General features: G+C 62.0%; 55 protein-coding genes, 1 tRNA gene and 1 pseudogene (2 of these 57 only partly in view). 19 read left to right on the forward strand and 38 right to left on the reverse strand.

Going from position 1 to position 55469, the window contains the following annotated elements:
- The 8 genes from AC02Y0_RS16490 to AC02Y0_RS16525 form a co-directional block, all read right to left on the reverse strand.
- On the reverse strand, nucleotides 1-1064 hold the 5' portion of the coding sequence (locus AC02Y0_RS16490) for an HD domain-containing phosphohydrolase (RefSeq protein WP_444559258.1). Its footprint begins 22 nt before the window's first position; only the first 1064 of its 1086 coding nucleotides appear in the window; its start codon is at nucleotides 1062-1064; the stop codon falls past the left edge of the window.
- A 17-nt stretch (nucleotides 1065-1081) separates the two neighbouring features.
- A complete protein-coding gene (locus AC02Y0_RS16495; protein ID WP_476379960.1) occupies nucleotides 1082-3337 on the reverse strand; it encodes an ATP-binding protein in 2256 nt (751 codons plus the stop codon).
- Nucleotides 3338-3339: 2 nt separating this feature from the next.
- Entirely contained in the window at nucleotides 3340-3834 is a 495-nt protein-coding gene (locus AC02Y0_RS16500) for a putative pterin-binding protein (protein ID WP_476379962.1), read from the reverse strand.
- Nucleotides 3835-3850: 16 nt separating this feature from the next.
- Nucleotides 3851-4246: a response regulator gene (locus tag AC02Y0_RS16505; RefSeq protein ID WP_476379963.1), complete on the reverse strand. Its 396-nt coding sequence runs from the start codon at nucleotides 4244-4246 to the stop codon at nucleotides 3851-3853.
- A 203-nt stretch (nucleotides 4247-4449) separates the two neighbouring features.
- Nucleotides 4450-5073, reverse strand: coding sequence for a nucleoside triphosphate hydrolase (locus tag AC02Y0_RS16510; RefSeq protein WP_476379964.1), 624 nt, complete (start codon nucleotides 5071-5073; stop codon nucleotides 4450-4452).
- On the reverse strand, nucleotides 5070-5852 hold the full coding sequence (locus tag AC02Y0_RS16515; protein ID WP_476379965.1) for an ATP-binding cassette domain-containing protein: 783 nt from the start codon (nucleotides 5850-5852) through the stop codon (nucleotides 5070-5072). The genes AC02Y0_RS16510 and AC02Y0_RS16515 overlap by 4 nt, the downstream gene beginning before the upstream one ends.
- Nucleotides 5852-6934, reverse strand: coding sequence for an ABC transporter permease (locus AC02Y0_RS16520; RefSeq protein ID WP_102018960.1), 1083 nt, complete (start codon nucleotides 6932-6934; stop codon nucleotides 5852-5854). The genes AC02Y0_RS16515 and AC02Y0_RS16520 overlap by 1 nt, the downstream gene beginning before the upstream one ends.
- A gap of 140 nt (nucleotides 6935-7074) precedes the next feature.
- Nucleotides 7075-8100, reverse strand: a complete 1026-nt coding sequence (locus AC02Y0_RS16525; protein WP_476379966.1) for a substrate-binding domain-containing protein — start codon at nucleotides 8098-8100, stop codon at nucleotides 7075-7077.
- Between the two features lie 231 nt (nucleotides 8101-8331).
- On the opposite strand from AC02Y0_RS16525, the gene AC02Y0_RS16530 reads away from it, so the two are divergent.
- Together AC02Y0_RS16530 and AC02Y0_RS16535 are read left to right on the forward strand one after the other, a co-directional pair.
- On the forward strand, nucleotides 8332-9576 hold the full coding sequence (locus AC02Y0_RS16530; RefSeq protein WP_476379968.1) for an ROK family transcriptional regulator: 1245 nt from the start codon (nucleotides 8332-8334) through the stop codon (nucleotides 9574-9576).
- On the forward strand, nucleotides 9560-9988 hold the full coding sequence (locus tag AC02Y0_RS16535) for an RbsD/FucU family protein (protein ID WP_476379969.1): 429 nt from the start codon (nucleotides 9560-9562) through the stop codon (nucleotides 9986-9988). Before AC02Y0_RS16530 ends, AC02Y0_RS16535 begins: the two co-directional genes overlap by 17 nt.
- A gap of 3 nt (nucleotides 9989-9991) precedes the next feature.
- On the opposite strand, the gene AC02Y0_RS16540 is transcribed toward AC02Y0_RS16535, so the two are convergent.
- The 5 genes from AC02Y0_RS16540 to AC02Y0_RS16560 form a co-directional block, all read right to left on the reverse strand.
- Complete coding sequence (locus AC02Y0_RS16540; protein WP_476379970.1) at nucleotides 9992-10726, reverse strand: Crp/Fnr family transcriptional regulator; 735 nt, start codon at nucleotides 10724-10726, stop codon at nucleotides 9992-9994.
- A 157-nt stretch (nucleotides 10727-10883) separates the two neighbouring features.
- Nucleotides 10884-11924, reverse strand: coding sequence for a 4-hydroxyproline epimerase (locus tag AC02Y0_RS16545; RefSeq protein WP_102018956.1), 1041 nt, complete (start codon nucleotides 11922-11924; stop codon nucleotides 10884-10886).
- Nucleotides 11925-12258: 334 nt separating this feature from the next.
- Nucleotides 12259-12335: transfer RNA gene (locus AC02Y0_RS16550), tRNA-Arg, on the reverse strand.
- A 115-nt stretch (nucleotides 12336-12450) separates the two neighbouring features.
- The gene (locus AC02Y0_RS16555; RefSeq protein ID WP_476384061.1) at nucleotides 12451-13884 is read right to left on the reverse strand and encodes a HAMP domain-containing sensor histidine kinase; all 1434 of its coding nucleotides are present in this window, start codon (nucleotides 13882-13884) and stop codon (nucleotides 12451-12453) included.
- Nucleotides 13885-14128: 244 nt separating this feature from the next.
- On the reverse strand, nucleotides 14129-16147 hold the full coding sequence (locus tag AC02Y0_RS16560) for a methyl-accepting chemotaxis protein (protein ID WP_476384062.1): 2019 nt from the start codon (nucleotides 16145-16147) through the stop codon (nucleotides 14129-14131).
- Between the two features lie 317 nt (nucleotides 16148-16464).
- Between AC02Y0_RS16560 and rpmH the strand changes: the two genes are divergently transcribed.
- From rpmH to yihA, 5 genes are read left to right on the forward strand one after another with little or no spacing between them, the layout of a single operon-like run.
- Nucleotides 16465-16602, forward strand: coding sequence for a 50S ribosomal protein L34 (gene rpmH / locus AC02Y0_RS16565; protein WP_102020813.1), 138 nt, complete (start codon nucleotides 16465-16467; stop codon nucleotides 16600-16602).
- A 32-nt stretch (nucleotides 16603-16634) separates the two neighbouring features.
- Nucleotides 16635-17024 (forward strand): ribonuclease P protein component, encoded by a 390-nt coding sequence (gene rnpA, locus AC02Y0_RS16570; RefSeq protein ID WP_102020812.1) that lies wholly within the window; start codon nucleotides 16635-16637, stop codon nucleotides 17022-17024.
- A complete protein-coding gene (gene yidC / locus AC02Y0_RS16575; protein ID WP_476379971.1) occupies nucleotides 17024-18814 on the forward strand; it encodes a membrane protein insertase YidC in 1791 nt (596 codons plus the stop codon). Before rnpA ends, yidC begins: the two co-directional genes overlap by 1 nt.
- 53 nt (nucleotides 18815-18867) lie before the next feature.
- Nucleotides 18868-19776 (forward strand): DMT family transporter, encoded by a 909-nt coding sequence (locus AC02Y0_RS16580; protein WP_476379973.1) that lies wholly within the window; start codon nucleotides 18868-18870, stop codon nucleotides 19774-19776.
- Between the two features lie 49 nt (nucleotides 19777-19825).
- On the forward strand, nucleotides 19826-20485 hold the full coding sequence (yihA, locus tag AC02Y0_RS16585) for a ribosome biogenesis GTP-binding protein YihA/YsxC (RefSeq protein ID WP_476379975.1): 660 nt from the start codon (nucleotides 19826-19828) through the stop codon (nucleotides 20483-20485).
- Between the two features lie 59 nt (nucleotides 20486-20544).
- Here yihA and AC02Y0_RS16590 read toward each other — a convergent pair whose 3' ends face one another.
- From AC02Y0_RS16590 to AC02Y0_RS16600, 3 genes are all read right to left on the reverse strand, one after another.
- Nucleotides 20545-21102 (reverse strand): fasciclin domain-containing protein, encoded by a 558-nt coding sequence (locus AC02Y0_RS16590; RefSeq protein WP_102020808.1) that lies wholly within the window; start codon nucleotides 21100-21102, stop codon nucleotides 20545-20547.
- A 182-nt stretch (nucleotides 21103-21284) separates the two neighbouring features.
- Nucleotides 21285-22001 (reverse strand): anti-sigma factor, encoded by a 717-nt coding sequence (locus tag AC02Y0_RS16595; RefSeq protein ID WP_476379977.1) that lies wholly within the window; start codon nucleotides 21999-22001, stop codon nucleotides 21285-21287.
- Nucleotides 21988-22533 (reverse strand): sigma-70 family RNA polymerase sigma factor, encoded by a 546-nt coding sequence (locus tag AC02Y0_RS16600; RefSeq protein ID WP_054149111.1) that lies wholly within the window; start codon nucleotides 22531-22533, stop codon nucleotides 21988-21990. The genes AC02Y0_RS16595 and AC02Y0_RS16600 overlap by 14 nt, the downstream gene beginning before the upstream one ends.
- Before the next feature lie 158 nt (nucleotides 22534-22691).
- Here AC02Y0_RS16600 and argB point away from each other — a divergent pair, with 158 nt between their 5' ends.
- Nucleotides 22692-23579: an acetylglutamate kinase gene (gene argB / locus AC02Y0_RS16605; RefSeq protein ID WP_102020806.1), complete on the forward strand. Its 888-nt coding sequence runs from the start codon at nucleotides 22692-22694 to the stop codon at nucleotides 23577-23579.
- A gap of 24 nt (nucleotides 23580-23603) precedes the next feature.
- Here the strand turns inward: argB and AC02Y0_RS16610 are convergent, their stop codons facing one another.
- The 3 genes from AC02Y0_RS16610 to AC02Y0_RS16620 form a co-directional block, all read right to left on the reverse strand.
- Nucleotides 23604-25100, reverse strand: a complete 1497-nt coding sequence (locus AC02Y0_RS16610) for an MFS transporter (RefSeq protein WP_476379979.1) — start codon at nucleotides 25098-25100, stop codon at nucleotides 23604-23606.
- Between the two features lie 313 nt (nucleotides 25101-25413).
- A complete protein-coding gene (locus AC02Y0_RS16615) occupies nucleotides 25414-26328 on the reverse strand; it encodes an EamA family transporter (protein WP_476379981.1) in 915 nt (304 codons plus the stop codon).
- Between the two features lie 101 nt (nucleotides 26329-26429).
- Nucleotides 26430-26615 carry a hypothetical protein gene (locus AC02Y0_RS16620; protein ID WP_476379982.1) on the reverse strand — a complete coding sequence of 62 codons (186 nt, stop codon included), beginning with the start codon at nucleotides 26613-26615 and terminating at the stop codon, nucleotides 26430-26432.
- Between the two features lie 31 nt (nucleotides 26616-26646).
- Here AC02Y0_RS16620 and AC02Y0_RS16625 point away from each other — a divergent pair, with 31 nt between their 5' ends.
- Entirely contained in the window at nucleotides 26647-27366 is a 720-nt protein-coding gene (locus AC02Y0_RS16625; protein WP_476379983.1) for a pyrimidine 5'-nucleotidase, read from the forward strand.
- 108 nt (nucleotides 27367-27474) lie between these two features.
- Nucleotides 27475-28158: an EF-hand domain-containing protein gene (locus AC02Y0_RS16630; RefSeq protein WP_476379984.1), complete on the forward strand. Its 684-nt coding sequence runs from the start codon at nucleotides 27475-27477 to the stop codon at nucleotides 28156-28158.
- A 40-nt stretch (nucleotides 28159-28198) separates the two neighbouring features.
- Here the strand turns inward: AC02Y0_RS16630 and AC02Y0_RS16635 are convergent, their stop codons facing one another.
- Nucleotides 28199-29077, reverse strand: coding sequence for an LOG family protein (locus tag AC02Y0_RS16635; RefSeq protein ID WP_476379985.1), 879 nt, complete (start codon nucleotides 29075-29077; stop codon nucleotides 28199-28201).
- A 139-nt stretch (nucleotides 29078-29216) separates the two neighbouring features.
- Here AC02Y0_RS16635 and dapD point away from each other — a divergent pair, with 139 nt between their 5' ends.
- The 4 genes from dapD to AC02Y0_RS16655 all read left to right on the forward strand — a co-directional run bounded on the left by dapD (nucleotide 29217) and on the right by AC02Y0_RS16655 (nucleotide 32339).
- Nucleotides 29217-30077 (forward strand): 2,3,4,5-tetrahydropyridine-2,6-dicarboxylate N-succinyltransferase, encoded by an 861-nt coding sequence (dapD, locus tag AC02Y0_RS16640; RefSeq protein WP_476379986.1) that lies wholly within the window; start codon nucleotides 29217-29219, stop codon nucleotides 30075-30077.
- A 6-nt stretch (nucleotides 30078-30083) separates the two neighbouring features.
- Nucleotides 30084-30458, forward strand: a complete 375-nt coding sequence (locus tag AC02Y0_RS16645; protein WP_476379987.1) for a DUF805 domain-containing protein — start codon at nucleotides 30084-30086, stop codon at nucleotides 30456-30458.
- Nucleotides 30459-30562: 104 nt separating this feature from the next.
- Nucleotides 30563-31756 (forward strand): succinyl-diaminopimelate desuccinylase, encoded by a 1194-nt coding sequence (gene dapE / locus AC02Y0_RS16650; protein ID WP_476379988.1) that lies wholly within the window; start codon nucleotides 30563-30565, stop codon nucleotides 31754-31756.
- Nucleotides 31743-32339, forward strand: coding sequence for a hypothetical protein (locus AC02Y0_RS16655; RefSeq protein ID WP_476379989.1), 597 nt, complete (start codon nucleotides 31743-31745; stop codon nucleotides 32337-32339). Before dapE ends, AC02Y0_RS16655 begins: the two co-directional genes overlap by 14 nt.
- Before the next feature lie 9 nt (nucleotides 32340-32348).
- Here AC02Y0_RS16655 and truA read toward each other — a convergent pair whose 3' ends face one another.
- The 5 genes from truA to AC02Y0_RS16680 form a co-directional block, all read right to left on the reverse strand.
- Nucleotides 32349-33116 (reverse strand): tRNA pseudouridine(38-40) synthase TruA, encoded by a 768-nt coding sequence (truA, locus tag AC02Y0_RS16660; protein WP_476379990.1) that lies wholly within the window; start codon nucleotides 33114-33116, stop codon nucleotides 32349-32351.
- Complete coding sequence (gene fmt / locus AC02Y0_RS16665; RefSeq protein WP_476379991.1) at nucleotides 33116-34060, reverse strand: methionyl-tRNA formyltransferase; 945 nt, start codon at nucleotides 34058-34060, stop codon at nucleotides 33116-33118. Before fmt ends, truA begins: the two co-directional genes overlap by 1 nt.
- 142 nt (nucleotides 34061-34202) lie before the next feature.
- Nucleotides 34203-34715 (reverse strand): peptide deformylase, encoded by a 513-nt coding sequence (def, locus tag AC02Y0_RS16670; protein WP_102020794.1) that lies wholly within the window; start codon nucleotides 34713-34715, stop codon nucleotides 34203-34205.
- A gap of 73 nt (nucleotides 34716-34788) precedes the next feature.
- Nucleotides 34789-36291: a methyl-accepting chemotaxis protein gene (locus AC02Y0_RS16675; RefSeq protein WP_476379992.1), complete on the reverse strand. Its 1503-nt coding sequence runs from the start codon at nucleotides 36289-36291 to the stop codon at nucleotides 34789-34791.
- A 116-nt stretch (nucleotides 36292-36407) separates the two neighbouring features.
- The gene (locus AC02Y0_RS16680) at nucleotides 36408-37913 is read right to left on the reverse strand and encodes a globin-coupled sensor protein (RefSeq protein ID WP_476379993.1); all 1506 of its coding nucleotides are present in this window, start codon (nucleotides 37911-37913) and stop codon (nucleotides 36408-36410) included.
- A 290-nt stretch (nucleotides 37914-38203) separates the two neighbouring features.
- Here AC02Y0_RS16680 and AC02Y0_RS16685 point away from each other — a divergent pair, with 290 nt between their 5' ends.
- The 3 genes from AC02Y0_RS16685 (at nucleotide 38204) to AC02Y0_RS16695 (ending at nucleotide 42869) form a co-directional block, all read left to right on the forward strand.
- Nucleotides 38204-39427: a DNA recombination protein RmuC gene (locus AC02Y0_RS16685; RefSeq protein ID WP_476379994.1), complete on the forward strand. Its 1224-nt coding sequence runs from the start codon at nucleotides 38204-38206 to the stop codon at nucleotides 39425-39427.
- Between the two features lie 45 nt (nucleotides 39428-39472).
- Nucleotides 39473-40372 (forward strand): ribokinase, encoded by a 900-nt coding sequence (locus tag AC02Y0_RS16690; RefSeq protein ID WP_476379995.1) that lies wholly within the window; start codon nucleotides 39473-39475, stop codon nucleotides 40370-40372.
- A 151-nt stretch (nucleotides 40373-40523) separates the two neighbouring features.
- Entirely contained in the window at nucleotides 40524-42869 is a 2346-nt protein-coding gene (locus tag AC02Y0_RS16695) for a methyl-accepting chemotaxis protein (protein ID WP_476379996.1), read from the forward strand.
- A 65-nt stretch (nucleotides 42870-42934) separates the two neighbouring features.
- On the opposite strand, the gene AC02Y0_RS16700 is transcribed toward AC02Y0_RS16695, so the two are convergent.
- Nucleotides 42935-43879, reverse strand: coding sequence for a nucleoside hydrolase (locus tag AC02Y0_RS16700; RefSeq protein ID WP_476379997.1), 945 nt, complete (start codon nucleotides 43877-43879; stop codon nucleotides 42935-42937).
- 144 nt (nucleotides 43880-44023) lie between these two features.
- Here AC02Y0_RS16700 and AC02Y0_RS16705 point away from each other — a divergent pair.
- Both AC02Y0_RS16705 and AC02Y0_RS16710 read left to right on the forward strand, forming a co-directional pair.
- Nucleotides 44024-44443: pseudogene (locus AC02Y0_RS16705) on the forward strand (Hsp20 family protein); the annotation flags it as partial.
- Nucleotides 44444-44495: 52 nt separating this feature from the next.
- Nucleotides 44496-44753 (forward strand): BQ00720 family protein, encoded by a 258-nt coding sequence (locus AC02Y0_RS16710; RefSeq protein WP_102020787.1) that lies wholly within the window; start codon nucleotides 44496-44498, stop codon nucleotides 44751-44753.
- A 40-nt stretch (nucleotides 44754-44793) separates the two neighbouring features.
- Here the strand turns inward: AC02Y0_RS16710 and trmB are convergent, their stop codons facing one another.
- The 12 genes from trmB to tsaB form a co-directional block, all read right to left on the reverse strand.
- Nucleotides 44794-45495: a tRNA (guanosine(46)-N7)-methyltransferase TrmB gene (gene trmB, locus AC02Y0_RS16715; protein WP_476379998.1), complete on the reverse strand. Its 702-nt coding sequence runs from the start codon at nucleotides 45493-45495 to the stop codon at nucleotides 44794-44796.
- Between the two features lie 5 nt (nucleotides 45496-45500).
- Complete coding sequence (gene metK / locus AC02Y0_RS16720; protein ID WP_476379999.1) at nucleotides 45501-46739, reverse strand: methionine adenosyltransferase; 1239 nt, start codon at nucleotides 46737-46739, stop codon at nucleotides 45501-45503.
- A gap of 163 nt (nucleotides 46740-46902) precedes the next feature.
- Nucleotides 46903-47322, reverse strand: a complete 420-nt coding sequence (locus tag AC02Y0_RS16725) for a helix-turn-helix domain-containing protein (RefSeq protein ID WP_102020784.1) — start codon at nucleotides 47320-47322, stop codon at nucleotides 46903-46905.
- Nucleotides 47323-47469: 147 nt separating this feature from the next.
- Complete coding sequence (gene lnt, locus AC02Y0_RS16730) at nucleotides 47470-49059, reverse strand: apolipoprotein N-acyltransferase (protein ID WP_476380000.1); 1590 nt, start codon at nucleotides 49057-49059, stop codon at nucleotides 47470-47472.
- Between the two features lie 90 nt (nucleotides 49060-49149).
- Nucleotides 49150-50451, reverse strand: coding sequence for a hemolysin family protein (locus AC02Y0_RS16735; protein WP_476380001.1), 1302 nt, complete (start codon nucleotides 50449-50451; stop codon nucleotides 49150-49152).
- 12 nt (nucleotides 50452-50463) lie between these two features.
- Nucleotides 50464-50970 (reverse strand): rRNA maturation RNase YbeY, encoded by a 507-nt coding sequence (gene ybeY / locus AC02Y0_RS16740; protein WP_476380002.1) that lies wholly within the window; start codon nucleotides 50968-50970, stop codon nucleotides 50464-50466.
- A gap of 20 nt (nucleotides 50971-50990) precedes the next feature.
- Nucleotides 50991-52046, reverse strand: coding sequence for a PhoH family protein (locus tag AC02Y0_RS16745; RefSeq protein ID WP_307370203.1), 1056 nt, complete (start codon nucleotides 52044-52046; stop codon nucleotides 50991-50993).
- Nucleotides 52047-52086: 40 nt separating this feature from the next.
- Nucleotides 52087-53481 carry a tRNA (N6-isopentenyl adenosine(37)-C2)-methylthiotransferase MiaB gene (gene miaB / locus AC02Y0_RS16750; RefSeq protein WP_476380003.1) on the reverse strand — a complete coding sequence of 465 codons (1395 nt, stop codon included), beginning with the start codon at nucleotides 53479-53481 and terminating at the stop codon, nucleotides 52087-52089.
- A 57-nt stretch (nucleotides 53482-53538) separates the two neighbouring features.
- Nucleotides 53539-54333, reverse strand: coding sequence for a lyso-ornithine lipid O-acyltransferase (olsA, locus tag AC02Y0_RS16755; RefSeq protein WP_476384063.1), 795 nt, complete (start codon nucleotides 54331-54333; stop codon nucleotides 53539-53541).
- Nucleotides 54334-54366: 33 nt separating this feature from the next.
- The gene (locus AC02Y0_RS16760) at nucleotides 54367-54795 is read right to left on the reverse strand and encodes a Fur family transcriptional regulator (protein WP_102020778.1); all 429 of its coding nucleotides are present in this window, start codon (nucleotides 54793-54795) and stop codon (nucleotides 54367-54369) included.
- A 44-nt stretch (nucleotides 54796-54839) separates the two neighbouring features.
- Entirely contained in the window at nucleotides 54840-55337 is a 498-nt protein-coding gene (locus AC02Y0_RS16765) for a GNAT family N-acetyltransferase (RefSeq protein WP_307370210.1), read from the reverse strand.
- Between the two features lies 1 nt (nucleotide 55338).
- Nucleotides 55339-55469: the 3' portion of a tRNA (adenosine(37)-N6)-threonylcarbamoyltransferase complex dimerization subunit type 1 TsaB gene (gene tsaB / locus AC02Y0_RS16770; RefSeq protein WP_476380004.1), read on the reverse strand. The gene runs 517 nt beyond the window's last position; 131 of the gene's 648 nt are visible here — the last part of the coding sequence; its start codon lies off the right edge, out of view; it ends in the stop codon at nucleotides 55339-55341.

Genomic DNA, 55469 nt, shown 5'->3' on the forward strand with positions numbered 1-55469 from the left:
GATACCATCGTCTTTTCTGCTTCCTCGGCCTGCTCGCGGCGATCCTGCTCCATGATCGCCTGGATGCGCGGCAGTGCGCGCTCGAAAGCGGCCACGCAATCCGGATCGAACTGGGTGCCGGCGCGGCCGAGGATATGCTCCACGGTGCGCTCGAAGCTCCAGGCCGGCTTATAGGGGCGCTCGGTCGTCAAGGCATCAAAGTTGTCGGCGATGCAGACGATGCGGCCGGAGATCGGGATCGCAGTGCCGACCAGACGATTGGGATAGCCCTGCCCGTCCCAGCGCTCATGGTGGCTGGCGGCAATCTCGGATGCGAGCTGCAGCAGCGAGGAATGGGAGCGGCCGAGGATATCGCTGCCGATCTCCGCATGCGATTGCATCTGGCGATACTCCGCTTCGGTCAGGCGGCCCTGCTTGAGAAGTACGGTGTCAGGCATGGCGACCTTGCCGATGTCATGCATGGGGGCGGCCAGACGAATGTCGTGGCAAAGCTGCGCGGAGAGGCCGAGCTCGATGGCAATCGCTTCGGAATAGGAGGCGACGCGTAGCGTGTGGCGGGCGGTTTCCGGGTCCTTGTAGCCGGCGGCCAATGTCAGGCGATGAATGATCTCCTGCTCGCGTTCGCGCAGTTCGCCAACGGCCCGCTCCACCTCGCGGCGCAGCCATTCCGCCTGGTCGGCGAGCTGGCGACGGGCGCGGGCAAGGCTCACGATATTCTGCACGCGCGCCTGGAACTCCACGGGGTTCACCGGCTTGGTCAGGAAGTCGATCGCACCGGCATTGAGGGCTGCCATGCGGGTCGTCATGTCCTTGTCGGCCGTGACGAAGATGACGGGCACTTCGGCATATTTCTCGAAGCGGACAATCTCGGTGTAGAGCTCGACGCCGTTATAGACCGGCATCTGGTAATCGATGATCGCAATGTCGAAGTCGAGCTCCGGCAGGGCCGACAGCACGGCGTCGGGGCTGGCGAAGGGCAATGCCTCGCAATTGTCCAGCTTGCCGACGAGCTTCGTCAGGAGCTTCAGATTGGTGCTGTTGTCGTCCACCAACAAAATACGCATGAACGCCTCCTTGCTTCTCAGGCAACCAGTTTGAATTTGAGTGCGAGGATTTCCTCGCCGAACATTTCGATATCTGCAGGCGCCGGTGTCTGGCTTCTGAGCGCATTGGCCTTCACGGCGAGATCGTTCAGACCGACATTGGAGGCCGCACCCTTGATCGTGTGCAGAACACGATCGATCTTTTCAGGATCGTTCTTGCGCAGAGCCTCGTTCAATTCGTCCATGAGGCCGGTCGCATCGTCGAAGAAGGATTCGACCAGCTCCTGGAAGACGTCTTCGCCGAGCGCATCCACCAGCTCCGCATGGCGGGCTTCATCCAGCCCTTCGATGCCCAGGCCCGGCATGGACTGAAGCTTCATCTCGCCGAGATCCAGCTCTGGCAGCTCAAGCTTCTGGGGTGCCGTGGTCGTGGCCGGCATCGAGACTGGTTCGCGTGGCGAAGAGGTTGAATGGGCAATCACGTTCTTCAATCTTTCAAGAGTGACGGGCTTGGATTCGAAACCCTTCATGCCGGCTTCGAGGCAACGACGGCGGTCGTCGTCGGAGGCATTGGCGGTCATGGCGATGATCGGCGTGTCCGAAGAAGGACCGCCTTCGGCAATGATCCGCTTCGTCGCCTCGATCCCATCCATGACCGGCATCTGCATGTCCATCAGGATCAGGTCGAAGGCCTGTTCGCGAGAGATCGAGACCGCTTCGGCGCCGTCATTGGCGATCTCGACATCCTGGCCGAGACGGGCGAGGAAGCGGGTCGCGACGATCTGGTTGACCTTGTTGTCCTCGACGAGAAGGATGCGGCAGCGCGGCAGGGTCTCTTCGGCCACCACCTTGGCGGCAAGTCCGTTCGCCTCTTCCCGGGTCACCGGCACAACGGACAGCTCGAACCAGAAGATGGAACCGACGCCAACGGTGCTGCTCATGCCGAGCTCGCCGCCGAGCTTCTCGACGATCTGCTTGCAGATGGTGAGACCGAGGCCGGTCCCGCCATAGCGGCGGCTGATCGAGGCGTCGACCTGCGAGAAGGGCTTGAACAGCTTGTCGAGGCCGGCCTCATCGATGCCGATACCGGTGTCTTCCACCTCGAAGCGGATCATCAACTTGCCTTCGCGGTAGAAGTCGCGCAGGCGCAGCGTGACGGTGCCCTGATGGGTGAACTTCACGGCATTGGACAGCAGGTTCAGCAGGACCTGACGGAGACGCGTCGGATCAGTCTTGACGTAGAGCGCGTGGAGGGAATCCGGCAGATCGAGAATCACGGTATTGCCGTGGTCGTCGGCGCGGCCCCTGATGATGCTGACGGTGCTCTCGGCGAGTGCGCAGACGTCGAAGGCGCGCTCTTCAAGTTCCAGCTTGCCGTGCTCGATCTTGGAGAAGTCGAGGATCTCATTGATGATCTCAAGCAGCGCTTCGCCCGAGGAGCGGATCGTCTTGACGCTCGACAGCGCATCGTCGGGAAGCTCGGAAAGCTCCAGCAGTTCGGACATGCCCAGGATCGCATTGAGCGGCGTGCGGATCTCGTGGCCCATAGTCGCCATGAACTGCGACTTGGCGCGGTTGCCACCATCGGCGGCCTCATAAGCCTCGCTCAGCTGCGTTGCCATGACCTGGAGTTCGTGGCTCGATCGGCGGACCGAGCGGAGCTGGCGGTTGAGGGTCACGACCAGGAAGACCACCGACACCATGAGCAGGCTCAGCATCACCGTGGAGGTGCGCTCGAGGTCCAGGATCGTCGAGCGGCTCTCCGCACGCTCGTGGCTGACGCGGGTGTTGGTGTAAAGCAGGAAGTCCTCGGCCGTCCGGCTCATCGGGACCAGCGACGCCTCGAACTGCTCCAGTTGTTCGGCGGCCGGCGGCGTGCCCGCCGCATAGGCGTCGAACATCGGCTGCGCGGCCTGGACGGACTTTGTGATGCCGTCGATATAGCCGCGGATCTTCTCGTCGCCGGAAAAATAGGTGCCGAATTTCGCCTGATCGAGGATCGCTGTGCGCGAATAGAGAATGTCGTAGCGCAGGGCGAGCTCATCGAGCATCTGCGGGTTCTGTTCGCCACGGCTCACGTTTGCCATGCTGTGGCTGAGCTGGCGCACTTCCCGATCCAACTGGTAGACCGACCAGAGCGAGTTTTCCCGCACGCCATCTTCCATGATGCGGTACTGGCGGGCGATATCGACGAAGAGAACCAGAAGAACGAGCAGGAGCACGGCAGACACGGTCTGCAGGACGAAGGCAACTGTGCCTCCGCCTGCAAATTTCCGCGCTGTTGCTCCCGTCATTGTCACTGGCCGACCTCGATTTCCTTGATCTGCCAGACGGAGCGCGAGAAATACTTCTCGTTGTAAAGGTCGGCGTCGAGATCGAAGGGATAGACCAGCATCAGCGGGCCCTTGTCGCGGATCGACATCGGTTTACCGTCGAGCTTGGTGGCGAGAATGGTATCGAGCTTGGCGTCTTCAGCCGGCACATCGGCGGCGTAATCGTTGAGCGCGCGGACCTTCAGGCTGGTGCCGGTTGCGCCGACTGCAGCGAGGATTTCGCGCAGCAGCGGACCTTCAAAGGTTACCGTACCCTCGGTCCAGGGCGTTTCCATTTCGCCCTTGCGACCTTTGAGCGCTTCCAGCATCGCAAGATCGAACTGGGCGGTGTCGCCGGCATTGGTGTTGGAAATGGTGCCCTTCACCGTGAGGACGACAGGTCCGGTCGGGGCATCCAGCGCAAGGGCGGCAGTTGCAGTCAAAGCGCTCGCAAGAAGCGCGACGAGAATGCTCTTCATGGTTCTGCTCCTCTTGTTATGCCGAGCGCCGCTCAGGATGGACGGCCGCTGCACCCAGATGGTCTGCCAGCAGCTTGCGGAAGGCGACGGCCTCGACCGGCTTGTGCAGGAAATCGGTGATACCCGCCGCCTTTGCCTCTTCGCGCAGGCGCGGCTCATCATCCGCCGTGACCATGACGACCGGCACGTCGCGGTAGCGATCCATGAGGCGGACGGCCTTGACGAACTGCAGCCCGGACATGCCCGGCAGCAGGTGATCGACGATCAGCATTTCGAAGTTCTCGGCATGACACAGCATCAGAGCCGTGTTTCCATCGCCCGCGACCTTGATCTCTTCGACCGTCACCTTTTTCGCGAGATGCTTGATGATCATCGCGTTGGTCGGATTGTCTTCGACAATCAGAATGGCCATGTTCTATCCCCTTTGAAAGCACCCGATCGAGGCTTCCAGCAACCTCGTCAACACAGCGGGTGCCGCGTTAACCTTTCATGGAGGAGTTGTATCAGGGGGAGGCTGAAATTCGCTGAACCAAACCGATACAATTTTACGGATGGCACATTTAATTAGAACTTAATAACTTTCGAAGGTGCGACTTCGCCTGAGAAGCGGCACTTTCAGAACTGATCGAAGGTGAAATCCGCGGTCCTGCTGCGCTCGATAACAAGCCTGCCGTTGGGCAGATCGTTGCTTTCCACTTTCGCTTCGATCTGTGCCGGAGTGAGACCGTAATGGACCCAGCGCGCAATGAGCCGCCGCTCCAGTTCCTCGATCGGCGGCGCAACCATGACCGTCAGATCGAAGAGGTCGGCAAGCCCTGCCCACCGCCCCTGATCGAGCAGAAGATAGTTGCCTTCGGCGATCACGATGCGATCTTCTGGCGCAATACAACGGGCAGCCGCAATCGCCAGCTCCCTCGACCGGTCGAAGACAGGCACGAAGACCTCGCCACCGGCCTTTACGGCTCGCAGCAGGTCGGCAAGCCCGCGCACGTCGAAGGTGTGCGGGGCACCCTTGCGGGCGAGATCGCCGCGTTGTTCAAGGATCGCGTTGTCGAGGTGGAAGCCGTCCATGGGCAGGACCGCACTGCGCTGCCCCCTGTGAGTGAGGATTTCGTGCAGCCGATCCGCAAGCGTCGACTTACCGGCACCCGGAGGGCCGGCCACGCCGACAAGCAGACGGGCGCACCCATGCGCCCGCCTTTCGATCTCGGATAGGAGCTCGTCGAGCACCTGGCTCATGCCGCCCGCTCGGCCTCAGGCGCCGGCCGCGCACCGGTCATGAAGGCAACCGCATCGGACATGGTGTAGTCCTTGGGGTTGATGACGCAGAGACGCTTGCCAAGCCGGTGGACATGAATGCGGTCCGCCACTTCGAAGACATGCGGCATGTTGTGGCTGATCAGCACGATCGGCAGACCGCGTGAGCGCACGTCGAGGATCAGCTCCAGCACCTTGCGGCTTTCCTTGACCCCGAGTGCTGCCGTCGGCTCGTCAAGAATGATGACCTTGGAGCCGAAGGCCGCTGCACGTGCGACCGCCACACCCTGACGCTGGCCGCCCGAAAGCGTTTCCACCGCCTGGTTGATGTTCTGAATGGTCATCAGGCCAAGCTCTGAAAGCTTGTCGCGGGCGATCTTTTCCATCGCCGGACGATCCAGCTTGCGGAACACGCTGCCCATGATGCCGGGTTTGCGCAGTTCGCGGCCGAGGAACATGTTGTCGGCAATCGAGAGCGCCGGAGACAGAGCGAGGTTCTGGTACACGGTCTCGATGCCGGCATTGCGCGCATCGATCGGCGAGCGGAAGTTGATCGGCTTGCCTTCGAGCTTGATCTCGCCCTCATCAGGCGAAACGGCCCCGGAGATCGCCTTGATAAGCGATGACTTGCCGGCCCCGTTGTCGCCAATGACCGCGAGGATTTCGCCCGGATAGAGATCGAAGTCTGCCTGATCGAGGGCGGTGACGCGGCCGTAACGCTTGACCAGGCCGCGGGCTGTGAGAATGGGTTCCTTGGTCATCAGCCTGCTACCTTTCTGATCCACTGGTCGATTGCCACGGCGGCGATGATGAGAACGCCGATCAACAGATAGGTCCATTGCGGATCCGTGCCGATCAGGCGCAGGCCGAGCTGGAAGACACCGACGATCAACGCGCCGAAGATCATGCCGAGGATCGAGCCACGTCCGCCGAAGAGCGAGATGCCGCCAATCACGACAGCCGTGATGGATTCGATGTTGGCGAACTGTCCGGCGGTCGGAGAAACCGAACCGATACGACCGATCAGGGCCCAGCCGGCCAGTGCACAGATGAGGCCGGATAGCGTGTAGACGGAGATCAGCATGCGCTTGACATTGACGCCTGCCAGCTCCGCCGCATCCGGATCGTCGCCGACAGCATAGACGTGGCGTCCCCAGGCGGTGTGATTGAGCACATACCAAAGCAGAGCAACGAGGAGCACCATGGCGATAACGCCATAGGTCAGCACCGCGCCGCCCATGCGGATATTCTCGCCGAAGAATTTGAGGATCGGCGCATTGGCGTCGATATCCTGGCTGCGGATCGTCTCATTGGCCGAATAGAGGAAGTTGGTGGCCAGAACGATCTGCCACATGCCGAGCGTCACGATGAAGGGCGGCAGCTTCATGCGTGCCACGAGAACGCCATTGATAAAGCCGCAGAAGGCTCCGACGCCGAGACCGCAGATCACGGCAAGCTCAGGCGGGAGGCCGTAGCGGAAGGCAAACTGGCCCATGACGACCGAGGAGAGCACCATGATGGCGCCAACAGAGAGGTCGATGCCCTTTGTTAGGATGACCAGCGTCTGCGCTGCTCCAACGATGCCGACGATGGCGACCTGCTGTAAGATCAGGGTCAGGGTGAAGGCGGAGAAAAACTTCCCGCCGAGAATGAGTCCGAAGACCGCAATCGACAGCACCAGCACGATCAGCGCTACGGCTGCCGGGCTCGAATGCAGGAAATGCTGGAAGCGCTCAAGGGCACTCTTTTCATGACGGTCGAACGAGGCGACTTCGGTCGAACTCGACGACAGGACCTTCTCAAATTCTTGCGTGGTCCGCGTCTCGGGATTGGCCGGCTGCATGTGGGTCATCCTCCCTGCCGTTGTCTCTAATTTTTACATGAAGGATACGCCCGGCCTGCCGCCGCGCAAGGCCGGGCGTTGCGCCTACCGGCGAGAGCTTGCTCTCGCCGGCGTTTCAGTTCAGGCGCAGGAGGCTGAAATCAACCCCAGCACTTGTCCGTGCCAGCCTTGGTGTCGATGGATTCGACGCCAGCCGCCGGCTTGTCGGTGACGAGGGCGACGCCCGTGTCGAAGAAGTTCTTGCCTTCGGTGGCAGCCGGCTTCTCGCCGGTGTCAGCGAACTTCTTGATCGCTTCGATGCCGAGCGATGCCATCAGCAGCGGATACTGCTGCGAAGTTGCACCGATGACGCCTTCAGCGACGTTCTTGACGCCTGGGCAACCACCGTCGACGGAAACGATCAGCACGTCACCTTCCTTGCCAACGGCCTTCAGCGCTTCGTAGGCGCCGGCAGCAGCCGGTTCGTTGATGGTGTGAACGACGTTGATGGACGGATCCTTCTGGAGAAGGTTTTCCATGGCGGTACGGCCACCTTCTTCATTGCCGTTGGTGATGTCGTGGCCGACAATGCGCGCATCGGTTTCATCGCCGATCTTGTTGATGTCGACGGTGTCGATGCCGAAGCCCTTCATGAAGCCCTGGTTACGCAGAACGTCGACCGACGGCTGCGAGGGGGTCAGGTTGAGGAAGGCGATCTTCGCGTCCTTGGCGGCGTCGCCGAGGGTGGCAGCAGCCCACTTGCCGATCAGTTCACCGGCGAGAAGGTTGTCGGTGGCGAAGGTCATGTCGGCGGAATCGATCGGCTCCAGCGGCGTGTCGAGGGCGATGACGAGGAGACCTGCGTCGCGGGCCTTCTGTACGGCCGGAACGATGCCCTTGGTGTCGGATGCGGTGAGCAGGATGCCCTTCGCGCCGTCAGCAATGCAGGTTTCGATAGCGGCAACCTGGCTTTCCGAGTCGCCGTCAACCTTGCCGGCATAGGCCTTCAGGGTCACGCCGAGTTCGGCGGCCTTGGCGGTCGCGCCTTCCTTCATCTTGACGAAGAAGGGGTTGGTGTCGGTCTTGGTGATGAGGCAGGCGGAAACGTCGGCTGCCTGCACAGGCCCGGCGAAGACAACGCCGAGGGCCAGTGTCGACAGGGCAGCAGTGATCAGAGACTTTTTCATTTGGTATTCCTCCCGAATGGTGTCGGCCAGCTCCTCCGGCCGCAACGTGTCGGCACGGACCGCCCCTTGACGATCCGATCGGGTGCCATCAGGCATCCACTCCTCCACGAGACCATTTAGAACATCAGAACATTTGGGCTGTCAATAAATAAATCCAGTTGAATTATTAAATCGGTGTGACATTCTGCGGGGGCTTTCGTAAAAGGAAGCGGTCGGGAGGAGCGACCTCAAGTGTCACAGGATGATCATGCACGACTGGCGGATCCGGCGCCCAGGGTGAGTGCCGGCGGCGGCTCGAACCAGGTGCGCGTGCGCGCATATAACGAGCGGCTTGTGCTTTCGCTTGTCCGCCAGAATCCGGGCTGCTCGAAGGCTGACATCGCCCGACTGACCGGCCTTTCGGCCCAGACCGTGTCCGTCATCATGCGGTCGCTCGAAAGCGACGAGTTACTGGTGCGCGGCGAGCCTATCCGGGGTCGCGTCGGCCAACCTTCAGTGCCGATGTACATCAATCCCGAGGCTGTCTTTTCCTTCGGCGTGAAGATCGGACGGCGCAGTGCCGACCTCGTGCTGATGGATTTCGCCGGCAATATCCACAAGCAGCGCCACCGCACCTATCGCTATCCGCATCCCGACCACCTGCTGCCCTTCATCTGTGACGGTATCGCCGAGATGGAAGCGCAGATGGATGCGACCATGCGGGCAAGGATTGCCGGCATCGGCATCGCCGCCCCCTTTGAACTCTGGAACTGGGCCGAAGAAGTGGGCGCACCCGAAGGGGCCATGGACATCTGGCGCCAAGTCGACCTGCAGGTCGAGGTTCAGGCGCGGATGGCGCATCCCGTCTATCTGCGCAACGACGCGACAAGCGCCTGCGGCGCAGAGCTCGTCTTCGGTGCCGGGCAGCGCTATCCCGATTTCGTCTATTTCTACATCGGCTCCTTCATAGGCGGCGGCATTGTCGTCAACTCCGCCCTTTTCGTCGGTCGCACCGGGACTGCGGGCGCGATTGGCCCGCTGCCCGTGCGCGACAAACATGGCCAGACGCGCCAGCTGCTCGACATCGCCTCGATCTTCGTGCTCGAAAATCTGCTTCGCGAGCGCGGCATTGATCCGCAGCCGCTCTGGTATGCTGCGGAAGAATGGATCGATTTCGGCGAGCCGCTGGAAATCTGGCTGCAGGACACGGCAGCCGCCCTCGCTCAGGCCGTCATCGCCGCCGCCTCGATCATCGACTTTGCCGCTGCCATCATCGACGGCGGCTTCCCGGCCTGGGTCCGCCACCGCCTGGTGAAGGCCACCATCGAGGCCATGAACCGCCTCGACCTCCAGGGCGTGGTCATTCCCGACATTGTCGAAGGCGAAGTCGGTGACCAGGCCCGCGCCATCGGCGGCGCCAGCCTGCCGATCTTCGACCGCTACCTCATCGATCAAACCGTACTGTTCAAGGATACCACCCATGCTGAAGGGAATTGATCCCCTCCTGAGCCCCGAGCTTCTCGCCACCCTGCGCGCCATGGGCCATGGCGACGAGATCGCCATCGTCGACGGCAATTATCCGGCGCTCGAACATGCGCGCCGCCTGGTGCGTCTCGACGGCCATCACCTCGTGCCCGTGCTCAACGCGATCCTGAGCGTGATGCCGATCGATGACTTCGTGCCGGAAGCAATCTTCCGCTCCGTGGTCGGCGGCAAGCCGGACCAGGTCGATCCCGTGCATCAGGAAATTATCGACTGCTGCGCACAGCACGAGCCGAAGGTGCCGGTGACGAAGCTGATCGGTGCGGATTTCTACAACCGGGTGAAGGTCGCCCATACGGTCGTGCAGACCGGTGAGCCGCGGCTTTATGCCAATGTCGTCCTGCGCAAGGGTGTGATCTACCCGTAAGCCTCAGCCTTCGAGGGCGCGCGAGATCCGTCGGGACAGTTCCACGGGGTTCTTCAGAACGATGGCACGGCTGGTGCGCTCCACCAGCTGCTCGCGCGCCAGCCTCGACATTTCGCGTGACACCGTCTCGCGGCTTGCACCGATATGCTCGGCGAGTTCCGCATGCACGAGCGGTGGCGAAATGATGCGTTCGCGGCCGCCGTCGTTGCGCACGCGAGACAGCCTGAGCAGCGTGTTGTAGAGGCGGTGCTTGGTATCGAGGAAGGACAGCTCCGACAGGCGGTCGTTCATGGCGCGGATACGCTTGGACAGGAGCTGCAACAGGGTCAGCGCGACGTCGGATCTCTGTCGGAGGATGTCGTGAAAGACGATGCAGGGAATGACGGTCACTGTCGCGTCGCTGACGGCCATCAGGCTCGCCGAGCGCGCCATGTCGTCGATGGCCGACTGCTCGCCCAGAATGTCGCCGCGCTTGAAGCTGCCGAGGATCGCTTCCTTGCCGACAGAAAATCTGAGGACCGCGCGGATCTCTCCCGTCTGGACCACGAAGACATCCTTGGACATGTCTTCGAAATCGACGAGGCTCTCCCCGGCACTCAAGGTGCGTGAATGGCAGCGAGCAAGCCATTCACGGTCTTCTTCCGGCGAGAGGCCAGCAAAAATCGCACAACCGCGCAGTGTCGGCGGCGTAGTTGCCGGAAGCGGCAGGGCGGAACCTGTCGTAGCGTTTGCTTTCATTTACAGATTACTTGTCGTGTTCATGACGGTGAGGCTTACTTATTCGCTGGCCCTGATCGATAGCAAGATGCCGAAAACCAAGACCCTTACAATTCGGCTACCGGATATCGTAGAATTTCATTCAATTTGGAACAATGCAGAAACGCAGCTGAGAAAGTCAACCGATCGCCCCTGAAGAGGGTCCCCAGACATCCGTCAGCGCGAAGCCGCGCTCGAAGGGATCGAAGGGATCCAGCGCCACCTGATGCAGCCCGAAGGTGAAGCCACGGCCGCTGATGGTCGGGATGACCGCTGGGCGTCCGGCAACCTCGGCGAGGGCGGAGAAGCCGACTTCGAATTCGGAGCCGATGATCGACCGCGACAGCATCGTGTCGCCGACCTTCACCTTGCCACGCGCATGGAGCGTCGCCAGATTGGCCGAGTTGCCGGTACCGCAGGGCGAACGGTCGACACGGCCCGGCCACATGGTCGTGCAGGTGCGGATTGCGCCATCGGGATCGACGTCGCGGAACATTACATAGGCCACGCCCGAAATCGCTGGGATTTCGGGATGGACCACCGGGATCTTCCGGTTGATCTCTTCTTTCAGGATCATGCCCGCTTCGACCAGCGCCCGGGCATTGCCCTTTTCGATGGTGAGACCCACCTGGCCAACGTCAACCAGCGCATAGAAGATGCCGCCGTAACTCAGGTCAAAGGTGATACGGCCCCATTGCTCGGTGTCGAGCGTCACATCCAGTTCGTGGACGAAGGACGGCACCATGGTGAGCTTGACGCGTTCGCAGCGCCCATCGCTGCATGTTGCCGTTGCCTTGACGAGACCGGCTGCCGTTTCCAGCATCACGATCGTCTCGGGCTCCTGCATCTCGACCATGCCGCTTTCCAGAAGCGCTGTCGTCACGCAGATCGAGTTGGAGCCGGAGCTCGCATGGGCCTGGTCTGGCTGCAGGATGACGAAGGCTGCATCGGCTGCCGGGTTCTTCGGCGGCAGCAGCAGGTTGACGGAACCAATCGGCGCACCGCGCGGCTCAAGCACCAGCATGCGCCGGAGCGCTTCGCCCTTGGGATCCGTATTCAGCCAGAGCAATTGCTCCGCTACGGTCTCCCCCGGGATCTTCGGCACGCCGCCAATGGCGACCTTTCCGATTTCACCTTCGGCATGTACGTCGAGCAGCTGAAGCGTGCGCTTCCATCTCATGTCACAATTCCCACAGTCGGTCGAATTCACGGCCCCGAAGCGGGGCATGCCCATTCAAGATCACAGGCATGCCTATGAGCTCAAGAGGCGGCTTTGCGGTTCTCGACCTGCAACGTTGCCGGCCTCTGTTAAATCAGCACAGCGTCATATCCAAGTTCTTTTGTTGAACAGTTGCGAAATGAGAGATGACAATGATCAAGTCGGCGGGGCAGAGCCCCGGCCTGGCGCGACAGCCGGTCGGTCTGATGGCATGGCTAAAACGCAATGAAGCCGCGATGACACGCAGATCATACGTTCAATGCTTCAAGTAGAGATTTTACTGAGTGGGAAGAAATGGCGCACCCGAAGAGATTCGAACTCCTGACCCCCAGATTCGTAGTCTGGTGCTCTATCCAGCTGAGCTACGGGTGCGTGCCAACCGACTGTCCGTCGGCGTTGGCGATCCTCTAAAGCGGGATGATCCGGAATGCAAGCACCCTTTTCGAAAAAAGAGTCATTTTCCTGTCATGTCGCCGCCGGCCGGCGGTCAGGCGCGGGCGCGCCAATCGTCGAGAGCCACTGGCCTGTCGGGGATCTCGACGCGGAACATCGTTCCGGGGCCGGGTTTTTCCACAAGCGCGATCGTGCCGCCATGGGCGATCACGAGTTCGCGGGCAATCGCAAGACCAAGCCCCGTACCGCCTGATCGGGCGGAGCCGCGGAAGGCAGTAAAGAGGTTTTCGCGAGCCTTGCGCGGCATGCCGGGCCCCGTGTCGTCGATGATGATCGCCACGACAGAGCCGGTGCGCTGCGCCGAAACGGTGATCCGCCGCGTGTGATCCGGCTCCTCCGGCGTGAAGCCGGACAGCGCCTGGACGGCATTGCGGCAGATATTGTGCACCACGCGGAAGAGCTGCTCGCTGTCGGCATCCACCTCGATGTCCGTGCCGACACTGTCGACGAATTCGATCCCGGTTTCCGGGCTCAGATGCAGGAGGTCGCGCACTTCCTGGCAGAGTTCCGACAACAGGAACCGGCGACGGCGTGGCTCAGCCTCCGAGGTCTGGCCATAGGAGAGGACTTCGCTCGTATAACCGACTGCGCGGTCGATGGTGCGCAGCAGCTTCGGCGCAAAGCTCTTTACCAGGGGGTCGTCGACATCAACCAGGCGGTCGGACATCAGCTGTGCTGAGGCCAGGATGTTGCGCATGTCGTGATTGATCTTCGACACCGCGAGCCCGAGATCGGCGAGCGTCTTCTGTTGGCGCAGGGTCTTTTGCAATTGCTCCTGCATGCGCGACAGATGGCGGCCCGCCACGGCAATCTCGTCATTGCCATCCGTTGCCGGCAGCACGCGGGTCCGGTCCTCCGGATTTTCGGCGAAAGACTGCATGCTGCGGGCAAGCCGCCGGACCGGCACGATCATCACCCGGTTGATCGCCAGGAACATCAGGAAAGCGGTGATGACGGAAATGATCAGGGAGACTACGAGGATGTTGCGGGCATAACCCAGCATCGCCTTGCGCAGCGGCGCCTCATCGATGACGATCTCGACGGTCACGTCGCTCGCTTCGGCAATCGGGCCATAGACCCGAAGCAGCCGGTCGCCGCCGAAGAAGAGCGTATACAAGGCGTCGCGGATCGAGCCGAATTCGGAATACTCTGTCAGATCGAAGGCGGCGTCGACCTCGTTCGGCATTTCAGTGACCGCGAGCAGCTGCGAGGTGCCGTCCTTGCGCAGGACGATGGCCTTGGTCCCGGTCGTTGCCAGAGCACTGTCCTGCACGCCGCGCGGCAGCTCCAGCGGCTGCAGCCCGTCGATCACCACGCTTGCAGCGGCGGCTGTGTTCAGCCGGTCCTGCAGCCATCGTTGACGCATGGTCGCTACGGAGGGGGCAAAAATGAGGATTTCGGCGAGCATCACGAAAGCGATGGTCAGCCAGAGCAGTTTGCCCGACAGGCCGCGGATGCGGGACGGCATGGCGTAACCTCCGGAGAGGTCGGACTGCAGATCGCTGTCCTGCCGGTCAAGCATCAAGTCGAGTTCCTGTCTTCCCAAGGGTAGATTTCGGGTGTGGCAGCGTCTCTAGTCTAGTGGAGCGCTGACGCCATGACCACCTGCAAGATTGCCGCAAACATTAATCTTTCGTCATGAAATCAAAACGGCCGCGACACTGCATATCGCGACCGTTTGCCGAAATGTCCAGATTGAAACCTGGCGGGGATCAGAACTCTTCCCAGTTGTCGCCCTTGGGCGCTGCAGCAGCTGCCGTCGCACGGCCGGAGCCGCCGAAGGCGCGGGCCACACTGCCGGCCAGCTGTCTTGCCGGGGAAGCCACGGGGGCATGCTGGGCCGCGGCTGCGGGCGCCACACGGCTGCGGCTCTGCTCGCCCAGCTTGAACTGCGCCACGATCTGCGCCAGTCCGCCCGCCTCCGAAGACAGCTTAGCCGTGGATGCCGAGGTTTCCTCGACCATGGCCGCGTTCTGCTGGGTCACCTGATCCATCTGGTTGATGGCGCTGTTGACCTCCGCAAGACCCGTCGACTGCTCCTTAGCAGCAGCTGCGATCGAGTGGATGTGATCGTTGATCTTCAAGACGCGGCTTTCGATCTCCGACAGAGCCTCACCGGTGCGCTGCACCAGCTTCACGCCGCCTGAGACTTCCTCTCCGGACTTGGTGATCAGCGACTTGATGTCCTTGGCGGCATTCGCCGAGCGTTGTGCCAATTCGCGGACTTCCTGGGCGACGACGGCAAAACCCTTGCCGGCTTCGCCCGCACGGGCCGCTTCAACGCCGGCATTCAGCGCCAGCAGATTGGTCTGGAAGGCGATCTCGTCGATCACGTTGATGATCTGCGAAATCTCGCGGGAGGCCTGCTCGATGCGGCCCATGGCGTTGACCGCCTCGCCGACGACGGTCGCCGACTGTGCAGCGCTATGCTTGGCCTCGGTCACCATGTGGCTGGCTTCCTGGGCGCGCTCACTCGACTGGCGAACCACGACGGTGATCTCGTCCAGGGCCGCCGAGGTCTCTTCCAGGGCCGCGGCCTGCTGTTCGGTGCGCTTGGACAGATCGTTGGTGGCCGATGTCAGCTGATAGGTGTTGTCGTTGATCAGATCGGTGCGGCCGCGAATGTCCGACATGGTCTGGCGCAGGCTCTGCAGCGACTTGTTGACGTTGGACTGGAGTTCGGCGAACACACCGCGGAACTGGCCGTTCATTTCCTGCGAGAGATCATTGGCCGCGAGGCTACCGATGACGCGATTGGTCTCCGATACGCCCGTTTCGACCGAGGCGAGGAGCGCGTTGATGTTGGAGGAGAAGCGGTTGAGGTTGGCGTCCTGATAGTCCTTGTCGATGCGACGGGAGAAATCGCCTTCTGCCGCAGAGGCGACGACAGCCGCCATGCTGGACTGCAGGTCGTCGCTCTTAGCGCGCATCGCGCTTTCCTGGGCGTTCAGACGCTGAACGGAAAGACCGTTCTCCTTGAAGACCTCGACAGCGGCGGCCATTTCACCGATCTCATCCGGACGTCCGCTATAGGGGATTTCGGTGGCAAAGTTGCCGCCGGCAATGTCATTCATCGCTTGGGTCACGCGGCGGATCGGCCGGCTCAGATGGTTGACGCCGATATGGATGCCGAGGCCGGCACCAACGGCAACCGCGAGCAGGGTCACGCCGGAGATCAGCATCAGCATGGTGCTCTGGAACGAGGCCAGGCTGTTGGTCATCAACTCGAGTTCGGCACGGTCGGCCTCGACCACAGCGTCGATATCGGCCTGGAAAGCCTTGCGGTTGGCGCGGTTCGCTTCGGTATTGCCCTGGGCATTGGCGTCCTTCGGACCGACTTCGACGCCGATGCGCGCCGTCTCGGCGCGGAACGTGCGGAACTCGGCCGATTTGGCCGTCATCGCATCGAAGGCCGCCTTCTGCGCCTCCGGCACCATGGGCTTCCACTTGGCAAATGCGGCATCCATCTTGTCGAGGTTCTTCAGGATGCCCTCGGCGAAGGGTTGCGCCTTTTCCGTGTTGGCCGCCGCGTAAATGCCGCGGGCTTCCATGACGACTGCCGTCACCATGCGGTTGACCTGCTCACCGAGATAGGCACGCTGGGAAATCTGCAGCAGGGCTGCCGTCTTCGCGCCATACTGGACCGTCACGAAGACGCCCATGGCACCGATGACGATCGCCGCCGCCCCCAAAATGCCGACCAATGAATAAACCTTGCCGCTGACCTTCACGTCACTCACCCTAATCCCATGCGCACCTTGCGCACTTTCCCGAATATTCGGATGTTAGGATCGAGAGTTTAATGGCTCGTTTCACCCTAAATTTAGGGGGTTCAGCATGCTTGCCGATGCATGCAGATCTGAGCGCCGAGCCTGCAAGGGCCCTGCTTTGGTAATCCGCCTGGCTGCGATTGACTCTTCGGACCCGCGACCGTATAAGCCGCGCACGTTCGGAAAGGTGCCCCGACGGGGCTTATCCGTGCGATAAAACCAACGCTTTTGCAGCAATGCAAATCCCAAGAAGGGCCGCACACCGCGGTATTAAATAAATGTCGAAGCGTACTTTCCAACCTTCCAAGCTTGTTCGCAAGCGCCGCCACGGCTTCCGTGCGCGTATGGCCACCAAGGGCGGCCGCCTTGTCTTGAACGCACGCCGCGGTCGCGGTCGCGCCAAGCTCTCGGCCTAAGGGCCGGACGAGCCCGACGAGATGACGGGCCCATGACGTCCACGGACTCCAAGAAATCTGTTGGCCGGCTCAAGAGCCGGCCTCAGTTCCTCGCCGTCAGGCACGGCGAAGCGCGCAAGGGTCGCACCTTCCTTCTGGAGGTGCTTGATCACAAGAATGATGCGCCGCCCCGCGTGGGCTTTACGGTCACCAAGAAACACGGCAATGCAGTGGAGCGAAACCGCATGCGTCGCAGGCTGAAAGAAGCTGTGCGACTGAATGCGGCGTTTGCAATGCAGCCGGGACACGACTATGTCATTGTCGCCCGGCGCGAGGTGCTGGACATCCCGTTTGATCAATTGTCCCGGCAGCTGATCCACCGCATCGAAAACCGCCAGACGAACAACACCCGGTCTCACAAGACCGCTCCCAGGAAAGAGTGATGCAGAACAACCGCAACTATTTCATCGCGATTGCCTTATCGGTGGTGATCGTCCTCGCCTGGCAGTTCTTCTACATGAACCCGCGCATCGAGGCCCAGCGCCAGGCGCAGGAAGCCCAGATCGCGCAGCAGCAGGCCCAGGCCGAGCAGCAGGCAGCGACCCCAGCTGCGACCGTCGATGGCAGCCTGCCGGCCAGTGCAGCCGCCAATCCGGAAGCAACCCGCGAAGCAGCCGTTGCGCGCACGGCGCGCGTTGCGATCGAGACTCAGGATCTGGCCGGTTCGATCAATCTGACCGGCGGTCGCCTCGACGACCTGAAGCTCCGCGCCTATCGCGAAACCGTCGATCCGACGAGCCCGATCGTTACGCTGTTCAACCCTGCTGAAACCCGCGACGCCTATTTTGCCGAACTCGGCTTCATCGCTGGTGAGAATGCCGGCTCCGTGCCGGGCCCGAACACTGTCTGGACAGCAACCGCAGGCGCCAAGCTCACCGAGACGACGCCGGTTACGCTGACCTTCACCAATGAAGCCGGCCTCACTTTTACCCGCACGATTGCCGTTGACGAACATTACATGCTCACCATCGAAGACCAGATCGTGAATAATGGTATGGCTGCCGCGAGCCTTGCGCCGTACGGCCGCATCACCCGCTACAACAAGCCCTCGACACCGTCGATCTTCGTTCTGCACGAAGGCTTCCTCGGCGTTCTCGGCGCCGAAGGCAGCCTTGTCGAACACGACTATACGGATGTCGAGGAAGAGGCGATCGCCAATGCGAAGGCGACCGGCGGCTGGCTCGGCATCACCGACAAGTACTGGGCCGCATCGCTGATCCCGCAGCAGACCCTGCCTTACGAATCTCGCTTCTCGCACTTCACCGATGGCCAGGCGCGCTTCCAGGCCGACTACAAGAACGATGCCTTGAGCATCCCGGCTGGCCAGAGCACCACGGTCAAGACCCTGCTGTTTGCCGGCGCCAAGCAGGTTCCGGTCATCGACAGCTATCAGGAAAGCCTCGGCATTCCGAAGTTCGACCTGATGATCGACTGGGGCTGGTTCTACTTCATCACCAAGCCGATGTTCCACCTGATGGACTACTTCTTCCATCTCGTCGGCAATTTCGGTGTCGCCATCCTGCTCACCACCATCGTCGTCAAGCTGATCTTCTTCCCGCTTGCCAACAAGCAGTATGCCTCCATGGCCAACATGAAGCGCGTGCAGCCGAAGCTCGAAGAGCTGAAGACCAAGTATGCCGACGACCGCATGGGCCTGCAGCAGGCGATGATGGCCCTCTACAAGGAAGAGAAGATCAATCCGGTGGCCGGTTGCTGGCCGGTGCTGCTCCAGATCCCGGTTTTCTTCGCCCTCTACAAGGTCATCTACGTCACCATCGAAATGCGCCATGCGCCGTTCTTCGGCTGGATCCAGGACCTTTCCGCGCCGGATCCGACGACCTTCATCAACCTGTTCGGCCTCCTGCCGTTCGAAGCACCCACCTTCCTGCATCTCGGCGTCTGGCCGATCATCATGGGTGTCACCATGTGGCTGCAGATGCGCATGAACCCGACCCCGCCGGACCCGACACAGGCGATGCTGTTCAACTGGATGCCTGTCATCTTCACCTTCATGCTAGGTACCTTCCCCGCCGGTCTCGTCATCTACTGGGCGTGGAACAACACGCTGTCGATCCTGCAGCAGGCCCTGATCATGAAGCGCCACGGCGTCGAGATCGAACTGTTCAAGAATATCGGCAACATGTTCAGGCGAAAGCCGACCGCCACCAAGTGACGATCAAAAGCCCCGGCCAAGCCGGGGCTTTCTCTTTTTGACGAGATCCGCCGATGACAGACACCTCCGTTACCCCTCCCCGCTCCTGGCTCGGGATCGCGCTTGTCGGCGGCTCGGCGCTCGCCTGGAGCTATGGCGGCGCTATCCAGCGCTTCATCGGTGTGGAGGACGGCTGGACGATCGTGTTCTGGCGCTGTCTGTTCGCCGGTCTTTTCCTCCTCACCTTCATGCTTGTCCGTGACCGCATCGACGGCACGATCCGTCTTTTCCGTGCCATGGGCTGGCCAGGCTTCTTCATCGCCGTCGGCTTTGCGCTCGTCTCCACCTTCTTCGTGCTGGCCGTCACCATGACGCCGGTTGCCAATGTCGTGCTGTTCATGGCGTCGATCCCGCTATTTGCGGCCCTTCTCGCACGGGTCGTGCTGGGCGAGCCGATCACGCCGGTCACCTGGGGCGCGATCGTTGCCGTCATCCTCGGAGTCGGGATCATGGTCTCGGCCTCGATCGGCGAAGGCGGTTCGGTGCTCGGGCTGACGCTGGCGGCCGCCATCCCCGCGATCTTCGCCTGCATGACGGTGCTGACCCGCCGTTATCCCGGCATACGCATGACGCCGGCTGCCTGTGGCGGCTCGTTCATCGCGTCCGCGATTGCCGCCAGCCAGGCCGGAGCCTTTGCCGTCGGCGGACAGGACCTTGTGCTTCTCTTCTGCTTCGGGGCGCTCAATCTGGGCCTCGGCATGGCGCTCTATGTCACGGGGGCCCGCATGATACCCTCGGCGCTCGCCGCCCTGATCGGGACTGCCGAGATGATCCTCGCGCCGGTCTGGATGGTGATCTTCCACAACGAGGTGCCCTCGGGTCGGACGATCCTCGGCGGGGCGCTCGTGATGGCCGCCCTCTTCACCTATCTCATCAGCCACGCGCGGCAGGCGTCGCGGCCCGTTCCGACCTCTGCTGCTTGACTTTCCGGGCCAAAACCCGGATCTGTCCGCCTGACGAAAGGCCTAATCTATGACCGAAACACACGACAAGCCCGATCAGCCGCTCTTCGGCCGCCCCTGGATCTTCATCCGCGGTGTGCCGTCGATGGAATTCCTGCCGCCGGAAGGACCGCTCGAAGTGGCCTTTGCCGGGCGCTCGAATGTCGGCAAATCGTCGCTGATCAATGCGCTGGTCGGCCAGAAGGGTCTCGCCCGCACATCCAACACACCCGGACGCACCCAGGAACTCAACTACTTCGTGCCCGACGGCTTTTCCGGCCAGGCAGGCGACCTGCCGCCGATGGCGCTCGTCGACATGCCGGGCTACGGCTACGCGCAGGCGCCGAAGGAGCATGTGGATGCCTGGACGAAGCTGGTTTTCGATTATCTTCGGGGTCGCGCGACGCTGAAGCGCGTCTATGTGCTGATCGACAGCCGTCACGGCATAAAGAAGAACGACGACGAAGTGCTCTCGCTGCTCGACAAGGCCGCCGTTTCCTACCAGATCGTGCTCACCAAGACCGACAAGATCAAGGCGCCCGCCGTGCCGAAGCTGATTGCGGAAACGCAGGAAAAGATCAAGAAGCGGCCTGCCGCATTCCCTGGCGTTCTCTCGACATCCTCTGAAAAAGGTGATGGCCTCGACCAATTGCGCGGGGCAATCAGCGAGGCCATCGGTCGGAGCCTTTGACGCTCAGGCTCCGATCAGGTCGGCCCTAGCCGGCGGAGACCGGGCCGGACCGTCGTTCCTTACATCTTCGGCAGGATGACCGCGTCGACGACGTGGATCACACCGTTCGACTGCTTGACGTCTGCGATGGTGACGGTCGATACGCCGCCGTTCTCGTCGGTCAGGGTGACCTTGCCGTCGGCAGCCTTCGCCTTCAGCACGCAACCGCCAACCGTGGTGACATCGTGTTCGCCGCCATCATCGGAGATCATCTTGACGAGGGCTTCGGCCATTACGTCGGCTGCTACCACGTGGCAGGTCAGCACCTTGGTGAGCTGCGCCTTATTTTCCGGCTTCAGCAGAGTGTCGACCGTGCCGGCCGGCAGCTTTGCGAAGGCGTCGTTGGTCGGTGCGAAGACGGTGAACGGACCGGCGCCCGATAGGGTTTCAACGAGACCGGCTGCCTGGACGGCGGCAACGAGCGTCGTGTGATCCTTCGAGTTGACGGCGTTTTCGACGATGTTCTTGGTTTCGAGCATTTCACCACCGCCGACCATCGGATTGGCGGCATAGGCTGCGGCAGCGCCTGCCAGGATGGCTGCGGAGAATGCGAGCGGGCGAAGAGCGGTCTTGAACATTACGGTTTCCTCTTATCCTTGGTGTTCTCGATCGTGTCCCTGCGGGTTCGGGCGGGACATCGGGGGCGTTCCTCAGCGGGAACACCATCAAGGACGGCGGGTCGTCCGAACAAGTTTCAGGCGGCTCGAGAAAATCGGCCGCCTGAAAAAAACATCATTGATTTTATGAGAGAATTTCTTCGTCAGGGACGAACTTCGCCGAGCGCGACGACAGGCCCGGTGGCCTTTCCGGTCGGCGATCCACCAAAAGGCTCGAGACTGACGGCCAGCACGACGCCTTCCGTCAGGCGGGCGCGCAGATCCTCGGGAACATCAAGCTCGCCTTGTCCGGTCTGCGGCAACACGCCGAGCGAGATCGGCGCCTGTTCACCCTCAACGAGCCAGAGCTCAAGCGATTTCTCATCTGCACCGCCGCTTGCGACGGGGGTGACGGCGAGACGGCCGGAGTTCCCGTCATAGCGCGCATGCAGCGCAATGGCCTGGTTCTCGCCGGCCAAGTCCGCCGTCAGCGCGGCCTGAGGTTTCGGGCGCATGCGTTCGGCATAGTCGAGCCCGACGATGAGGCCGAGCGCTGCAATCGATGCAAAGCTCAGACCGCGCCAGAGCACCAGCGAATTCCACAGGCTACCCTTCACCGCTGCCACGGTGGCCGGCGATGCAAACAGACGATCCTCGATCTTCGAAAACAGCTGATCCGGCGGTGAGGCCTCGGCGTAATCGTCGTTGAACTGGGTGAGGTTCTCTTCCCAGCGCTTGACCATGGCGGCGAACTGCCGGTCGTGGCGCAGACGCGCGTCCACTTTCTGGCGCTCGGCTCCGCTCAGGACACCGAGGACATATTCGCCCGCGAGAACTTCGTCTCGCGACCGGTCTCCCTTGCTTTGGTCAGGCGTGCTCATCCATGCACTCTCTCAGTTTCAAAAGGCTGCGCCGCAGCCATGTACGCATCGTGTTCAGCGGAACGGCGAAATGATCCGCCAGCTCCTGATAGGACAGTCCTTCCACATAGGCCTGGCGAACGGCGAGCGCCCTGTCAGGATCCAATGCCTCCAGGCATGTGTCAATGCGGCCACCCTCGGATCGAAGCATCGCATGCTGCTCCGGATCCGGCGCGAGATCCGCCAGATCGATCGCCGCCTCGATGTCTTCCCCCTGCGGTCGACGCGCCCGAAGACGATCGATGCAGTGGTAGCGGACGATGGCGCAGAGCCACGGATAGGCATTGTCGCCGTCGCCCGTATAGCTGCCGGCCTTATGCCAGATCTTGACGAACACATCCTGGAGCGCCTCTTCGGCCTCTCCCCTGTCTTTGAGCATACGGATGCATATGGCGAAAAGTTTCGCCGAAATACGACCATAGAGCAAGGAAAAGGCGCTTCGGTCCCGCAGGGCTACCCGGGCCAGCAATCCGCCGATGTCGTCGCGTTCCATAGAGCCCCCTCACCCAGTGGCCTTGATATAGCACGGCATATTCGGTGGACAATGCGACGATAAGAAGAAGCATGTCACCTGCCGCTTATATTGCGGCGCGATTATTCCATCACGGCGACACATGCGCTAAAAGGCCGCGATCCACAGCGAGGTTTTCCATGTCAGCTTCCGAAAGCGAAATCCAGGCCCGCCTTCTCGTCCAGGCGCTGCCCTTCATGCAGCGGTACGAGAACAAGACCATCGTGGTAAAATATGGCGGCCATGCCATGGGCAATCCCGAGCTGGGCAAGGCGTTTGCCGCCGATATCGCGCTTCTGAAGCAGTCCGGCGTCAACCCGATCGTCGTGCATGGCGGCGGCCCGCAGATCGGCGCGATGCTTGCCCGTATGGGCATCGAATCACGCTTCGAGAACGGCCTTCGCGTCACCGACCAGAAGACGGTCGAGATCGTCGAGATGGTGCTCGCCGGCTCGATCAACAAGGAAATCGTCGCGCTCATCAACCAGACCGGCGAATGGGCGATCGGTCTCTGCGGGAAGGACGGCAACATGGTCTTTGCCGAAAAGGCGCAGAAGAAGGTGCGCGACCCCGACAGCAATATCGAGCGTGTGCTCGATCTCGGCTTCGTCGGTGATGTCGTTGAAGTCGACCGGACGCTGCTCGACCTGCTCGCTCGCTCCGAGATGATCCCGGTCATCGCGCCTGTTGCGCCTGGCCGCGACGGCGCGACCTACAACATCAACGCCGATACCTTTGCGGGTGCGATTGCCGGTGCTCTCAACGCCTCGCGCCTGCTCTTCCTCACCGACGTGCCTGGCGTGCTCGACAAGGACGGCAAGCTTATCAAGGAACTCTCGGTCGCCGAAGCCCATGCGCTGATCAAGGATGGCACGATCTCGGGCGGCATGATCCCGAAGGTCGAGACCTGCATCGAGGCGATCCAGGCGGGCGTGCAGGGCGTCGTCATCCTCAACGGCAAGACCGCCCATTCCGTGCTGCTCGAACTCTTCACCGAGACGGGTGCTGGCACGCTGCTAGTTCCCTGAGCCGATGATTTCGTCCGCTGCAGGTCAATCGATCGGCAGCGGACGCTCCAACTTCTCGCTTCCCGGCGTCACGGTGCGCATGGACAGGACAGCGATCAGGACGATCGCATAGGCGACGAAGTTGTAGATCAGCCCAAGCGCCATACCTTCGGCATAGACGGCCTTACCGCTCAGGCCTTCCGCAGCATTGCGCGCCAAATCCGAGAAGAATATCTCGCTGACGATGGCAATCCCGAGCGCACTGCCAACCTGCTGGATCGCCTGAAGCGCGCCAGAACCACCGCCCGCATCCTGAGGCGGCACGCCCGCCAGCACGAGCTGGAACATTGGCGCGATCGCGATCCCCATGCCAAGGCCGCTGAGGAGGAACCAGGGCAGGAGCGCCATGCGGTCAACAGTCTCGCCCACAGATTGGATCTCGCCCCGCAACAGGCCCATGCCGACGATCACCATCACCACCCCGACCACGACACGCACGCGCGGGGTGATGTTGCCGAGGCGCCCTGAAATCAGCGAGGCGACGAAGATGCCGACGGAAAACGGCACGGTGGTCATGCCCGACTGTAGCGGGGTAAGCCCATAACCCTGCTGCAGGAACATTGCCAGGATCAGGAAGAAGCCCGGCAGGGTCGAAAAGAAGGTCGCGGTCATCAGCGAGCCGATGACGTAGTTTCGGTTGTTCATGAGTGCGACCGGCAGGAGTTCCGGTGCCTTCAGCCGGTGCTGGCGCCGCTCCCAGAGGCCGAAGGCGACCCCAAAGGGAATGGCCATGGCGAGCATAACGAAGCACCAGACCGGCCAGCCGAAGCCACGGCCCTCGATCAGTGGGAAGATGACGCAGAAGATCGTGACAGCCGCCAGCGCGATCCCGCCGAAATCGTTCTTGAGACCGGGCTTCGGCGGAAGAGCCGGGATCAGCCTCCAGCCCAGCAAAATGGTCATGATGCCGACCGGGATGTTGATGAGGAAGATCGGCCGCCAGCCGAGATCGAAAAGGTCGAGCGCAATCAGCCAGCCGCCCAGGATAGGGCCGGATACGGCGGCAAGCCCGGCGCTCAGGCCAAACAGCGAAAAGGCGGCCGCCCGCTCCTTCGGCGGAAACATCATCTGGGCGATCGCCAGCACCTGCGGGGTCATGACAGCAGCCCCCGCGCCTTGCAGCAGGCGCGCAGCCACCAGCCAGCCGATATCAGGTGCCAGCCCGCACAGAAGCGAAGCAAAGGTGAAGGCCGCCACGCCGACCAGAAACACCTGCTTCTTGCCCCGGACGTCGCCGAGACGTCCAAAGGGAAGGAGCCCGAGCGCAAAGACCAGCACGTAACCGGCCACGACCCATTCGATCTGGCTGGAGGTCGCGCCAAGCTCGGATTGCAGGCTCGGCAGCGCGACATTGACGATGGTGACATCGAGCAGGTTCATGAAATTCGCGAGCATCATCACGGCCAGCGCCGTCCAGCGATTCGGGTATGGATGCGCGGCGTCGGCGCTGATCGTTGGTGTCGCGGGTGTCTTGGTGTGCACTTTTGTCTCCCCGCCATCGGCGCGCTTGTGCCGTCCGGTGTATCGCGCAGCGGGATGGGTCGCAACGGGGCAAAGGTGAGCGCTGTGCCGAGGCGTGCGGGGTCCGATCTCCCCCTTGGTGGGGGAGAAAGCGATTTCGATGAATTAGGCCGGCGCAAGCGGCCTAAACATCAGAAATCGCAAGTGAGGGGGTCCGTGATGTCGTGGCCACGGAACCGATCCCCTCACCAACAAAATCTGAGGTTTAGCCCTGATCGGGCTAAGCCCTCGATTTTGTAACCTCTCCCACAAGGGGGAGAGGAGTGTCGCACCCTCACACCAGAACCAGCAACAGCACCCCGAAGACGATCAGCACGCATCCCGCAATCTCCAGCCGGTTGATGCTCTCCTTGAAGAAGATCACCGACGACGCAAAGGTGAAGAGCATTTCGACCTGGGCCAAGGCTTTCACCACCGCCACCTGCTGCAGCGTCATGGCGGTGAACCAGCCGAAGGAGGCCGTGGCGCCTACGAAACCGACGAGGGCGCTGACTTTCCAGGCGGCCCGGACGCGGGTGAGTTCTGCCCGGTCGCGCCAGGCCATCCAGAAAAGCATCGACAGCGTCTGGATGGTGATGACGACACAGAGCGTGTAGCCCGCCTGCACCATTGCATCCGGTGCGGGCAGGCTCGGGGCGAGCGACAGCGAGGCGGTGCGGTAGGCGATCGCGGAGATGCCGAAGAAGAAGCCGGAGGCAAGGCCGATCAGGGCGGTGCGACTGCTGACCGAGGTGACGAGGCTCAAGGGTGTGAAGGCCGTGCGGGCCACCGAGATCAGCATGACGCCGAGGATGGAGACGAGGATCGCCGCTGCGGTGCCAAGACCGATCGTCTCGCCGAAGAGGATCAGCGCCAGCAATGCCGCCTGGGCTGGTTCTGTTCGTGAATAGGCCGTGCCGACGGCGAAGTTGCGGAAGGAGAAAAGGTGCACCAGGAGGAAAGTCGCCGTGATCTGGGCGAGTGCCCCGATGACCGCCCAGATCACGAAGGTCGCTCCGGGCACCGGCAGCGGCCGGCCGAGGCCGAAATGCAGGATGGCGAGATAGAGGAAGGCGAAGGGCAGGCCGAAGCCAAAGCGCACGAAGGTCGCCCCCGTCGTGCCCATCCGGCCCTTGAGGTGTTTTTGCAGCGTCGAGCGCAGGTTTTGCAGGAAGGCGCTGCCAACCGTGATGAGGGCCCAGAGTTCCATGGGAGAGTGTCCAGAATGGCCGCAGCGCGGGGATGTCGGCTTGCGGCAGGAGATCAAAAAAGTGGCGGTTTGGCCTGAGCTTACGCCTCAGGTTCTGCTGCTCACGCCTGACGCTGGCGAATCGTGCCTGAGCTCACCGGATGGAAGCGCGCGGGAAGGCGCTTGCGGTCCTGCAGGACCACGACCCGTTCCATCGCCGAAATCGCCATCTTCTTTCCCATCTTTCCGAGATAGCACTTCCCGAAGCGGCCACCAATGCTAATTAGAGGCAACGCGCCTGGTGTCATCAGGCCATCCGCACTGCCCCAAGAGGACCCGATGAACACCCCAGCCAAGATCCCCTCGCCTGCCGATTTCGCCCATGTGCGCGACTGGGTCTTCGACCTCGACAACACGCTTTATCCCCATCACATCAATCTCTTTGCGCAGATCGACACGAACATGACCGCCTTCGTGGCGGAGATCCTGCAGATGGAACCGGCCGAGGCGAAGCTTCTGCAGAAGCAGTACTACCACGAACACGGCACGACGCTTGCCGGGCTGATGCTGCATCACAAGGTCGATCCGAACGCCTTTCTCGAGAGGGCGCATGCGATCGACTATTCAGCCCTGATCCCGGACGAGGCTCTTGGCTCGGCGATCAAGCGGCTGCCGGGGCGAAAGTTCATCTTCACCAACGGCACTGTGGCGCATGCGGAGGCGGCCGCCCGGGCGCTCGGCATTCTCGACCATTTCGACGACATCTTCGACATCGTCGCGGCCGATTACGTGCCGAAGCCGGCGGGTGCCACTTACGACAAGTTCGCGAGCCTCAACCGCATCGACACGAAACATGCCGCGATGTTCGAGGATCTGCCGCGCAATCTGATGGTTCCGAAGGCACTCGGCATGAAGACGGTGCTGCTCGTGCCGCGCAACCTGGGAACGGCGATCCTGGAGACCTGGGAGCGCGTCGAGAATGTCGATGCAGAAACCGTCGATTACCTGACCGACGATCTCACCAGCTTCCTGCAGGCGCTGCTCGCGGACGAGGCGTGAGCGGAAGCTTACGAAAGTTTCATGCAGCTTACAGAGAGTTAAGTAGGGCCTGAGCCTTGCCGCCGTTACGGTTGTCCCATCGAAGCAGACACTCGAAAGGATATCCCAATGAACGGCAAGACCCTGACGCTGGCCGCCGTGGCAGCCTCTCTCCTGATCGGCACCACCGCCGGCGGTGCCTTTGCGCAGGACCGTGGCGAGCGCCGTGGCGGCCCCGGCCGTGGCGGTCCGGAAGTGATGTTCGTGCAGATGCTGCAGCAGCATGACACGAACAAGGACGGCAAGATCAGCAAGGAAGAAGCGACGGCCGCCGGGACTGCGATGTTCACGGCCATCGATGCCGACAAGGACGGCGTGCTGACCCCTGGCGAGATGCGGCAGCACCGCGAAGCCATGCGCGAAGAGAACAAGGCAGCCCGTGAAGCCATGCGGGCCGAGCGCCAGGCGGCACGCGAAGCAGCGAAGGCCGATGCACCCACTCCGCCCCCGGGTGATGCACCCCAGGAACAGGCCATAAATGACGATGGTCCGCGTGGCGAAGGCAAGGGCCCACACGGCAAGCGCCACGGCTGGCACAATGAACGTGCAGAGCGCGGCGAGGATCGCGGTGGTCGGGACGGCATGCGGGGCCAAGGTCGGATGATGCGGGTCGCGGATACCGATGAGAACGGTCAGATCAGCCAGGCGGAAGCAACCGCCATGGCCGACAAGATGTTCACCCGGATGGACCGCAACAAGGATGGCGTCATCAGCGCCGACGACATGCCGAAGCGGCCGATCATGATGCGCTGATTACGCGGTCACATCACCAGAAGAACTGACAGGCGGCCCCTCACGGGGCCGTTTCGTCGTTCAGGTCGTAGAAGTCGGCGATGATCTTCCAGGCTTCTTCGGCAGTCTCGGCGAACTGGAAGAGATCGAGGTCCTCGGGCGCAATCGTGCCAAAGGCGGCGAGCGCCTGGAAATTGATGATGTCCTCCCAGAAGGCGCGGGAAAAGAGGATCAGCGGGATCGGCGCCATGCGCTTGGTCTGGATCAGCGTCACAGTCTCGAAGAGTTCATCCAGCGTGCCGAAACCGCCGGGGAAGATGGTGATCGCCTTGGCGCGCATCAGGAAATGCATCTTGCGGATGGCGAAGTAGTGGAAGTTGAAGCTGAGCTCCGGCGTCACATAGGGGTTCGGCGCCTGCTCGTGCGGCAGGACGATGTTGAGGCCGACCGAGGGGGCACCGACCTCTGACGCCCCGCGATTACCCGCTTCCATGACGCCTGGACCACCGCCGGTCACCACGACATATTCGTGGTAGTCCATCTTCTTTGCCTGGGCGGAGCAGAGCTGTGCGAACTTGCGGGCCTCTTCGTAGTAGATCGAGGCGTTTTCCAGGTTCTTCTTCTGGATATCGTTCTTCGCCGCCCAGGCCGCCTCGCCGGGGGCCGGGATGCGGGCACCGCCGAACATGACCACTGTCGACTTAATGCTGCGCTCGGTGAGGATCATCTCCGTTTTCAGCAGTTCGAGCTGCAGGCGGACGGGGCGAAGCTCCTCGCGGCAGAGGAATTCATCGTCGACATAGGCAAGTGTGTAGGAGGTCGACGCCGACTGCGGCGTACGCGGAATAACCTCGGCCGTCTGCTTGTCGGTCGAGCTGTCCTTCAGCGGATCCCAGGATCCGTCCTTGCGCCTGTGCTTGCCGTTCTTCCACCGTGCCATGCCTCTTCCTTTCCAAAACGCAGAGCTCCTGCGAGCTGTTTTCTTCCAGCCCTTTATGCGCTAGAGCTTTGCGCGAATTTTCGATCAGATCCTGATCGTTTCCATCCCCACGGTAGACAACGAAGTTTAAGGAATTCAGATGAGCGCCTCCGATCTCACCCAGCTCGAACACGTCATCGAAGCGGCTTTCGACAACCGCGATACGGTTTCGACCACCACCACGGGCGAGATCCGCGATGCCGTCGAGACGGCGCTCAACCTCTTGGACAGCGGCAAGGCTCGCGTCGCTGCTCGCGGCGAAGATGGCAGCTGGACCGTGCATCAGTGGCTGAAGAAGGCCGTGCTCCTCTCCTTCCGCCTAAACGACATGGAAGTCGTCAAGGGCGGCCCGGGCGCTTCGACCTGGTGGGACAAGGTGCCCTCGAAGTTCGAAGGCTGGGGTGAAAGCGAGTTCCGCTCGGCCGGTTTCCGCGCCGTACCGAACGCCGTCGTCCGCCGCTCGGCCTATATCTCCAAGGGCGTCGTTCTGATGCCGTCCTTCGTCAATCTCGGCGCCTATGTCGGTGAAAACTCCATGGTCGACACCTGGGCGACGGTCGGCTCCTGCGCCCAGATCGGTGCGAACGTGCACCTGTCCGGCGGTGTGGGCATCGGCGGCGTGCTCGAGCCTCTGCAGGCCGGCCCAACGATCATCGAGGACAATTGCTTCATCGGCGCGCGCTCTGAGGTCGTCGAAGGCTGCATCATCCGCGAGGGCTCTGTTCTCGGCATGGGCGTCTATATCGGCAAGTCGACCAAGATCGTCGATCGCGCCACCGGCGAAGTGATGTATGGCGAAGTGCCGCCCTATTCCGTCGTCGTTGCCGGCTCGATGCCGTCGGGCAATGCCGTCATGGCAAACGGTCTCCCGGCACCGCATCTCTACTGCGCTGTCATCGTCAAGCGCGTCGACGAGAAGACCCGCTCGAAGACGGGCATCAACGAACTGCTGCGCGACTAAGCCCTCATGGCCTTGCCGGGGCGGGAGACATCGGTCGGCTGGGCGCTCTTCCAATGGGACGGGCGCATCGGTCGGCGCGTCTTCATCCTCGGCACGCTGTTCTGGATGACGGCGAACGCGGCCGTGATCGCGTTCGTGACGGGATCGGACGACATTTCGCCCGGCTCGTTTTCGCTGTTCCTGACGACTGCGAGCCTCTCGCTCGTCTCGCTCTTGATGCTCGGCACGAAGCGGCTGCATGATATCGGCATGCCGGGCATGGCGTCTGTTCTCTTGCTGCTGCCTGCCTTTTCGCTGATCCTTTTCTTCGTGCTCTGCGTCTGGCCGCCAGTGCGGGGCGACAACCGTTACGGGCCGGGATCGGACATGCGTTCGTCCTGAGCGGTGGGTGACAGGTTCGGGCGGATCAGCTAAGTCTGGCTCATCTTCTCAAGGCACCGACGGCCGGGCTGAACCGGACCTCGGTCAATCCCGTAAAAGTGTTCATGACCGCTACCAATCCCGTCGATGTTCTCCAGGCCCTCATTCGCTGCCCTTCCGTCACGCCTGCTGAAGGCGGTGCGCTCGGTGTGCTCGAAAACCTGCTCTCGCCTCTCGGTTTCCGCGTCGATCGCATGATCGCAAAGGACGAGGGCACGCCCGATATCGAAAACCTCTATGCGCGCGCCGGATCGGATGGGCCGCATCTGATGTTTGCCGGCCACAGCGATGTCGTGCCGGTTGGTGCCGAGTCAGACTGGAGCGCCGGACCGTTCTCCGGCGATATCAGAGACGGCATGCTTTATGGCCGTGGCGCGGTCGACATGAAGGGCGGGATCGCCTGCTTCATCGCCGCCTATGCCCGACTGGTCGAAGCCGGCAAGGTGCCGAAGGGTTCGGTCTCGCTGCTGATCACCGGCGACGAGGAAGGCCCTGCCGTCAACGGCACGGTGAAGCTGCTCGAATGGGCGGCGGAACGTGGTGAACGCTGGGATGCCTGCCTGGTCGGCGAGCCGACCAATCCGGATCATCTCGGCGACATGATCAAGATTGGCCGGCGCGGCTCGGTGTCGGGCACAGTGACGGTCAAGGGCGTGCAGGGTCACGCGGCCTATCCGCATCTCGCCGACAATCCGGTGCGCGGCGCGCTGTCGCTGGCGAAAAGCCTGATGTTCCCGGCCTTCGACACCGGCACGGAGAACTTCCAGCCGTCGAACCTCGAAGTCACCACCATCGATGTCGGCAATGCGGCGACGAATGTCATTCCGGCTTCGGCGCGCTTCAAGTTCAACATCCGCTTCAACGATGTCTGGACCGCCGATAGCGTCAAGGCCGAGATCATGCGCCGTCTCGATGCGGCCGCTGTTGATCCCGAGCTGCGGCCGGATCGTGCAGCGATCGGCTACGACATCACCTGGTCGGAACGGCCAAGCCATGTTTTCTTGACGCGCAACAACGCGCTGATTGCCTCGCTGTCGGGGGCAATCGAGACGGTGACCGGCAAGACGCCGAAGCTCTCGACGACCGGCGGCACGTCGGATGCCCGGTTCATCAAGGATTACTGCCCGGTCGTCGAATTCGGCCTCGTAGGGCAGACCATGCATATGGTCGACGAACGGGTCGCCGTCTCGGATCTGGAAACGCTGACCGTGATCTACCAGACCTTCATCGAGCAGTGGTTTGCCCATGCCGACGCTTAAGGAGGTCGAGTTCTATCTCAAGGGCCTCTGGCTGCTGTTCAAGCAGGATCCCTCAGGCTTTGCCTATCTCGACTTTACCGACCGGGGCGCGATGCGCTCCTTCTGGGCGATCCTCTGGGCGCTGCCTGCGATCCTGATCTCCTTTGCCTGGTGGCGCCTGCTCTATATGCAGGGCCTGCCAGAGGGCACTGAGACGGGCGGCCTGTTCTTCTTCCGCCTGGCGCTGGTCGAGGCGTCCAACTGGCTGTTTCCGCTGATATTGCTCGGCATTCTCTGCTGGATGGTCGGGATCGGCGACAAATACGCATCGATGGTCGTGGCGATCAACTGGCTCGCCGTGCCGGTATCCTATTCCTACGGCCTGCTGGTGCTGTTGATGATGTTCTTGCCAGCGCTTGCCGGTGTCGTGGCATTCCTGTGGCTCTTGCTGATGATCACGCTGATCGCGGCTCTTTTCCGCATCGTCAGGATGATCGTAGGCGACCAATTGCTGATGGTCTCGACCATCATCATGGTACTGCTTGTGCCGTCGATGATCATCGCGGAAGTGCTGGAACGCTATCTCGGCGTTTATCCAGGCTGAAAACGCATCTTAGCCGCTAAACGGCTCATCGCCAGGGTAATCCACCCTCATGAAGAACAGTCCCTCCGGTGGCGCGACTGGTCCGCAGGCTGCACGGTCGCGGGCGTCCAGTGCTGCGCGCACATCTGAGGGCGTCATCTTGCCCTCGCCCGCGAGCTTCAACGTGCCGGCAAAGGAGCGGATCTGGTTATGCAGGAAACTCTGGGCGGTGGCGCGGATCTCGATCAGTTCACCAGAGCACGTGACATCCAGGCGATCGAGCGTCCTCAAAGGGCTTTTCGCCTGACAATGGGCGGAGCGGAAGGTGGTGAAGTCGTGGTGACCGACGAGCTGCTGGGCAGCTTCGTGCATGGCCTTGGGATCGAGCGGCTTCGGCACCCACCAGGCACGCTTGTCCTCCAGCGCCAGACGCGCCGGGCGGGTGATGATGCGATAGAGATAATGGCGGCGGAGCGCCGAGAAGCGGGCGTCGAACTCGTCCGGCACGGCCTGCACATCGAGCACGGCGACCTGTTCCGACGCCATTGCCAGATGAGCGTTCAGCGCATTGCGCAGCTTGTGTGGCACCCAGGCGCGGGAGAGATCGGCATGGATCACCTGGCCCATGGCGTGGACGCCGGAATCGGTGCGGCCGGCACCCCGGATGACCACGGTCTCGCTGGTGAGTGACAGGATCGCCTGTTCGAGGGCCGCCTGGATCGAATGGCCGTTTTCCTGGCGCTGCCAGCCGACATAGGCCGAGCCATCATATTCGACGGTCATTCGGAAACGGGGCATCAGGCGATCACCGTACCCTTGGGCAGTGGCGTGCCACGCAGGAAGTCCTCCGCATTCAATGCCTTGCCGCCGGCCTTCTGCAGACGGACCAGGTTTACAGCGCCCGTACCGCAGGCGATCGTCAGGCGATCGTCGAGGGCTGTGCCGGCGGTCGCGATTGCGCCCTGCCCTTCCGCGAGGCCCGAGGCGAGGAGCTTGACGCGCTCGGGCTTGCCGTTGACGTCCATCTCTGCCCAGGCACCCGGGAAGGGCGAGAGGCCGCGGATGTGATTGTGCACCTCGGTCGCCGGGCGGGAGAAGTCGACGCGGGTTTCGGCCTTGTCGATCTTGGCCGCATAGAGCACGCCCTCTTCGGCCTGTGTGACCGTTTCCAGCGTACCGGCTTCAAGCCTCGCCATCGCCTCGACCATGGCTTCGGCGCCGACGAGGCTCAGGGCATCGTGTAGCTCGCCGGCTGTCATATCGGGGCCGATGGCGACCTTGCGGGTCAGCGCGACGGGACCGGTGTCGAGGCCCTTATCCATCTTCATCACCATCATGCCTGTCTCGGCATCGCCGGCCATGATGGCCCGCTGGATGGGCGCGGCTCCCCGCCAGCGCGGCAGGAGTGAGGCATGGCCGTTATAGGCGCCGAGACGCGTGCCGTTGAGGATCGCTTCGGGCAGCAGCAGGCCATAGGCGACGACGACGGCGACATCAGCCTGGAGTGCGACGAAGGCTTCGCGATCGGCGGCATCACGGAAGTTCAGGGGATGACGGACCTCGATGCCGAGGTCTTCGGCCGCCTGATGAACGGGAGATTTCTGCAGGTCGAGGCCACGGCGGCCACCGGGACGGGGCGGCTGCGAATAAGCCATGACAATCTGGTGGCCCGCCGCATGCAGCGCTTTCAGGGTCGCGACGGAGAAGTCCGGCGTACCCATGAAGATGATGCGAAGTGCCATTTTGTCAGCCTTCAAGCGCGGGGTTGAACGACGCCCAGAGCATTTCCGGCGAAAACGGAGACGCCGTCAATGCTCTATCATTTTGTTTTTACGCAATTCCGAACGCAAAACCGCTTCGCACTTTTGCTGAATTTGCTCGATGTCAGATCTTCTGACGGGCGGCCTTGGTGAACCTCTTGATCACCATCTCGCGCTTGAGGCGGGAGATATGATCGATGAAGAGCACGCCGTTCAAATGGTCGATCTCGTGCTGAAGGCAAGTGGCGAGCAGGCCATCGGCCTCGGTCACCGTCTCCTTGCCGTCGCGGCCGATCGACTTGACCGTGATCGAGGCGGGGCGTTCAACCTCGGCGTAATAGTCCGGGATCGAGAGGCAGCCTTCTTCATAGACCGAGCGCTCGTCGGAGCTCGTCAGGATCTCCGGATTGATGAAGACCAGCGGCGCGGGCTCCTCGCCTTCCTTGGCAAGGTCGATCACGAGGAGACGGCGCGGCACGCCGACCTGGATCGCGGCCAGCCCGATGCCGGGGGCCTCGTACATGGTTTCGAGCATGTCATCGATGAACTGCTCAAGCTCGGCATCGACGCGCTCGATGGGCGCGGATACCTGACGCAGCAGGGGATCGGGCAGGATGATGAGAGGCTTGATAGTCATGGCCTCCCCTTAGCGCAACTTCCCGGCGGAGGAAACGGAAAAAACGCTTCCGTTTCTCCGATTCTGAGCCGGATCAGGCGACCCGACGTTCCATGATGCGGCGCGCCTGCGGGGCGGCGTCGGTACGGGTGCGGATCTGCGACAGCTGCTCGACGAGACCGGCGACCTCTGCACGCAGACGGCGCGTCTCGTCCGAGGTGCGCTCCACCATGTCGCTGTTCTCATGGGTCAGCAGATCCATGTTGCGGGTGGACTGGTTGACCTCGTTAAGGCCGATCGCCTGATCCTTCGCGGCGGCTGCGATATCCGAGACGAAGGTGTCGATGGCGTCGATGCGGGTGATGATGTCGTTCAGCGCCTCGCCGGTGCCGGTGACGAGGCTGACGCCTTCCTTTACCTGGGTCGAGCTCTGGGAAATCAGTTGCTTGATTTCCTTGGCGGCGTCGGCTGAGCGCTGGGCAAGCTGGCGGACTTCCTGGGCGACAACGGCAAAGCCCTTGCCGGCATCCCCGGCGCGCGCGGCCTCGACGCCTGCGTTCAGAGCCAGAAGGTTTGTCTGGAAGGCGATCTCGTCGATGACGCCGATGATCTTGGAGATCTCGGTGGAAGATTTTTCGATCGCACCCATGGCGGAGACGGCCTGGGAGACGACGGTGCCCGAGGTCTTTGCCTGAAGCTGCGTGTCGCGCACCTCCTGCGAAGCGCGCTCGGCATTGGCGGCTGTTTGGCTGACACTGACGGAGAGCTGCTGAAGGGCGGTCGAGCTCTCCTGCACGCCGCTTGCCTGGCGGGTCGTGCGGCTGGCGAGTTCGCCGGAAGCGTGCGCGATCGCGTCCGTGCCGGTCAGGATGCCTTCCGAAGCCCGGCGGATCGCGGCAAAGGAGGTGTTCAGACGATCGACGGTTTCGTTGTAGTGACCGGCCATTTCCTTGAAATTTTCGGGGAGGTCGGTCGTCATGCGGGCTTCGAAATCGCCCTGTGCCAGCGCTTCCAGACCGCGACGCAGATGCTCCATGGCAATCGCCTGGTCGGCGGCGAAGCGGGCGCGTTCTTCTTCGAGGGCCTGACGCCTGCTTTCCAGCTCTTCGAGATAGACGGAGATCGAATAGTCCATATCGAGCATGGCGGCCTTCACGACCGCTCGAAGCTTCTCGCCGAGCGAATTCGCATGCTGCTTGCCGAAGGGGAAAGGCCAATGCTTGACGAGGACGCCAGAGAGGAGCTCGCCGACCAGCATCGAATAGCCGCCTATATACCAGCGCGGCTCGAGACCGATCCGGGCATGGGCCTTGCCGACGGCGGTGACGCCCTTGACGTAGTTCTCGTCGAAATTGCCACCGGCGACCTTGTCCCAGTGACCGATCTGGGCACTTTTCGCACCGTTCATGTGGGCCCCGTCGCGGAAGTGGCCGGCGATCTTTCCGGTCTTCGTCACCTTGGCGTAGAACTTGTCGAGCGCACCACCCAGAACCTCCTTGATCGACGGGCGAAGCTCGGCCAGCGTGCTGCGCGTCTTCTGATCGATCTCCAGGAATTCCAGGCGTTCGGACAGGTCGTTCTGGGCTTTGGTACTCATGATGCGATGCGGACTCTCGGGGTTAACAGGTATCAAGAAGAACTGTCACGGTTTGCTGAACAGATTCTAAACGCATGGCGACAAATCATGCCGCCATGCGAGGCCGTGATCGGGTCTCAACCCGCCATGCGGTAGGTGTTCTGGCTCATGCCTTGCGACCTGCTGCCGGAGGTCTTGAAGCCCTGCAGGGCGTGGACCAGGCGACCGGCTTCTTCGCGAAGCGTCGCCGTCTGGGCCGAACTTTCCTCGACCATGGCGGCATTGCGCTGGGTGATCTGGTCCATGGAGGCCACCGAGGTGTTGACCTCGCGCAGGCCGCCGGACTGGTCGGCTGCGGCAAGCGCGATCTTGCCGACGATGTCGTTGATCTCGCCGATCCGGACGATGATCTTGCCGAGCGCGTCGCCGGCATTGTTGACGAGGCCGACGCCGGCCTCGACCTGGGTGGAGCTTTGGGAGATCAGGTTCTTGATCTCACGGGCGGCATTGGCGCAGCGCTGGGCGAGTTCGCGGACCTCCTGGGCGACGACGGCAAAGCCTCGGCCGGCTTCACCCGCACGGGCTGCCTCGACACCGGCGTTCAGCGCCAACAGATTGGTCTGGAAGGCGATCTCGTCGATGACGCCGATGATCTTGGATATCTCGTCGGACGACTTCTCGATCGCGCCCATGGCATCGACGGCGCGAGAGACGACTTCTTCGGAAACGCGCGCCTCGGTGAGGGCGACGCCGACGACCACAGAGGCTTCCTTTGCACCATCGGCCGTCAGCGTAACGTTCTGGGTGAGCTCATGCAGGGCTGCCGTACTTTCCTCAAGACCCGCCGCCTGCTGTTCGGTGCGCTGGGCGAGATCATCTGTGGCATCGGAGATGGCGGCCGTCGACTTGAAGATCTCGTCAGCCGAGTGCCGCACGGTGACAATGGTCGCGCGCAGCGCTTCGACAGAGGCGTTATAGTCGCTCGCCATCTGCACGAAATTAGCGGGCAAATCATCCGGCAGACGGGCATCGAGATCGCCGGCGGAAAGCTTGGCGAGAACGGCGCGCAAGGCGGCAAGCGCGGTTGCCTGCTCCTGCTCGGCCTTCAGCCTCGCATCCTCTGCCGCCTGGCGCTGTTCCGCGAGGATCGCGAGATAGACCGAGATGGAATAGTCCATGTCCAGCAGCGCAGCCTTGACCACGACCGAGATTTCCTCGGCAAGGCGCTCCGACTTCTGCCGGCCAAAGCGGCTTGGCCAGCGCTCGCGGGTGACCGCATGCACCAGCTGCTCCAGCACGAGCGCGTAGCCGCCGATGTACCAGCGGGGTTCGAGACCGATGCGGGCATGGGCCTTGCCAACCTTGGTTACACCCTCGACATAGCTTTCATTGTATTCGGCCGTGCCGACGATGCCCCAATGCTCTTCCTGGCGCTTCTTGGCGCTCTTCATGTGATCGTCGTTGCGGAAGAATGCGGCCGTCTCGGGGACCTTGCGGATCTTGTCGTAGAAGATTGCGAGCGCATCGCCGATGTTGTTGTGGATCAGAGGGCCCAGACGACGCAGGGTTTCTCGGCCTCGGTCATCAAGCCCCAGAAAACGCAGACGGTTTTTCAGATCGGAGTTCTCGTTTTGCGACACCATGACCGGCACTCACTTTCCTGGACTAAAAACATCAGCGATTGCTGATAAATATGATTGAGGAAATTCTAAAATGGTAAAAGTTGTGTTGCCTGCCGAGAGCACCTTTTAGCGTCCTGAAACGGGGCCAGGCAGCGCGGACGAAAATCATTACCGTTTCGGGCATCGCTTTTGACGTTTGTCATCTCGCGGTGTGGCGAAAGAAATATGACGGCTCAACCTGAGGGGGCCGGAGGCGGACAGCGTTCACTCTTTGATCTGTTCTCGGTGTCCGAATCAGCTATCATCGGTCCATGACAATTCTCGACATTCCGTCGGTGACCATCGGCTCAGTCACTCTTTCACCCGCGTTCCTGCTTGGGCTTGCGGCAGCGGTTCTGCTGCTCCCGATCCTCACGGTCGTGATCGTGGCGCTGAGGGGGGCACGGGCGCGCGCCGAGATGCGGGAAGACGCTCTGCGGCGCGACGAAGCGGCGGAAGCGAGGCTCGCGGAACTCCTCAAGGCACAGGCCGAGATGCAGGGGCGGCTCGCCACCATGGCCGAAGTCTTCGGCAGCCGGCAGGCGGAGCTCAACCAGTCGATCAGCCAGAGGCTCGACGGCATGACGCACCGGCTGGGTACCACGATCACCGAGCAGACGAAGTCGACGCACGACAACCTGCGCACGCTGCAGGAGCGGCTGGCGGTGATCGATGCGGCACAGAACAACATCCAGTCTCTGGCGAAGGATGTCGTCGGCCTTCAGGCGATCCTGTCCAACAAGCAGACGCGCGGCGCCTTCGGGCAATCGCGGATGGAAACGATCGTCGCCGACGGGTTGCCGATGGGGGCCTATGCGTTCCAGACGACACTCTCCAACGGCTCGCGTCCAGACTGCACCATCCGGATGCCGAACAATTCACCGCCACTGGTGGTGGATGCGAAGTTCCCGCTCGAAGCGTGGAACGTGATCCGCGAGACGGAAAACCCGGAGCAGAAGAAGATGGCCTCCCAGCAGTTCAAGCGGGACATGGAGGTTCATATCCGCGACATCTCGGAGAAATACCTGATCGCGGGCGAGACCCAGGATATGGCGTTCCTGTTCGTGCCGTCGGAATCGATCTTCGCCGAGATCCACGAGAACTTCGAGGGCGTCGTGCAAAAGGCGCATCGGCAGAAGGTGGTGATCGTCTCGCCTTCGCTTCTGATGCTCTCCATCCAGGTGATCCAGGCCGTCCTTAAGGACCAGCGCATGCGCGAGCAGGCACATCTGATCCAGGGCGAGGTGATCCGCCTGATGGAGGATTTGAGCCGTCTCGACGATCGGACACGGAAATTGCAGAGCCATTTCCTCGCCGCTCAGAAGGATGTCGAGATGATCATCACATCCTCGGACAAGCTGGCCAAGCGCGGCGCCAAGATCGAAGCCATGGAGTTCGAGACGCCCGGCGGGCGCGAAGATGGCGAGGAGATCCCGTCGCGCGCCGTGGAGAGCCGGACCGGCATGCTCAAGCTCAGGGTTGTTGACGAGGACTAAGGCGCTGGTCCAAAAGAGCGAAGAACCCAGGGAGGCCTCTCGCTCATGATCACCGTCTTCGGCTCAATCAACATGGACCTCGTTGCCACCACGCCGCGCCTGCCGAAACCAGGCGAGACGGTTCCGGGAACCGGCTTTGCGACGGCAGCCGGTGGCAAGGGCGCGAACCAGGCGCTGGCCGCAAGGCGCGCCGGTGCATCCGTGCGCATGGTGGGCGCCGTGGGACGCGACGAGTTCGCCGCCCCTGCCCTCGACCTTCTCGACAAGGCGGGCACCGATCTTTCCAGCGTCGCGCGCGTGGATGGGCCGACCGGCACGGCGCTCATTCTGGTGGGCGGCGACGGGGAAAACATGATCGCTGTTGTGCCGGGCGCCAATGGGACCATCAGCCCCAACCAAGCGGCTGCGGCGGTTTCGAGCAGCCAGCCGGGCGACATCCTGATGCTGCAGCTCGAAGTCCCGGCCGCATCCGTGAAGGCTGCACTGGAAGCGGCCAAGGTGCGCGGCGTGCGCACCGTGCTCAACACGGCACCGCTGATTGCCGAGGCAGCCGAGCTTGCGAAGCTCGCCGATATCGTCATCGCCAACGAGACGGAATTCGAACTGCTGGTGGGACGCGAGGCGCTGACATCTGAGCAGCGCGAAGAGATGCTCCTCCAGATGCACAAGGACACCGGACAGATCCTGATCATCACGCTCGGGGCCGAAGGTGTCGTAGCAGCCGAAGGCGGCAGCTTGCACCGTACCAAGGGGCTGAAGATCGAACCCGTCGATACCGTGGGTGCGGGCGATACGTTCTGCGGCTATCTGGCCGCCAGCCTCGACGCGGGACTTGCGCTTGGCGAAGCCCTTCGCCGCGCGGCCGTCGCCGGATCGCTGGCCTGCCTCAAGGCCGGCGCCCAACCGTCGATCCCTGACGCCGGCGAGGTTGCCGCCGCTCTCTGACGCAAAGCCGGGCGCAAGTCTGATTTATTGCCCGTTAAGCAATGGAACATAGCATCTGACGTGATCGGGGTGCGCGAAAGCGCGCCCGGCCACGCCATGAGGGTGTGGAACGAATGTCCCTGCGTCCTGATCCTCAGTTTTCGAGGCTCCCATGTTCGCCTTCTTTAGCCGTTCGATCGCAGCCAAGCTCCTCGTCGTGACCGGCATCGCCATCGGCCTGGTGCTCTTCCTTTCCAATCTTGTCCTGATTTCGCAGACCCGTGATCGGGTTCACTCCCTGACCATGGAACAGGCTGACGCCGAGGCGAAATCCATCGCGCGTGAAATCGCCGGCGACATCGGCGAACTGGCAAGTGCCGCGCGCACCATGTCCGGCGTCATTGGCCGTGGCCATGAAGGCAAGTCCTTCGACCGGCAAGGCATCACCAATATTCTCAGGGCAAACCTGGAGCAGAACCCGTTCGCTTTCGGTAGCTGGATGGCGGAAGCGCCGGGCGCCATCGATGGACGGAAGGATGACGTCAAGGGGAAGGCCGATCTCGGCGCCAATGACGACGGGATCTATACACCCTACTGGTCCAAGGACCGCAACGGCGCGATACAGTTCTCGACCTTCGCAGCCAAATACGATGCAGAATGGTATGCGCTTGCGGCCAAGAGCGGCAAGGGCGCGATCACCGCGCCATATCTGGCCGAGGGCACCGATGTGCCGACGACGATGAGCTCGATCGCCTATCCAGTTGTCTCCGGTGGCAAACTGATCGGCGTCAGCGGCGTCGACATCTCGCTTCTGTCCCTCTCCGACAAGCTCAAGGCGCTGAAGCCCTTCGAGACGGGCCGTGTTCTCCTCGTCGCGCAGGGCGCCCAATGGCTGGTGGCACCGAACGACGACCTGCTGATGAAGCCATACGAGGTCGAAGGCACCGATGCCCTGAAGACCGCGCTTTCGAGCGGCAAGGGCAGCGTCGTAACCGGTCTCTCCAACGAGGCTGGCGAGGGCTTCGACCGCCTTCTCTATCCCTTTGCCGTTCCGGGCGTGAACGCCACCTGGGCCGTCATCATCGATATCCCGCACGCGGCAATCAACGCGCCGGTCGAGGCGCAGACGATGATGATGATCGTCGGCGGCCTGATCGTACTTGCCGCCGTGATGCTGGCACTGTTCCTTGCCGTGCGCTCCCTGGCCCAGCGCCCACTCCATGGTCTCGTCGGCGACGTCGAGCGCATGACCAAGGGTGACTATGCAAGCGACGTCTCGAACCAGCATCGCGAGGACGAAATCGGCCTTGTCGCCAAGGCGCTCGACGGCTTCCGCCATAAGCTCGCTGAAAGCAACATGCTTGCCGCCGAAGCCGACGCGCAACGTAAGGCCGCCGAAGGCGAACGCCGTCGCAACGAGGAAGAGCGCAATGCCTCAGCCTCCGTGCAGCAGCATGTCGTAACGGCGCTCGGTAGCGGACTTTCGCAACTGTCGCAGGGCAACCTCACTTATCGGATCGCGGATGATTTCCCGGGTGAATACGGCGCGCTGAAGCGTGACTTCAACGATGCCGTGACAAGCCTCGAACAGGCGATTGCCTCGGTCAACGGCAGCGTCGTCAATATCGCCGCCGGCACGAGCGAGATCTCGGAAAGTGCGGCTGATCTTTCCAAGCGCACCGAGCAGCAGGCAGCGAGCCTGGAGGAGACGGCGGCGGCTCTCAACGAACTGACCGAGCAGGTCAATTCGAGCGCCGACAATGCGGGGACGGCGGCAAACACCGTTTCGGTTGCCGTGAAGGATGCCGAAAAGTCCGGCGAGGTGGTGCAGAAGGCAGTTGCCTCGATGCATGGCATCGAGCAGTCGTCGCAGGAGATCTCGCGCATCATCGGGGTGATCGACGAGATTGCTTTCCAGACCAACCTCTTGGCCCTCAACGCGGGCGTCGAAGCGGCGCGTGCCGGGGAAGCCGGCAAGGGCTTTGCCGTCGTTGCACAGGAAGTGCGTGAACTTGCCCAGCGTTCCGCGACGGCTGCCAAGGAGATCAAGGCGCTGATCAACGCCTCGGCAGCGCAGGTAAAGGACGGTGTGGAACTCGTCGGCGAAGCAGGGCAGACGCTGGAGAAGATTTCCCAGCAGGTCATGCAGATCAACGGTCTGATCCGGCAGATCTCGGCATCGGCCAGCGAACAGGCATCCGGCCTCAAGGAGGTCAATGCCGCCGTCAACCAGATGGACCAGGTAACGCAGCAGAACGCAGCGATGGTGGAAGAGACGACGGCCGCCAGCATGGCGCTGCGCAGCGAATCCGACACGCTGCGTGGGCTGGTCGCGAAGTTCCAGGTGAGCGGTGCGTCCGCGCCGGGATCGGCGCTGCGAGCGGCTGCGGCAACCATGCGGACGGCTGCGGCCCAACCGAGCGCAAGCCCCAAGACGCCTTCCTACAGCCCGGCACCGCGCAAGGTGGCGGCAGCAGGCGGCGCGTCCGCCAGCGCTGACAATTGGGAAGAGTTCTAAGCTTGTGAAGTTTGAAAAAAAGGAAAAAGGGGCGCTGCCGATGCAGCGCCCCTTTTTCGTTCCGCTCAGATGCGGGCGAAACGCTCGATCAGGAGATCGAAGAAGCCGTCGGCATCGACGTTGCGCATGACGGTGGCGTTCGGTGTGCGGCCCGAGACGCCCCACCAATCGACGACGGTCATGCCGACCGTCAGTTCCGACTGGAGTTCGATCTCGACATTGCAATGGCGACCGCTGAACAGCTCCGGCTTCAGGAGATAGGCGACAACCGTCGGATCATGTAGCGGACCGCCGTCGGAGCCGTATTTCTCCTCGTCGAAGCGCTCGAAGAATTCGAGCCATTCCACCATGGTTTTCGCAGGCTTCGTGCCGATCGATGCCATGCGGGCGACGCGGGCCTTGGTGGTCATCAACTGATGCGTGACATCGAGCGGCATCATGGTGACCGGGATGCCCGATGCGAAGACGGCAGCGGCGGCATGGGGATCGACATAGATGTTGAATTCGGCTGCAGGCGTGATGTTGCCACCCTCGAAGAAGCCGCCGCCCATCATCACCAGTTCCTTGACGCGCGGGGCAATATCAGGGGCCTTTTGCAGCGCAAGGCCGATATTGGTGAGCGGGCCGAGCGTGCAGAGCGTCACGGTACCGGCGGGCTCGTTGCGCAGGGTCTCGATGATGAAATCGACCGCATTCTGGCCCTCGACCGTCATCGTCGGTTCGGGAAGAACGGCGCCGTCGAGGCCGGTCTTGCCGTGCACGTGTTCGGCCGTCACCAGCGGGCGCACCATGGGGCGATCCGCGCCTTCGAAAATGCGCCGGCCGGTTTCGCCGCAGAGTTCGCAGACGATGCGCGCGTTGCGGCTCGTGTAGGAGAGAGGCACGTTGCCTGCCACTGTCGTGATGCCGAGAAGGTTAAGTTCATCTGGGCTTGCAAAGGCGAGCATGAGGGCGGCGGCATCGTCCTGACCGGGGTCGGTATCGATGATGATCTTGCGGGGTTCTGTCATGGGGCATCCTAAAGTCTGAGGGCATGAGGCTTGGAACGCGAGTTCATGTTTGTCAAGCAAGAGAGTGCTTGTCGGGTGCCGTGGGATTTCCCATATTCCTGATGACTGAGGGACAGCCCATGGCGGGCCGAACAAGGGACTGCAATGACGCGCACCAGACTACCGACCGAAGCCTTTCTCATCACATTCGATACCGGAGACGGCAGTGCGCTCAGGCGGCCTCGGGGCAGCGACGGTTATCCACCCTATGACATCGAACGCCTGCCCCCGCAGAAGGGGGTGGAACGGCTGCGCGTGATGCTGGCCGTCGCGGGTTTCGATGAGAACGAGCTGGATGTCAGCGTCGAGGCGAACCAATTGGTCATCCGGGGCAAGCAGGCGGAGCGGGAAGAGGCAGACTATCTGTTTCGCGGCATTGCCTCGCGGCAGTTCCAGCGGGTCTTTGCGATCGAGGACGGCATGGAAGTGATGGGGGCATCGCTCAGAAACGGGCTGCTCGCAATCGAGATCATCCGGCACGATCCCGTGCATCTGGTAAGGAAAATTAACATCTCCACCGCAGAATTAGACTTGCGGCAATGTTCGGCCGCCTCTCCCTCATTCGCGGAGGATCGGAATGTTACTGAAAGAAGCCTCGTCCCGCCTGACCAAATCAGAGCTTGCGCATCTCGGTGCCGGCGAAGTGGGCTATATCCGGAAGATGAAGTCGGACGAAGTGTCCCGCTGCTTCCCGGAAGCACCGGAAATCGATCCGACGCTGGACCTCTGGGCACTGTTTGCCGCCGATGGCACACCCATTCTGCTTACGGACAATCGCTCCAGCACCTTCTTCAAGGCAGCGGAAGACGACCTGAAGACCGTATCGCTGCACTGAAGAGTGCAGCTGACCCCTCGCCGCCAAAGAGAGTGGCGAATCAGCGCTTGTGGAATGTCAGATAGGCCGAGGAACGGCCTTCACGACGGGCCTTGGCCTCGTAGCGCGTACCCGGCCAGCCGTCATAGGGCGTGAGCCAGTCGGCAGCATTGCGCGCCGTCCAATCGAAACCACCATGATCGCGGCAGTGCTGCAGCGTCCAGTTGACATAGGTGTCGATGTCGGAGGCGAAGCAGAAGATACCTTCCGGCTTTAGGACCTTGTGGAAGCGGTCGAGATTGACCTGCGAGACGAAGCGGCGCTTCCAGTGGCGCTTCTTCGGCCAGGGATCGGCATAGAGCAGATCGATCTGGTCGATCTGGCCTTCCGGCAGCCAATCAAGCAGTTGGGTCGCGTCGTCATCGTAGACGCGGATGTTCTGCAAGCCCTCAGCCTCGACGACCGCGAGCAGCTTTGCCATGGAATTGATGAAGGGTTCGACGCCGATGAAGCCGGTGGTCGGATTGGTGCGGGCGCGGTGAACGAGATGCTCACCGCCTCCAAAGCCGATTTCGAGGCGGATCTTGTCGACGGGCAGAGGAAACAGCGACTTGAGGTCGGCTGGCACCGGTGATGCCAGGTCGACCTTCAGCTCCGGCAGGATGGTCTCCATCCGCCCGACCTGCTGGTCGCGCAATGGCTTTCCCTTGCGTCGACCGAAGAAGGCTTCGGTCGACCTCGTCCTGCGTTCCTGTTCCGTCATTCAGATCAAGCCTTGATCGCATCCTTGAGCGGCTTGACCAGGTCCAGCTTCTCCCAGGAGAAGGAACCGTCGCGGCCAGCCTTGCGGCCGAAATGGCCGTAGGCCGACGTCTTAGCATAGATCGGCTTGTTCAGGTCAAGATGGCGGCGAATGCCCGATGGGGACAAGTCCATGACCTTGCGGATGCCGGCCTCGACCTCGTCCTCGGTCACCTTGCCGGTGCCATGCAGGTCGACATAGATCGACAGCGGCTGGGCAATGCCGATCGCATAGGAGATCTGGATCGTGCAACGGTCGGCGAGACCGGCGGCAACGACGTTCTTGGCGAGGTAACGGGCAGCGTAGGCTGCCGAACGGTCGACCTTGGTCGTGTCCTTGCCGGAGAAGGCGCCGCCACCATGGGGTGCTGCACCGCCGTAGGTGTCGACGATGATCTTGCGGCCGGTGAGGCCTGCGTCACCATCCGGACCGCCGATGACGAACTTGCCGGTCGGGTTGATGTACCAGGCGCAATCGTCGGCGATCTTCAGTTCGCCCAGCGCTTCGCGGATATAAGGCTCGACGACCTGGCGTACCTTCTTCGAATCCCAGCTCTCGTCGAGATGCTGGGTGGACAGAACGATCGAGGTGGCCTCAGCCGGCTTGCCGTCGACGTAACGGACGGTGACCTGGCTCTTGGCGTCCGGGCCGAGCTCGCCGACGTCGCCTTCACCCTTCTTGCGAGCGGTCGACAGCGTCTGCAGGATCTTGTGCGAATAATAGATCGGAGCCGGCATCAGATCCGGTGTTTCCTTGCAGGCGTAACCGAACATGATGCCCTGGTCGCCAGCGCCTTCGCTGTTGGTGCTATCGGCAGCCTTATCGACGCCCTGAGCAATGTGGGCGGACTGGAAGTGCAGGAGCACGTCGATCTTGGCCGTCTTCCAGTGGAAGCCGTCCTGCTCGTAGCCGATGTCACGGATCGCCTTGCGGGCTGCGGACTTGAACTTGGCCGGGTTGATGACCTCGTTGCCGTTCTTGTCGGTCTTCATCAGGCTCGGGGGAAGACGGACTTCACCGGCGATGACGACGCGATTTGTGGTGGCGAGGGTTTCGCAGGCGATGCGCACGGTCCAGGGATCCACCCCGGTCTTGGCCGCTTCACGATAAACGAGATCGACGATTTCGTCGGAAATTCGGTCACAAACCTTGTCCGGGTGACCTTCGGAAACGGATTCGCTGGTGAAGAGGTAGTTTGCGCGCATCGGGATTCCCCTCAAAGTATGGATTTCGGCATCGTTACTCAGTTCAAGCGACGATGACAAGGACACAACCACATAAATATATCTTTATGTGAGTAAACATATCCTTCCATGCGCATAAAAAAAGCGGCCCTGCGGCCGCTCTCTTTGTCAGGGGTAAATCAGCTCACTCGCTGTCGGCTTCGGCCGCCAATGCCTTGACGAGATCGACGATCTTGCGGCGAACCTTGGCGTCGCCAATCTTGACGAAAGCGCGGTTGAGCTGAAGCCCTTCCGAGGAGGACAGGAAGTCGACCACGTAGTTGGAGCTCGATGCTTCTGCCATGCCGGTCGCGTTGGACGGCTGGTCACCAGGCGCATCCTCGAAGAAGAAGGAAACCGGTACAGTCAGAATGTTGGAGATGTTCTGAAGGCGGCTGGCGCCGACGCGGTTGGTACCCTTTTCGTATTTCTGGATCTGCTGGAAGGTGATCCCGAGGCTTTCACCAAGCTTTTCCTGGCTCATGCCAAGCATCGTACGACGAAGGCGAATCCGGCTCCCGACGTGGATGTCAATCGGGTTCGGCTTCTTCTTGTTCTCGATCATTAATGTCGTCCTGACAAATTGTTGGCGTTGCGACCCTCACCCGATGCCCGCCTAACGATAACGAGACGTTGTGCTCGCCGTAGATGATCTTTCAGCATACTTGCAGATTACCGGTCTAAGCCACTATGCAATTTTAGGGGTTTTTGGTCAATTCGTGCGCCTAATAAAACCCAGACTAGAAAAGGCGGCAATCAAAGTCATCGCGCCGACGACCAACCAAAGGTTTAAAGCGTGATTATAGCCGGCTCGATTTGGAACAGAATTGACACTGAGAGTTGCATCGACAGCTCCAACGGTGTTCAAAGAAAGTCCCTGCACGATACGCCCGAGCGGATCGATAACGGCCGAAATACCGTTGTTCGCCACCCGAATCAGCGGCACGCCTGTTTCAACGGCCCTGAGCCGGGACTGCAGGAAGTGCTGGTAAGGGCCCGGGGTCGCCCCGAACCAGGCGTCGTTCGTGACGTTCAAAATGGCACTCGCACCGGCGAGATCCGATGCAACCTCACCCGGAAAAATCGCCTCGTAGCAGATCAGCGGATAGAACCCGATGCCGGAGGGAAGCTTCAAAGGCGTGCGGCTAGAGGCTGCTGTGAAGCCACCCGGAAGGCTGATCAGTTCCTCGATGCCAACCTGTCGGAGCATGTCCTCGAAGGGGACGTATTCGCCGAACGGCGTCAGGTGAACCTTGTCGCTCGCGCCAAGGATCTGCCCCTTGTCATCGATCATGTAGACCGAATTGTAATAGAGCGGCGGCTGACCTGCCCCACGTTCCTCGGCGCGGACGGCTCCGGTGAGCAGGATCTGGCCATCCTGCAGAACATCACCGATGCGCACTAGCGCATCGGGGTTCTCCGTCAGGATGAAGGGCACGGAGGTTTCCGGCCAGACGATCACGTCAGGTCGCTTGCTGCCCTCTTCCGGCGCTGCTGCAGTGAGCGCCAGATGTTTTTCGAAGATACCGATGCGATCGGTGTTCTCCATCTTCTGCGATTGATCGATCGACGGCTGGACAAGACGGACGGTGACGGTGGTGTCCCCTTCCTTCGGCGGGTCGACGTAGAGGCGGAAAGCGCCGTATCCGAGATGAGCGAACAGAAGCGTGCCGGCCAGCAGCAGGCCTGGCCAGGCACCCCGGCGCGTGCCCAGCAGCGCCGGGCTTGCGAAGACAAAAACGGCAAGCGGCGTGATGGCGAGAATGCCGAGCACATGGCTCGACTGCATCATCAAGGGTACGGGCATCGCGGCATAACCGATGGCATTCCAGGGAAAGCCGGTCGCGACAAAGCTGCGGAGCCATTCCAGCAGGCCGAACGCTGCGGCAAGCGCTGCAATTCGCCCCATGCCGTCGGACCAGACAAGGCGGGCGAGCAAGGTTGCCAGACCGTAGAAGATGGCAAGGACCGCCGGCAGACCGAGAACCGCGAGCGGGATCGCCCAGGCGAATTCGTCGGCCTCCAGAAGCAGCGCATTGCCGAGCCACCAGAGGCCGCAGACAAAATAGCCCAGCCCGAAGAGCCAGCCGATCCAGAAGGAAGACGAGAACCCTGCGCGCCCGGTCTCGGCATTGCCTGTCGCGCCATCGAGCAGCCAGACAAGCAGCGTGAACGACACGAACATCGCAGCGAAGATGTTGAATGGCGGAAGCGCCAGCGCCCCGATCGCTCCTGCGAGAATGGCGAGGCCTGCTCGCCTCACGCCCCACAACAGCAGGATCCTCGCTGCCAAAGCCTGCATATCCACCCCTTATGACCGCGAATCAACCGCGGGCAGTCTCCCAAAAAACGGGAGCCGTGTCGCGGTCTTCGCTTGGGTGGAGCCCGACCGTCAGATTGACGGCCGGTCGGTGCTTTCCAGCGGGGTTTCGACGCTCTCGGCGACCGGTTCGTCCGATGGCTCCGAGGACTTTACCCCGGCCTTGGTGGCACGAGGCTTCGCCGGCGCCTTGGCCCGGGCCTTGGCTGCGGTCTCTCCCTGCGCGGGAGCCTCGACCTTGGCCGCCTTGGAATCGACTTCGCCGTCGGCGCGGGTATCGACCTCGCCCTTCGTCGCCGAGCGGCGACGGGCACCGGCGCGTTTGCGGGCAACGCGAACGCGCTTGATGCGGCGTGGATCGGCATCGAGGATGTGGAACTCGAAGCCGGCCAAGGCCTGAACTACCTCGCCACGGGCCGGAATACGGCCAAGCGCCGAGAAGATCAGGCCGCCCAGCGTGTCGACGTCTTCCAGGCGATCCTTGATATCGAAATCCGGGCCAATCGCTTCGGCGATCTCTTCCAGTTCGACGCGCGCGTCGGCGACGATCACGTCATCGGAAACGCGGCTGAACATGACTTCTTCATCGTCGTGTTCATCATCGATATCGCCGATGACCATCTCGACGATGTCCTCGTGGCTGACGAGACCATCGGTGCCGCCATACTCGTCGATAACAAGAGCCATCTGCGTACGGGCGGCCTGCATGCGGGTCATCAGGTCAGACGCCAGCATGGAGGGCGGAACGAAGAGGATCGACCTGATAATGCCGGCTTCGGCGACCGTCTTGCTGAGGTCGATGCGGGCGAGATCGAAGTCCATCTTCGGCTTTGCCGGCGACTTTTCAACCTTTTCCGTCTTCTCGGCACCGTTCGGGGCCGCGGCGGACTTGGCAACCCGCTTACGGCTGCGGGCCTGCTTGGTGACATAGGACAGGAGGTCGCGGATGTGGACCATGCCGCGCGGGTCATCCAGCGTTTCAGCGTATACCGGCATACGCGAGCGACCGGAGACATCGAAGATGGTCATGAGTTCACCGATGGTGACGCTCTGGTCGACCGCCTCGATATCGACGCGCGGGACCATGATGTCTTCAACACGCACTTCCCGGAAGCGCAGGATGTTGTGAAGCATCGCCCGCTCTTCGGGCGTGAAGGCCTCGCCCAAGCTCGCATCAGCTTTCAGCGCGACGGTTAAGTCCTCGCGCAGGCTGGTGGAGGAGGAAGGCTTCAGGATACGGCCCAGGCGGGCCCAGAAGGAAGGGTGTTGTCGGGCCGAGCTTTCCGCTCGGGAAGGACTACTGCCCTCTTCGGAAGACGCTCCCTCGTTACCCTCTTTGGCCTCGGGGGCCGTTCTCGTCGCAAAATCGGTCATTGTTCCAAACTATCAGATCGGGTCTTGTCCCGCATAGGGGTCAGATAGGCCAAGTTCCGCCAGAATGCGAGTCTCTAGCGATTCCATTTTCTCTGCATCGTCAATTTCGATGTGATCGTAGCCGAAGAGATGCAGGAATCCATGGACCATCAAATGGGTCAGATGGTGCTCAAAACTCTTGTCGAGTTCGACTGCCTCGCGCTCGACGGTCTCTCGCGCGATGATGATGTCGCCCAGCATCGGACCGGGCATCTTGCCGGGTGTCACCGGGAAGGCGGGGAAGGACAGGACGTTGGTCGGCTTGTCCTTGTTGCGCCATTCGGCATTGATCTCGCGGATCATCTCGTCATCACCGAAGACGAGCGAGACTTCCGTCGGCTGCTTCGGGAAGGGCTGGCTTTCCTTGGCCGCCATATAGGTTTCGGCCACGCCGAGAACGCGAAGGGCCAAAGCCTCCAGCGCGGTCTCGTCTGCCCAACCGTCTGCCTCGACGGCGATCTGTATGTCCAACTGGCTCATCGTTTGATCGCAGAGCGGGCTCAGTGCTCGCTCTGCTCGCTCTCGTCCTGTACCTTGTACTTGGCGTCATAGGCCTGCACGATGCGGCCGACAAGCGGGTGGCGCACCACATCCGTATCCTTGAAGCGGACGACAGACACGCCTTCCACGCCCTTCAGCACCTGCAAGGCCTCGACGAGGCCCGAGGTTACGCCACGCGGCAGGTCGACCTGACTTGGGTCACCGGTAATGATCATGCGGCCGTTTTCGCCAAGACGGGTGAGGAACATCTTCATCTGCATGGATGTGGTGTTCTGTGCCTCGTCGAGGATGATGGCGGCATTGGCGAGCGTGCGACCGCGCATGAAGGCGAGCGGTGCGATCTCGATGACGCCGGCGGTGATCGCGCGTTCGACCTTGTCGCCGGGGATCATGTCGTAGAGCGCGTCATAGAGCGGGCGCAGATACGGATCGACCTTTTCCTTCATGTCACCCGGCAGGAAGCCCAGGCGCTCACCGGCTTCAACGGCGGGACGGGATAGGATGATCTTGTCGACGATGCCGCGTTCCAGAAGCTGGGCTGCATGGGCGACAGCGAGATAGGTCTTGCCGGTGCCGGCGGGCCCGACGCCGAAGACCAGCTCGGAACGCTCCAGAGCGCGCATATAGGCGTCCTGAGTGGGCGTGCGGGCAGCGATCGTCTTTTTGCGGGTGGAGATCTGCGCCATGGAGAGCTTGGCCTTGCGTTCCAGCGTCGGCAGGGTGAGCTGGTCGTCGGCTGCCACTGCCATGCGGATTGCACCTTCGACATCGGAGGCTTCGACCGAGCCGCCGCTCTGCAGACGGGCATAGAGGAAATCGAGCGCACGGCGGGCCTGGTTGGTCGCCTGAAGTTCACCCGTAATGGCAACGGAATTGCCGCGGGCATGGGCCTCGATCTGGAGGCGCTGCTCAAGCAATTTCAGATGCTGGTCGAACTGGCCGAAAAGCTCGCTCGCAAGCCTGTTATTCTCGAACGTCAAGATGAAGTGATTGGCGTCGGTCGCAGGGTTGCGGACATTGCGCGAGGGTGAAGAAACCACTTCTGTTGCGTTCAAGCGATCAGGCTCCTGTTGCGATCAGGTTCAGGCCCTCACTCTAACCCTCTGCCACCTCGGCAAACAAGCTGTTTGGGCCGGCTGCGGTGATTCGTACCTGTATAATGTCACCGATTTGCGATGACATTGCATCAACATTCACAGACTGCAGCCAGGGCGAGCGTCCAATCAGCTGTCCCGGCATGCGGCCCGGCTTCTCCAGGAGCAGATCCATGGTCTTGCCGACCATCGACTGCATGAAGGCCTGCTGCTGTTCCAGCAACAGCGCCTGGAGCCGTGCCAGGCGTTCCGTCTTCACATCCTCGGCCACGTGATCGGGCAGATCGGCACCGGGTGTTCCGGGACGTGTCGAATACTTAAACGAATAAGCCTGCGCGTAGTTCACTTCGCGCACGAGGGCCATCGTGTCTTCGAAATCCTGATCCGTCTCGCCGGGGAACCCGACAATGAAATCGCCTGAAAGAGCGATATCGGGACGGACGGAGCGAATGCGCTCGATGAGGGCGACATATTCGGACGCCTTGTGGCGGCGGTTCATCGCCTTCAAGATCCGGTCGGAGCCAGCCTGCACCGGCAAATGCAGATAGGGCATCAGCATCCGCAGGTCGCGATGGGCCTCGATCAGGCGGTCATCCATGTCGCGCGGATGGCTCGTCGTGTAGCGTAGCCGGGCAAGGCCCGGGATTTCGGCGAGCTTGTAGAGGAGGTCGCCGAGGCCGATCGCCCTGCCCTTCTCGTCTTCGCCATGCCAGGCATTGACGTTCTGGCCAAGCAAGGTCAGTTCGCGTACGCCAGAATCCACCAGACGGCGGGCTTCCGTTAGCAACTGTGTGAGCGGGCGGGAGACCTCGGAGCCACGGGTGTAAGGCACCACGCAGAAGGTGCAAAACTTGTCGCAGCCTTCCTGAACGGTGAGGAAAGCGGTCACCGAGCGCGGCTTGCCGATGACCTTTGTCGGATCCGGCAGGTGCTCGAATTTGTCTTCCAGCGCGTATTCGGTATCGACCACGCGCTCTCCGGCGCGGGCCTTGTGCAGGGCCTGCGGCAGGCGGTGATAGGTCTGCGGGCCGATGACCACGTCGACGGCAGGTTCGCGGCGGGAGATCTCTTCGCCTTCGGCCTGGGCGACGCAGCCGGCGACGCCGATCATGAATTCCTTGCCTTCTGCCGCACGCACCTTCTTATGCTCGCGCAGACGGCCCAGCGCCGAATAGACCTTTTCGGCAGCCTTCTCGCGGATATGGCAGGTATTGAGCAGGACGAGATCGGCCTCTTCCATGACCTCGGTCGGGGCATATCCATCCGCCGCCAGGGCATCGGCCATGCGGCCGCTGTCATAGACGTTCATCTGGCAGCCATAGGTCTTGATGAAGACCTTGCGCGTGTTGGCGCCCGGCGCCGGGGTATCTGAGAGGCTCGCGGTTTCCTGGGTCATGGCGCGCTATTTAGTGGTTTTCGGCCCACGATTAAACTGAAAAATTGCCGAAGCCTTCTAGCGACGATAGCGGCCGCGCAGATGAGCGAGCAGCATTGCGCGCAACTGCCCCTCGGTTCGGGCAGCCAGCTCCTTGCGGCTGTCGCCTCTTTTGAACTCCACCGTCTCGCCGAAGGTGACATCGACATCGAGCGCGCCGGCGCGCAACACACCGATCAGGTGCTCCATGAGGCCCGTATCGCCCGGCCAACCGGCGATCGGGCGATAGTAGCGGCCCATCGGCATGCCTTGGACACGGGTATAGGCGATGGCGACGGGCTGGACGTGGACGACCCCATCCCCCTCGTTCGGCAAAGCAGCGGCAGCGGCCCCAAAGAGCGAAGACTTGATGCCGAGAATGCGGTTGCCATCTGATGTCGTGCCTTCCGGGAAGAGCACGACGATTTCGCCATCGGCCATGCGGGCGGCGATCTCGTTGACCTGCTCGCCGGTGCGGCGCTTTTCCTCGCGCACCACGAAGATCGTCTTCTGCAGCCTGGCAAGGAAACCGAAGACCGGCCAGGAGGCGACCTCGGTCTTGGCGATGAAGGCGACATCGGCCAGCGAGCCGAGGACGAGGATGTCCTTCCACGAGGCGTGGTTGGCGGCGATCATCAGGGGGCGGTTCGTTTCGAGCGTGCCATGGACATGAACGCGGATGCCGAGGAACCAGAGCGCCAAGCGATGCCAGTAGCGCGGAAGACGGCGGCGGAGGGGCCAATCGAAGCGTAGCGCCAGAAGCTGAACGGGGATCATCAGGCCAGAGACGACCAGCAGCACCAGGAGGAAAAAGCCGACCCTCAGCCAGTTGATCACGCGGGCCTCACAGGCGTGGCGGGCATTGGCTCACTTCTCGTCTTTCGACAGCGGGATGCCGTAGAGTTCGAGCCGGTGACCGACGAGGCGGAAGCCGTGTTCGCGGGCGATGCGCTCCTGGAGCGCTTCGATTTCCGGTGAATGGAATTCGACGACGGTGCCGGTCTTCAGGTCGATCAGGTGATCGTGGTGCTCTTCCGGGACGGTCTCGTAACGCGAGCGGCCGTCGCGAAAATCGTGACGCTCGATGATGCCGGCGTCCTCGAAGAGCTTGACGGTGCGGTAGACGGTCGAGATCGAAATCTTGGCGTCGATCTTGGAGGAACGACGATAGAGCTCTTCAACATCGGGGTGATCGTCGGAGTCTTCCAGGATGCGGGCAATGACGCGGCGCTGCTCGGTCATGCGCATGCCCCGTTCGGCGCACAGCGTTTCCAGCGATTTCAGGGCGTCATTCATAGGCTCAGCATATCCGCAGATGGTCGGTTCGTCCAACGGACCGGTTAGCGAAGATCGCGACGCATGACAAGCGCGGAGGACCGGCGGCCGTTTTCATCGGTGTAATAGGCCGGACGCTCGCCAGCCTTTTCGAAGCCGAGCTTGCGGTAGAGGCCGAGGGCTGCGTGGTTGCCGTCATCGACCTCGAGGAACATGGATTCGCCACCCCTGCCCTTTGCCTCGCGCAGGGCCGCCTGCATGAGGCGCCAGCCGAGACCGAAGCGGGCGACCTTCTCACCGACGGCGATCGTCAGGATCTCGGCCTCGCCGGCCACTTCTCGGGACAGCACGAAACCCGCGAGCGGCGCCTTGAAGATCAGCGTGTTGGTCTGCCAGGCAGCAAAGCCGAAGCTGTTGGGCTGGAGCAGCAGGCTGAGGAACTCACCATCGCCCCAGGCGCGCGGGAAGCGCTGACCATGCAGTTCGGCGACTGCACGGCAATGGTCCGAGGTCATGGGGACGATTTCGAATTCGGGCTGGCGGTAGAACAGGCTGTCGCGCATGTCAGGCTCTCGATACGGCAAACCCGGTCTGCGGTTTCGCATCCGGTCCGCGCAGATAAAGCGGCTTCGGCTTGCCCTGAGCTTTCGCCGTTGCTGAAATGCGAGCAACGATCTCGATCGGATAGTGATCAG

This window comes from Allorhizobium sp. nf9_anc (genome assembly GCF_056323085.1).

Excerpts from the sequence above, each read along its gene's own strand:
- AC02Y0_RS16495 (WP_476379960.1), bottom strand. The coding sequence starts at position 3,337 with ATGACGGGAGCAACAGCGCGGAAATTTGCAGGCGGAGGCACAGTTGCC.
- AC02Y0_RS16500 (WP_476379962.1), bottom strand. The coding sequence starts at position 3,834 with ATGAAGAGCATTCTCGTCGCGCTTCTTGCGAGCGCTTTGACTGCAACT.
- AC02Y0_RS16505 (WP_476379963.1), bottom strand. The coding sequence starts at position 4,246 with ATGGCCATTCTGATTGTCGAAGACAATCCGACCAACGCGATGATCATC.
- AC02Y0_RS16510 (WP_476379964.1), bottom strand. The coding sequence starts at position 5,073 with ATGAGCCAGGTGCTCGACGAGCTCCTATCCGAGATCGAAAGGCGGGCG.
- AC02Y0_RS16515 (WP_476379965.1), bottom strand. The coding sequence starts at position 5,852 with ATGACCAAGGAACCCATTCTCACAGCCCGCGGCCTGGTCAAGCGTTAC.
- AC02Y0_RS16520 (WP_102018960.1), bottom strand. The coding sequence starts at position 6,934 with ATGCAGCCGGCCAATCCCGAGACGCGGACCACGCAAGAATTTGAGAAG.
- AC02Y0_RS16525 (WP_476379966.1), bottom strand. The coding sequence starts at position 8,100 with ATGAAAAAGTCTCTGATCACTGCTGCCCTGTCGACACTGGCCCTCGGC.
- AC02Y0_RS16535 (WP_476379969.1), top strand. The coding sequence starts at position 9,560 with ATGCTGAAGGGAATTGATCCCCTCCTGAGCCCCGAGCTTCTCGCCACC.
- AC02Y0_RS16540 (WP_476379970.1), bottom strand. The coding sequence starts at position 10,726 with ATGAAAGCAAACGCTACGACAGGTTCCGCCCTGCCGCTTCCGGCAACT.
- AC02Y0_RS16545 (WP_102018956.1), bottom strand. The coding sequence starts at position 11,924 with ATGAGATGGAAGCGCACGCTTCAGCTGCTCGACGTACATGCCGAAGGT.
- AC02Y0_RS16555 (WP_476384061.1), bottom strand. The coding sequence starts at position 13,884 with ATGCCGTCCCGCATCCGCGGCCTGTCGGGCAAACTGCTCTGGCTGACC.
- rpmH (WP_102020813.1), top strand. The coding sequence starts at position 16,465 with ATGTCGAAGCGTACTTTCCAACCTTCCAAGCTTGTTCGCAAGCGCCGC.
- rnpA (WP_102020812.1), top strand. The coding sequence starts at position 16,635 with ATGACGTCCACGGACTCCAAGAAATCTGTTGGCCGGCTCAAGAGCCGG.
- yidC (WP_476379971.1), top strand. The coding sequence starts at position 17,024 with ATGCAGAACAACCGCAACTATTTCATCGCGATTGCCTTATCGGTGGTG.
- AC02Y0_RS16580 (WP_476379973.1), top strand. The coding sequence starts at position 18,868 with ATGACAGACACCTCCGTTACCCCTCCCCGCTCCTGGCTCGGGATCGCG.
- yihA (WP_476379975.1), top strand. The coding sequence starts at position 19,826 with ATGACCGAAACACACGACAAGCCCGATCAGCCGCTCTTCGGCCGCCCC.
- AC02Y0_RS16590 (WP_102020808.1), bottom strand. The coding sequence starts at position 21,102 with ATGTTCAAGACCGCTCTTCGCCCGCTCGCATTCTCCGCAGCCATCCTG.
- AC02Y0_RS16595 (WP_476379977.1), bottom strand. The coding sequence starts at position 22,001 with ATGAGCACGCCTGACCAAAGCAAGGGAGACCGGTCGCGAGACGAAGTT.
- AC02Y0_RS16600 (WP_054149111.1), bottom strand. The coding sequence starts at position 22,533 with ATGGAACGCGACGACATCGGCGGATTGCTGGCCCGGGTAGCCCTGCGG.
- argB (WP_102020806.1), top strand. The coding sequence starts at position 22,692 with ATGTCAGCTTCCGAAAGCGAAATCCAGGCCCGCCTTCTCGTCCAGGCG.
- AC02Y0_RS16615 (WP_476379981.1), bottom strand. The coding sequence starts at position 26,328 with ATGGAACTCTGGGCCCTCATCACGGTTGGCAGCGCCTTCCTGCAAAAC.
- AC02Y0_RS16620 (WP_476379982.1), bottom strand. The coding sequence starts at position 26,615 with ATGACACCAGGCGCGTTGCCTCTAATTAGCATTGGTGGCCGCTTCGGG.
- AC02Y0_RS16625 (WP_476379983.1), top strand. The coding sequence starts at position 26,647 with ATGAACACCCCAGCCAAGATCCCCTCGCCTGCCGATTTCGCCCATGTG.
- AC02Y0_RS16630 (WP_476379984.1), top strand. The coding sequence starts at position 27,475 with ATGAACGGCAAGACCCTGACGCTGGCCGCCGTGGCAGCCTCTCTCCTG.
- AC02Y0_RS16635 (WP_476379985.1), bottom strand. The coding sequence starts at position 29,077 with ATGGCACGGTGGAAGAACGGCAAGCACAGGCGCAAGGACGGATCCTGG.
- dapD (WP_476379986.1), top strand. The coding sequence starts at position 29,217 with ATGAGCGCCTCCGATCTCACCCAGCTCGAACACGTCATCGAAGCGGCT.
- AC02Y0_RS16645 (WP_476379987.1), top strand. The coding sequence starts at position 30,084 with ATGGCCTTGCCGGGGCGGGAGACATCGGTCGGCTGGGCGCTCTTCCAA.
- dapE (WP_476379988.1), top strand. The coding sequence starts at position 30,563 with ATGACCGCTACCAATCCCGTCGATGTTCTCCAGGCCCTCATTCGCTGC.
- AC02Y0_RS16655 (WP_476379989.1), top strand. The coding sequence starts at position 31,743 with ATGCCGACGCTTAAGGAGGTCGAGTTCTATCTCAAGGGCCTCTGGCTG.
- truA (WP_476379990.1), bottom strand. The coding sequence starts at position 33,116 with ATGCCCCGTTTCCGAATGACCGTCGAATATGATGGCTCGGCCTATGTC.
- fmt (WP_476379991.1), bottom strand. The coding sequence starts at position 34,060 with ATGGCACTTCGCATCATCTTCATGGGTACGCCGGACTTCTCCGTCGCG.
- def (WP_102020794.1), bottom strand. The coding sequence starts at position 34,715 with ATGACTATCAAGCCTCTCATCATCCTGCCCGATCCCCTGCTGCGTCAG.
- AC02Y0_RS16675 (WP_476379992.1), bottom strand. The coding sequence starts at position 36,291 with ATGAGTACCAAAGCCCAGAACGACCTGTCCGAACGCCTGGAATTCCTG.
- AC02Y0_RS16680 (WP_476379993.1), bottom strand. The coding sequence starts at position 37,913 with ATGGTGTCGCAAAACGAGAACTCCGATCTGAAAAACCGTCTGCGTTTT.
- AC02Y0_RS16685 (WP_476379994.1), top strand. The coding sequence starts at position 38,204 with ATGACAATTCTCGACATTCCGTCGGTGACCATCGGCTCAGTCACTCTT.
- AC02Y0_RS16690 (WP_476379995.1), top strand. The coding sequence starts at position 39,473 with ATGATCACCGTCTTCGGCTCAATCAACATGGACCTCGTTGCCACCACG.
- AC02Y0_RS16695 (WP_476379996.1), top strand. The coding sequence starts at position 40,524 with ATGTTCGCCTTCTTTAGCCGTTCGATCGCAGCCAAGCTCCTCGTCGTG.
- AC02Y0_RS16700 (WP_476379997.1), bottom strand. The coding sequence starts at position 43,879 with ATGACAGAACCCCGCAAGATCATCATCGATACCGACCCCGGTCAGGAC.
- AC02Y0_RS16710 (WP_102020787.1), top strand. The coding sequence starts at position 44,496 with ATGTTACTGAAAGAAGCCTCGTCCCGCCTGACCAAATCAGAGCTTGCG.
- trmB (WP_476379998.1), bottom strand. The coding sequence starts at position 45,495 with ATGACGGAACAGGAACGCAGGACGAGGTCGACCGAAGCCTTCTTCGGT.
- metK (WP_476379999.1), bottom strand. The coding sequence starts at position 46,739 with ATGCGCGCAAACTACCTCTTCACCAGCGAATCCGTTTCCGAAGGTCAC.
- AC02Y0_RS16725 (WP_102020784.1), bottom strand. The coding sequence starts at position 47,322 with ATGATCGAGAACAAGAAGAAGCCGAACCCGATTGACATCCACGTCGGG.
- lnt (WP_476380000.1), bottom strand. The coding sequence starts at position 49,059 with ATGCAGGCTTTGGCAGCGAGGATCCTGCTGTTGTGGGGCGTGAGGCGA.
- AC02Y0_RS16735 (WP_476380001.1), bottom strand. The coding sequence starts at position 50,451 with ATGACCGATTTTGCGACGAGAACGGCCCCCGAGGCCAAAGAGGGTAAC.
- ybeY (WP_476380002.1), bottom strand. The coding sequence starts at position 50,970 with ATGAGCCAGTTGGACATACAGATCGCCGTCGAGGCAGACGGTTGGGCA.
- miaB (WP_476380003.1), bottom strand. The coding sequence starts at position 53,481 with ATGACCCAGGAAACCGCGAGCCTCTCAGATACCCCGGCGCCGGGCGCC.
- AC02Y0_RS16760 (WP_102020778.1), bottom strand. The coding sequence starts at position 54,795 with ATGAATGACGCCCTGAAATCGCTGGAAACGCTGTGCGCCGAACGGGGC.
- AC02Y0_RS16765 (WP_307370210.1), bottom strand. The coding sequence starts at position 55,337 with ATGCGCGACAGCCTGTTCTACCGCCAGCCCGAATTCGAAATCGTCCCC.